The organism is Haladaptatus sp. CMAA 1909, from assembly GCF_043952005.1.
Taxonomy (GTDB): domain Archaea; phylum Halobacteriota; class Halobacteria; order Halobacteriales; family Haladaptataceae; genus Haladaptatus.
The window spans coordinates 1,361,621-1,416,379 of record NZ_JBIOAV010000001.1 but is presented as its reverse complement, the minus strand read 5'-3'; the positions used below and the strand labels follow the sequence as shown (position 1 = coordinate 1,416,379).

57 protein-coding genes and 1 tRNA gene (1 of these 58 running past the window's edge) are annotated in these 54,759 nt (G+C 62.7%); 27 read left to right on the top strand and 31 right to left on the bottom strand.

Features of this window, described 5'->3' with window-relative positions; genetic code table 11:
* The 3 genes in view from ACGYLY_RS07910 to ACGYLY_RS07900 are tightly spaced (at most 9 nt apart) and all read left to right on the top strand, a layout consistent with a single transcriptional unit that may run on beyond the window.
* Positions 1-826, top strand: partial view of a PotD/PotF family extracellular solute-binding protein gene (locus ACGYLY_RS07910; RefSeq protein WP_395282196.1) — the 3' portion only. 311 nt of this gene lie to the left of the window's left edge; 826 of the gene's 1,137 nt are visible here — the last part of the coding sequence; its start codon lies beyond the left edge, outside the window; its stop codon occupies positions 824-826.
* A gap of 9 nt (positions 827-835) precedes the next feature.
* Positions 836-1,780 carry an ABC transporter permease gene (locus ACGYLY_RS07905; protein WP_395282197.1) on the top strand — a complete coding sequence of 315 codons (945 nt, stop codon included), beginning with the start codon at positions 836-838 and terminating at the stop codon, positions 1,778-1,780.
* 1 nt (position 1,781) lies between these two features.
* Entirely contained in the window at positions 1,782-2,669 is an 888-nt protein-coding gene (locus ACGYLY_RS07900) for an ABC transporter permease (protein WP_395282198.1), read from the top strand.
* Positions 2,670-2,676: 7 nt separating this feature from the next.
* Here ACGYLY_RS07900 and ACGYLY_RS07895 read toward each other — a convergent pair whose 3' ends face one another.
* On the bottom strand, positions 2,677-3,513 hold the full coding sequence (locus tag ACGYLY_RS07895) for a formate/nitrite transporter family protein (RefSeq protein ID WP_395282199.1): 837 nt from the start codon (positions 3,511-3,513) through the stop codon (positions 2,677-2,679).
* Positions 3,514-3,611: 98 nt separating this feature from the next.
* Complete coding sequence (gene gatE / locus ACGYLY_RS07890) at positions 3,612-5,480, bottom strand: Glu-tRNA(Gln) amidotransferase subunit GatE (protein WP_395282200.1); 1,869 nt, start codon at positions 5,478-5,480, stop codon at positions 3,612-3,614.
* 166 nt (positions 5,481-5,646) lie between these two features.
* On the opposite strand from gatE, the gene ACGYLY_RS07885 reads away from it, so the two are divergent.
* Positions 5,647-6,828, top strand: coding sequence for a PAS domain-containing protein (locus tag ACGYLY_RS07885; RefSeq protein ID WP_395282201.1), 1,182 nt, complete (start codon positions 5,647-5,649; stop codon positions 6,826-6,828).
* A 10-nt stretch (positions 6,829-6,838) separates the two neighbouring features.
* Here the strand turns inward: ACGYLY_RS07885 and ACGYLY_RS07880 are convergent, their stop codons facing one another.
* Both ACGYLY_RS07880 and ACGYLY_RS07875 read right to left on the bottom strand, forming a co-directional pair.
* Positions 6,839-8,353: a PH domain-containing protein gene (locus ACGYLY_RS07880; RefSeq protein ID WP_395282202.1), complete on the bottom strand. Its 1,515-nt coding sequence runs from the start codon at positions 8,351-8,353 to the stop codon at positions 6,839-6,841.
* A complete protein-coding gene (locus ACGYLY_RS07875; RefSeq protein ID WP_395282203.1) occupies positions 8,350-8,811 on the bottom strand; it encodes a PH domain-containing protein in 462 nt (153 codons plus the stop codon). Before ACGYLY_RS07875 ends, ACGYLY_RS07880 begins: the two co-directional genes overlap by 4 nt.
* 236 nt (positions 8,812-9,047) lie before the next feature.
* Between ACGYLY_RS07875 and ACGYLY_RS07870 the strand changes: the two genes are divergently transcribed.
* Positions 9,048-9,977, top strand: coding sequence for a hypothetical protein (locus tag ACGYLY_RS07870; protein ID WP_395282204.1), 930 nt, complete (start codon positions 9,048-9,050; stop codon positions 9,975-9,977).
* 158 nt (positions 9,978-10,135) lie between these two features.
* Here the strand turns inward: ACGYLY_RS07870 and ACGYLY_RS07865 are convergent, their stop codons facing one another.
* Positions 10,136-11,548, bottom strand: coding sequence for a class II fumarate hydratase (locus tag ACGYLY_RS07865; protein ID WP_395282205.1), 1,413 nt, complete (start codon positions 11,546-11,548; stop codon positions 10,136-10,138).
* Between the two features lie 229 nt (positions 11,549-11,777).
* On the opposite strand from ACGYLY_RS07865, the gene ACGYLY_RS07860 reads away from it, so the two are divergent.
* The 4 genes from ACGYLY_RS07860 to ACGYLY_RS07845 are packed head-to-tail and all read left to right on the top strand — an operon-like array spanning position 11,778 to position 16,176.
* Entirely contained in the window at positions 11,778-13,043 is a 1,266-nt protein-coding gene (locus ACGYLY_RS07860; protein ID WP_395282206.1) for an ABC transporter substrate-binding protein, read from the top strand.
* Between the two features lie 19 nt (positions 13,044-13,062).
* A complete protein-coding gene (locus ACGYLY_RS07855; RefSeq protein ID WP_395282207.1) occupies positions 13,063-14,055 on the top strand; it encodes a carbohydrate ABC transporter permease in 993 nt (330 codons plus the stop codon).
* On the top strand, positions 14,052-14,978 hold the full coding sequence (locus tag ACGYLY_RS07850; RefSeq protein ID WP_231183858.1) for a carbohydrate ABC transporter permease: 927 nt from the start codon (positions 14,052-14,054) through the stop codon (positions 14,976-14,978). The genes ACGYLY_RS07855 and ACGYLY_RS07850 overlap by 4 nt, the downstream gene beginning before the upstream one ends.
* A 37-nt stretch (positions 14,979-15,015) precedes the next feature.
* Positions 15,016-16,176 carry an ABC transporter ATP-binding protein gene (locus ACGYLY_RS07845; protein ID WP_395282208.1) on the top strand — a complete coding sequence of 387 codons (1,161 nt, stop codon included), beginning with the start codon at positions 15,016-15,018 and terminating at the stop codon, positions 16,174-16,176.
* Between the two features lie 41 nt (positions 16,177-16,217).
* Here ACGYLY_RS07845 and ACGYLY_RS07840 read toward each other — a convergent pair whose 3' ends face one another.
* The 5 genes from ACGYLY_RS07840 to ACGYLY_RS07820 all read right to left on the bottom strand — a co-directional run bounded on the left by ACGYLY_RS07840 (position 16,218) and on the right by ACGYLY_RS07820 (position 19,719).
* Positions 16,218-16,466: a BolA family protein gene (locus ACGYLY_RS07840; protein ID WP_231183856.1), complete on the bottom strand. Its 249-nt coding sequence runs from the start codon at positions 16,464-16,466 to the stop codon at positions 16,218-16,220.
* A gap of 61 nt (positions 16,467-16,527) precedes the next feature.
* Positions 16,528-16,821, bottom strand: a complete 294-nt coding sequence (locus ACGYLY_RS07835) for a hypothetical protein (protein WP_395291135.1) — start codon at positions 16,819-16,821, stop codon at positions 16,528-16,530.
* A gap of 40 nt (positions 16,822-16,861) precedes the next feature.
* The gene (fen, locus tag ACGYLY_RS07830) at positions 16,862-17,842 is read right to left on the bottom strand and encodes a flap endonuclease-1 (protein ID WP_395282210.1); all 981 of its coding nucleotides are present in this window, start codon (positions 17,840-17,842) and stop codon (positions 16,862-16,864) included.
* A gap of 106 nt (positions 17,843-17,948) precedes the next feature.
* Positions 17,949-19,061, bottom strand: coding sequence for a DsbA family protein (locus ACGYLY_RS07825; protein ID WP_395282211.1), 1,113 nt, complete (start codon positions 19,059-19,061; stop codon positions 17,949-17,951).
* Between the two features lie 112 nt (positions 19,062-19,173).
* Positions 19,174-19,719 carry a GNAT family N-acetyltransferase gene (locus ACGYLY_RS07820; protein ID WP_395282212.1) on the bottom strand — a complete coding sequence of 182 codons (546 nt, stop codon included), beginning with the start codon at positions 19,717-19,719 and terminating at the stop codon, positions 19,174-19,176.
* A 103-nt stretch (positions 19,720-19,822) separates the two neighbouring features.
* Between ACGYLY_RS07820 and ACGYLY_RS07815 the strand changes: the two genes are divergently transcribed.
* The 3 genes from ACGYLY_RS07815 (at position 19,823) to ACGYLY_RS07805 (ending at position 21,345) form a co-directional block, all read left to right on the top strand.
* Positions 19,823-20,413: a class I SAM-dependent methyltransferase gene (locus ACGYLY_RS07815; RefSeq protein WP_395282213.1), complete on the top strand. Its 591-nt coding sequence runs from the start codon at positions 19,823-19,825 to the stop codon at positions 20,411-20,413.
* 23 nt (positions 20,414-20,436) lie between these two features.
* Complete coding sequence (locus ACGYLY_RS07810) at positions 20,437-20,856, top strand: DUF3054 domain-containing protein (protein ID WP_395282214.1); 420 nt, start codon at positions 20,437-20,439, stop codon at positions 20,854-20,856.
* Between the two features lie 87 nt (positions 20,857-20,943).
* Entirely contained in the window at positions 20,944-21,345 is a 402-nt protein-coding gene (locus ACGYLY_RS07805) for a pyridoxamine 5'-phosphate oxidase family protein (RefSeq protein WP_395282215.1), read from the top strand.
* 10 nt (positions 21,346-21,355) lie between these two features.
* On the opposite strand, the gene ACGYLY_RS07800 is transcribed toward ACGYLY_RS07805, so the two are convergent.
* Positions 21,356-21,997: an SdpI family protein gene (locus tag ACGYLY_RS07800; RefSeq protein ID WP_395282216.1), complete on the bottom strand. Its 642-nt coding sequence runs from the start codon at positions 21,995-21,997 to the stop codon at positions 21,356-21,358.
* Between the two features lie 87 nt (positions 21,998-22,084).
* Between ACGYLY_RS07800 and ACGYLY_RS07795 the strand changes: the two genes are divergently transcribed.
* The 3 genes from ACGYLY_RS07795 to ACGYLY_RS07785 all read left to right on the top strand — a co-directional run bounded on the left by ACGYLY_RS07795 (position 22,085) and on the right by ACGYLY_RS07785 (position 25,023).
* Positions 22,085-23,344, top strand: coding sequence for an OFA family MFS transporter (locus tag ACGYLY_RS07795; protein ID WP_395282217.1), 1,260 nt, complete (start codon positions 22,085-22,087; stop codon positions 23,342-23,344).
* 277 nt (positions 23,345-23,621) lie between these two features.
* Complete coding sequence (locus tag ACGYLY_RS07790) at positions 23,622-23,843, top strand: hypothetical protein (RefSeq protein ID WP_231183847.1); 222 nt, start codon at positions 23,622-23,624, stop codon at positions 23,841-23,843.
* A gap of 181 nt (positions 23,844-24,024) precedes the next feature.
* Complete coding sequence (locus ACGYLY_RS07785; RefSeq protein WP_395282218.1) at positions 24,025-25,023, top strand: ornithine cyclodeaminase family protein; 999 nt, start codon at positions 24,025-24,027, stop codon at positions 25,021-25,023.
* Between the two features lie 14 nt (positions 25,024-25,037).
* Here the strand turns inward: ACGYLY_RS07785 and ACGYLY_RS07780 are convergent, their stop codons facing one another.
* The 6 genes from ACGYLY_RS07780 to srp19 all read right to left on the bottom strand — a co-directional run bounded on the left by ACGYLY_RS07780 (position 25,038) and on the right by srp19 (position 28,810).
* Positions 25,038-25,406 carry a hypothetical protein gene (locus tag ACGYLY_RS07780; protein WP_395282219.1) on the bottom strand — a complete coding sequence of 123 codons (369 nt, stop codon included), beginning with the start codon at positions 25,404-25,406 and terminating at the stop codon, positions 25,038-25,040.
* Between the two features lie 99 nt (positions 25,407-25,505).
* A complete protein-coding gene (locus ACGYLY_RS07775) occupies positions 25,506-25,766 on the bottom strand; it encodes a hypothetical protein (RefSeq protein WP_231183843.1) in 261 nt (86 codons plus the stop codon).
* A gap of 51 nt (positions 25,767-25,817) precedes the next feature.
* Positions 25,818-27,134 (bottom strand): ATP-grasp domain-containing protein, encoded by a 1,317-nt coding sequence (locus tag ACGYLY_RS07770; protein WP_395282220.1) that lies wholly within the window; start codon positions 27,132-27,134, stop codon positions 25,818-25,820.
* A 73-nt stretch (positions 27,135-27,207) separates the two neighbouring features.
* Positions 27,208-28,221 carry a presenilin family intramembrane aspartyl protease PSH gene (locus ACGYLY_RS07765; RefSeq protein ID WP_395282221.1) on the bottom strand — a complete coding sequence of 338 codons (1,014 nt, stop codon included), beginning with the start codon at positions 28,219-28,221 and terminating at the stop codon, positions 27,208-27,210.
* Positions 28,222-28,301: 80 nt separating this feature from the next.
* Positions 28,302-28,529, bottom strand: coding sequence for an H/ACA ribonucleoprotein complex subunit GAR1 (locus ACGYLY_RS07760; protein WP_231183840.1), 228 nt, complete (start codon positions 28,527-28,529; stop codon positions 28,302-28,304).
* Positions 28,529-28,810, bottom strand: a complete 282-nt coding sequence (gene srp19 / locus ACGYLY_RS07755) for a signal recognition particle subunit SRP19 (protein WP_231183839.1) — start codon at positions 28,808-28,810, stop codon at positions 28,529-28,531. The genes ACGYLY_RS07760 and srp19 overlap by 1 nt, the downstream gene beginning before the upstream one ends.
* A 255-nt stretch (positions 28,811-29,065) precedes the next feature.
* Here srp19 and ACGYLY_RS07750 point away from each other — a divergent pair, with 255 nt between their 5' ends.
* Positions 29,066-29,449: a hypothetical protein gene (locus tag ACGYLY_RS07750; RefSeq protein ID WP_395282222.1), complete on the top strand. Its 384-nt coding sequence runs from the start codon at positions 29,066-29,068 to the stop codon at positions 29,447-29,449.
* A gap of 81 nt (positions 29,450-29,530) precedes the next feature.
* Here ACGYLY_RS07750 and ACGYLY_RS07745 read toward each other — a convergent pair whose 3' ends face one another.
* Positions 29,531-30,616 (bottom strand): PGF-CTERM-anchored ABC transporter substrate-binding protein, encoded by a 1,086-nt coding sequence (locus tag ACGYLY_RS07745; RefSeq protein WP_395282223.1) that lies wholly within the window; start codon positions 30,614-30,616, stop codon positions 29,531-29,533.
* 60 nt (positions 30,617-30,676) lie between these two features.
* Between ACGYLY_RS07745 and btuC the strand changes: the two genes are divergently transcribed.
* Together btuC and ACGYLY_RS07735 are read left to right on the top strand one after the other, a co-directional pair.
* The gene (btuC, locus tag ACGYLY_RS07740; RefSeq protein ID WP_395282224.1) at positions 30,677-31,786 is read left to right on the top strand and encodes a vitamin B12 ABC transporter permease BtuC; all 1,110 of its coding nucleotides are present in this window, start codon (positions 30,677-30,679) and stop codon (positions 31,784-31,786) included.
* Positions 31,783-33,120, top strand: a complete 1,338-nt coding sequence (locus ACGYLY_RS07735) for an ATP-binding cassette domain-containing protein (RefSeq protein ID WP_395282225.1) — start codon at positions 31,783-31,785, stop codon at positions 33,118-33,120. Before btuC ends, ACGYLY_RS07735 begins: the two co-directional genes overlap by 4 nt.
* A 37-nt stretch (positions 33,121-33,157) precedes the next feature.
* On the opposite strand, the gene ACGYLY_RS07730 is transcribed toward ACGYLY_RS07735, so the two are convergent.
* A complete protein-coding gene (locus tag ACGYLY_RS07730; RefSeq protein WP_395282226.1) occupies positions 33,158-33,466 on the bottom strand; it encodes a hypothetical protein in 309 nt (102 codons plus the stop codon).
* A 363-nt stretch (positions 33,467-33,829) separates the two neighbouring features.
* Here ACGYLY_RS07730 and ACGYLY_RS07725 point away from each other — a divergent pair, with 363 nt between their 5' ends.
* The 3 genes from ACGYLY_RS07725 to cruF are packed head-to-tail and all read left to right on the top strand — an operon-like array spanning position 33,830 to position 36,976.
* Positions 33,830-35,317, top strand: a complete 1,488-nt coding sequence (locus tag ACGYLY_RS07725; protein WP_395282227.1) for a phytoene desaturase family protein — start codon at positions 33,830-33,832, stop codon at positions 35,315-35,317.
* Positions 35,318-35,325: 8 nt separating this feature from the next.
* The gene (locus tag ACGYLY_RS07720) at positions 35,326-36,153 is read left to right on the top strand and encodes a prenyltransferase (protein WP_395282228.1); all 828 of its coding nucleotides are present in this window, start codon (positions 35,326-35,328) and stop codon (positions 36,151-36,153) included.
* On the top strand, positions 36,146-36,976 hold the full coding sequence (cruF, locus tag ACGYLY_RS07715) for a bisanhydrobacterioruberin hydratase (RefSeq protein WP_395282229.1): 831 nt from the start codon (positions 36,146-36,148) through the stop codon (positions 36,974-36,976). Before ACGYLY_RS07720 ends, cruF begins: the two co-directional genes overlap by 8 nt.
* A 29-nt stretch (positions 36,977-37,005) precedes the next feature.
* Here cruF and ACGYLY_RS07710 read toward each other — a convergent pair whose 3' ends face one another.
* From ACGYLY_RS07710 to ACGYLY_RS07700, 3 genes are all read right to left on the bottom strand, one after another.
* Positions 37,006-37,320: a spore germination protein GerW family protein gene (locus ACGYLY_RS07710; protein ID WP_395282230.1), complete on the bottom strand. Its 315-nt coding sequence runs from the start codon at positions 37,318-37,320 to the stop codon at positions 37,006-37,008.
* A gap of 220 nt (positions 37,321-37,540) precedes the next feature.
* Positions 37,541-37,840, bottom strand: a complete 300-nt coding sequence (locus ACGYLY_RS07705; protein ID WP_395282231.1) for a hypothetical protein — start codon at positions 37,838-37,840, stop codon at positions 37,541-37,543.
* A 64-nt stretch (positions 37,841-37,904) separates the two neighbouring features.
* On the bottom strand, positions 37,905-38,696 hold the full coding sequence (locus ACGYLY_RS07700; protein ID WP_395282232.1) for an ArsR/SmtB family transcription factor: 792 nt from the start codon (positions 38,694-38,696) through the stop codon (positions 37,905-37,907).
* An 82-nt stretch (positions 38,697-38,778) separates the two neighbouring features.
* Here ACGYLY_RS07700 and ACGYLY_RS07695 point away from each other — a divergent pair, with 82 nt between their 5' ends.
* The 3 genes from ACGYLY_RS07695 to ACGYLY_RS07685 all read left to right on the top strand — a co-directional run bounded on the left by ACGYLY_RS07695 (position 38,779) and on the right by ACGYLY_RS07685 (position 40,908).
* Positions 38,779-39,138 (top strand): hypothetical protein, encoded by a 360-nt coding sequence (locus ACGYLY_RS07695; RefSeq protein WP_231183824.1) that lies wholly within the window; start codon positions 38,779-38,781, stop codon positions 39,136-39,138.
* Positions 39,139-39,248: 110 nt separating this feature from the next.
* A complete protein-coding gene (locus ACGYLY_RS07690; RefSeq protein ID WP_395282233.1) occupies positions 39,249-40,028 on the top strand; it encodes a GHMP kinase in 780 nt (259 codons plus the stop codon).
* A 46-nt stretch (positions 40,029-40,074) separates the two neighbouring features.
* On the top strand, positions 40,075-40,908 hold the full coding sequence (locus tag ACGYLY_RS07685) for a heme-copper oxidase subunit III (protein ID WP_395282234.1): 834 nt from the start codon (positions 40,075-40,077) through the stop codon (positions 40,906-40,908).
* Between the two features lie 4 nt (positions 40,909-40,912).
* Here ACGYLY_RS07685 and ACGYLY_RS07680 read toward each other — a convergent pair whose 3' ends face one another.
* The 3 genes from ACGYLY_RS07680 to ACGYLY_RS07670 all read right to left on the bottom strand — a co-directional run bounded on the left by ACGYLY_RS07680 (position 40,913) and on the right by ACGYLY_RS07670 (position 44,231).
* Positions 40,913-41,332, bottom strand: coding sequence for a VOC family protein (locus ACGYLY_RS07680; protein WP_395282236.1), 420 nt, complete (start codon positions 41,330-41,332; stop codon positions 40,913-40,915).
* 74 nt (positions 41,333-41,406) lie between these two features.
* On the bottom strand, positions 41,407-41,967 hold the full coding sequence (locus tag ACGYLY_RS07675; RefSeq protein WP_395282238.1) for a hypothetical protein: 561 nt from the start codon (positions 41,965-41,967) through the stop codon (positions 41,407-41,409).
* The gene (locus tag ACGYLY_RS07670) at positions 41,967-44,231 is read right to left on the bottom strand and encodes a DUF6789 family protein (RefSeq protein WP_395282239.1); all 2,265 of its coding nucleotides are present in this window, start codon (positions 44,229-44,231) and stop codon (positions 41,967-41,969) included. Before ACGYLY_RS07670 ends, ACGYLY_RS07675 begins: the two co-directional genes overlap by 1 nt.
* A 169-nt stretch (positions 44,232-44,400) precedes the next feature.
* Here ACGYLY_RS07670 and coxB point away from each other — a divergent pair, with 169 nt between their 5' ends.
* Positions 44,401-45,213, top strand: coding sequence for a cytochrome c oxidase subunit II (gene coxB, locus ACGYLY_RS07665; RefSeq protein ID WP_395282240.1), 813 nt, complete (start codon positions 44,401-44,403; stop codon positions 45,211-45,213).
* Between the two features lie 20 nt (positions 45,214-45,233).
* On the opposite strand, the gene ACGYLY_RS07660 is transcribed toward coxB, so the two are convergent.
* On the bottom strand, positions 45,234-45,602 hold the full coding sequence (locus tag ACGYLY_RS07660; RefSeq protein WP_395282241.1) for a hypothetical protein: 369 nt from the start codon (positions 45,600-45,602) through the stop codon (positions 45,234-45,236).
* 358 nt (positions 45,603-45,960) lie between these two features.
* Positions 45,961-47,574: a class I adenylate-forming enzyme family protein gene (locus tag ACGYLY_RS07655; RefSeq protein ID WP_395282242.1), complete on the bottom strand. Its 1,614-nt coding sequence runs from the start codon at positions 47,572-47,574 to the stop codon at positions 45,961-45,963.
* A 189-nt stretch (positions 47,575-47,763) separates the two neighbouring features.
* Between ACGYLY_RS07655 and ACGYLY_RS07650 the strand changes: the two genes are divergently transcribed.
* Entirely contained in the window at positions 47,764-48,891 is a 1,128-nt protein-coding gene (locus ACGYLY_RS07650; RefSeq protein ID WP_395282243.1) for a GNAT family N-acetyltransferase, read from the top strand.
* 181 nt (positions 48,892-49,072) lie between these two features.
* Here ACGYLY_RS07650 and ACGYLY_RS07645 read toward each other — a convergent pair.
* Both ACGYLY_RS07645 and ACGYLY_RS07640 read right to left on the bottom strand, forming a co-directional pair.
* Positions 49,073-49,147, bottom strand: a tRNA-Thr gene (locus tag ACGYLY_RS07645).
* A gap of 110 nt (positions 49,148-49,257) precedes the next feature.
* Positions 49,258-50,238: a class I SAM-dependent methyltransferase gene (locus ACGYLY_RS07640; RefSeq protein WP_395282244.1), complete on the bottom strand. Its 981-nt coding sequence runs from the start codon at positions 50,236-50,238 to the stop codon at positions 49,258-49,260.
* 81 nt (positions 50,239-50,319) lie between these two features.
* Between ACGYLY_RS07640 and dph5 the strand changes: the two genes are divergently transcribed.
* Positions 50,320-51,120, top strand: a complete 801-nt coding sequence (gene dph5, locus ACGYLY_RS07635) for a diphthine synthase (RefSeq protein WP_395282245.1) — start codon at positions 50,320-50,322, stop codon at positions 51,118-51,120.
* A gap of 110 nt (positions 51,121-51,230) precedes the next feature.
* Here dph5 and ACGYLY_RS07630 read toward each other — a convergent pair whose 3' ends face one another.
* Complete coding sequence (locus tag ACGYLY_RS07630; RefSeq protein WP_395282246.1) at positions 51,231-53,492, bottom strand: BGTF surface domain-containing protein; 2,262 nt, start codon at positions 53,490-53,492, stop codon at positions 51,231-51,233.
* 484 nt (positions 53,493-53,976) lie between these two features.
* Entirely contained in the window at positions 53,977-54,738 is a 762-nt protein-coding gene (locus tag ACGYLY_RS07625; RefSeq protein WP_395282247.1) for a VOC family protein, read from the bottom strand.
* Positions 54,739-54,759 lie beyond the last annotated feature (21 nt).

The window sequence follows — 54,759 nt, the reverse complement described above, 5'->3', positions numbered from 1 at the left end:
GATGATGGAGGCGGACCTCGTGGACCCGGTTCCCGAGGACATCGTGAAAAACCAGTCCGAAATCTACGACACCTTCAAGCAGTTCAGCAAGAACCAGTTCACGAAGGACGGCAAAAAGTACGGCGTTCCCATTCGATTCGGATGGTACGGCTACTCCTACGACTCGCGCAAGATTCCGGAGGATCACGACCAGAGCTACGAGATACTGTTCAGCGACAAGTACAAGGGGACCAACCTGAAGGGGAAAGTCATCATGTACGACAACCACTTCAAGGCGATGAGCGCGACGGCGCTGTATCTCGGATACAAGAAGGCCTTCGAGGGGGACAAGGTCTCCCTCTCGGAGAAGCAGATAAAGAAGGTGAAACAGACCCTCATCGACCAGAAGCCGAACCTACAGGGGTACATCGCCGCCGACCCGACGTATATCAAGTCGTTCAAGCAGGGTAACTTCCTCGTCGGACAGTCCGGCCGCAACGAGATCGTGGAAATGTGGGCGAACGGCACGGACTGGCCGAAGATGGCGACGCCGAAGGAGGGGTCGCTCGCGTGGTTCGAATCCGCCGTCGTCTCGAAGAAGTCCGAGAACAAGGACCTCGCGTGGAAGGTGATAAACGAGTTCATCGCGCCGAAACTCGGCGCGGACCTCGCCAAGGCGGGTTACTCGCCGAGCTGCAACCCGAAGACCCAGAAACACCTCTCGAAGGAACAGAACGAGATGTACGGGTCCATCAAACCGTCGCGGTTGGAGGACTTCATCCCGTTCAAGGCCGTCGAGAACGAGGACGCATGGCAGAACGCGTGGGACCAAGTGAAAACGGCATAACCACATCCAATGTCTTCCGATACTTTAGCGTCGGTTCGGGGAACCATCATCGGTATCCGGCGAGCCATCATCGGTGCATTCGCATCGCGTGAGGCCACGCTCGGCCTCACGCTCAGTCCCAGCCTCCTCTGGCTGTTGCTCCTGCTGATGGCACCGCTGACGTTCATGGTCGTCATCAGCTTCATGAGCATCAACGACGCCTACGAGATCGTCTGGAAACCGACGATGACCAACTACTCGGGGCTGTTCGCCGGTCCCGGCCCGTTCTGGGAGACGCCCTTCTTCCACTCGCTCCTGCTCTCGTACGCGATCGCGGGCATCACCACGATCCTCTGTCTGGTGATGGCGTTCCCGCTCGCGTACTTCCTTGCGAAGCGTGGCGGCCGGACGTTCAAGGTGGTCATCTTCCTCGTGCTGTTGCCGTTCTTCACGATGTACCTCGTGCGGGCGTACTCGTGGTACCTCATGTTCGGCCCGAGCGGCGTCATCAACCGAACGCTGTTGAAGATCGGCATCGTGAACGGCCCGGTGGGCCTGTTCAGTTACGGCGTTCCGGCCATCATCGTCGGGCTTACGCACGCCTACTTCCCCTACATGCTCCTCTCGCTGTACGCGAGCATGGAGGGGTTGGACTTCTCGCTCGTCGAGGCGGCCCGCGATTTGGGGGCGTCCCGGACGGGAACGCTCCGTGACGTCATTCTACCGCTGACCCTGCCGGGAATCATCAGCGGGAGCCTGTTCGTGTTCGTTCCCGCGCTCGGCGCGTTCATCACGCCCCGGTTCCTCGGACAGGGGAAGGTGTTGATGGTCGGGCAACTCATCGAGGGACGAATCACGGGACAGTACGCTATCGATTACGGAAGCGCGGCGTCGATGTTCATCGTCGTCTCCATCGTGGTCGCCTTCGCGCTCGCGTTCCGTTACGTCAGCATCGAAGAGTTGGGAGGTGTCTGAGATGGCGGCCGAAACCGGAACGACGACGGAACGAGCGGACGAACCGAGCGAATCGCCGACGTTCGGGCACGAGCGGAGACAACAACTGCTCCGCCGCGGCCTCTACGTCGTCGTGGGACTGCTGTTGGTGTTCCTCTGGATACCGTTGGTCGCCATGATGTTCCTCTCGTTCGCGGTCAATTCGAGCACGTTCTTCCCGTTTCAGGGGTTCACGTTTGCCCACTACTCGGCGACGTTCGCCGACGGGTCGTTGATGATCGCGCTGTTGAACAGCGTCCAAGTGGCGACGTTCTCGGCGCTCATCGCGACGGTCCTCGGCGTGTTGGCGAGCTTTGCGCTCGCACGCTACGACTTCCCGTTCAAGGAACTGTACCGGACGTTCGGCATCCTCCCGATGGTCATTCCGGGCGTCGTGCTGGGCATCGCGCTCATCATCTACTTCCAGACGATCCTCGGGATGACCATGGGACCCGTCACGCTCATCCTCACCCACAGCATCTACGGCTTCCCGTTCGTCCTACTGATGGTGTCGGCCCGCCTCTACACCTTCGACAGGTCGCTTGAGGACGCGGCCCGGGATTTGGGGGCCGACCCGCTCACGACGTTCTGGGACGTGACGCTCCCCATCGTCGCGCCGGCCATCGGTGCCGGGTTCCTCTTCGCGTGGATTCGGTCGTTCGAGGACTTCATTCGAGCGCACTTCGTCGGCGGGACGATGAACGTGATAACCATCTCGATGTACTCGATGATAAAGTACGGAACCGCGCCGAAGATGAACGCCATCTCGACGTTCATCGTCTTCGTCATCGCCGTCGCGCTGGCGGTGGCGATGAACCTCGGCAACGTCACCGGCTACGTGGCCGGGACGGGCGACGAAGAAGAGTCGTAATCGCCGCTCACTCTCCCCCGTCGGAATCGCTCGTGGTATACTCCTCCGAGAGGATGATGTGTTCGTAGTTGATCAGTGCGACGAAGACGGTTCCGCCGACCACGTTTCCGAGCGTCGTCCAGACGAGGAAGTGTCCGAACTCGCCGAGCGTGACTCCCTGTCCCATGAACATCGCGGACAGCACTTCGGTCGTCCCGAGCAGACAGTGGTGGAACGGGCCGAACCCGATTCCGGTCGTGACGATTACCACGAACAGGATACGGCTCGCCGTGTCCCGACTCGCGGCGACCAGCCACGTGACGAGTCCCATGAGCCAGCCCGCGATGACGCCGGAACCGAAGATGGTCCACGACGGAAGCGGGAGCAGCGCGTTCGCGAGCGTTCCGAACGCGGCGGGTTCCGCGATGTGAAGGGACGGCCCGAGCAGCGTAACGAGTCCCGCGAACAGCACGCAGCCGACGAGGTTCGCGACGTAGACCACGCCCCACAGTTCGCCCAGTTCGGACGCCGACGCGCGGCCGTCGAGCACCGGAAGCAAACCCATCGTGGTGTGCGCGGTGAACAGTTCCGTCTGCCCGAGCACGACGAAAAGGAAGCCGATCGACGACGCGAGCGCGAGGGAAAACTGCTTGACGAGAGGCGAGGGAAACGACGGCGAGAACGTCAACACCATACCCATGAACAGCGCGCCGAAACTGACGTTGAGTCCCGCGGCCAGCCCCGAGAGGAAGAGGCCCTTCGACGGGCGGTCGATCTCCTTTAACGCGTTCTTTATCTCGCGGTCGAGGATGTTTCCGTACGAGAGCGATCCTCCCGACGGATCGACATCCGGTTTGGTGCTCACGTGTCCCCTCTCCACCGACGAACGAACGTGCTGTTCGATTTCATCGTTCTCGGGGAAATTTTCACCGACGCTCGTGAAAAGATTGCTGGCGGAGGGTATTAGGCCCGTTTCTGGATTTCCTCGCGCAAAAGCTCACTGACGAGGTCGCCGTCAGCCTTCCCGCGGAGGCTTCCCATGCACTCGCCCATCAGGCCGGAGAAGGCACCCATTCCCTCCTCTTCGACCTGTTCGTCGTTTCGTTCGACGACTTCGACCACCGCTTCGCGGACCTCCTCGTCGTCCACACCGGAGAGTCCCGCCTCTTCGACGGCCTCCGCGGCGGACAGGCCGGGGTTCTCGGCCAGCAGCGTCATCACGTCGTTGACGCCCTCCTTCGCCAATTCGCCGTCGGTGACGAGCGCGATGACGCCGAGGAAGTGGTCGTCGTCGAGGTTCTCGACCGGCACGTCGTCGCGCCGGAGTTCCGTCACCGTGCTCTCGACCAGTCCGGCGACGAACGTCGGGTCGGCACCGGTTTCGACGGCGCGCTCGAACAGCGGCATCCGGCGACCGTAGGCGACCTGTTTGGCGAGTCCCGCCCCGAGCGAGAACTCGGACTGGTAGCGTTCGACCTTCTCGGTCAACAGTTCGGGCGTTTCGACCTCCGTCGGGTCCAAATCGACCGGCGGAACGTCGGTTTCGGGGTACATCCGCGCCGCGCCTGGGAGCGGACGGAGATAGCCGGAGGTGCCGTCCTCGTTCGCGCCGCGGGTCTCCTCGGGAACCTCCTCGATGGCGACTGCCGCGCGTTTCGCGGCGGCCTCGATCGCCCCGTCCGCGACGTCGGGACTGGCGGCGACGATGGCGACCGCGTCCCCGTCGTCCGCATCGACCGCGTCCCGGAGCGCATCGACTTCCTCCTCGGTGACGCCGTAGGCGGGCAGTTCGTCGGTGTGGAAGATGCCGCCCGCGCCGTGGCGCTTGGCGTGGTCCGAGAGTTCCGTCCCGAGGCGACGGTCGGGTTGAATCTCCTGACCGACGAGGCCGTCGAAACCGAACAGCGGGACGGCGGTGACTTTTCCGCCATTGTCGAGCGCGCCCCCGATGACGCCGCTCTCGGTTCCCTCGAACACGTCCGTCACGTCCTGCACCTCGCCTACCTCGGCGTCGCGGGAGCGGAGTTCGTCGCGGATGTCGAGGAGTTCGACCTGCCGACCGACCTCGAACCGAACGAGGTCGTCGATGTCGTCCAGGCTCTGGACGCCCTTCATCTCCACGCGTGCGCCGTCCGCGATGGAGACGTTCACGTCCTGTCGGATGGTGCCGAGGCCGCGTTTGACGTGACCCGTCGAACGGAGGAGCATTCCGATGCGTTCGGCGGCCTCGCGGGCCTGTTCGGGTGAACTGATGTCCGGGCTGGTGCCGATTTCGACCAACGGGATGCCGAGTCGGTCGAGGCTGAAGGTGACGCCGTCCTCACGCTCCTCGACGCGCTGGGCGCTCTCCTCTTCGAGCATCAGGTCCTCGACGCCGACAGGACCGTCACTGGTCCGTATTTCCCCGCCGGTTGCGACGAGCGTGGACCGCTGGAACCCCGACGTGTTCGACCCGTCCACGACGATTTTTCGCATGACGTTGGCTTGGTCCACGACGGTCATGTCGAGGAGCTGTGCGATCTCGAGGACGACCTGTTCGGCCTCCGCGTCCAGTCGATGTGGCGGTTCGTCGTCGGCTTCCACGAGACAGGTGGTGTCGTAGGCGAGATACTCGAACTCGCGGTCGATTTGGCTTTCTTCGAGCGCGGCGTCGTCTATTTCGCCGAGTTCGCTTCGCGTCGGATGGAGATAGCGGGTGAACGTTCGGGACGACTCGTCGGGGTCGCGTAGTTCGGTCGGACAGCCACAGAACAACTTCTCCTCGGTGTCGAGTTGCTGGTGTATCTCCAGCCCCGCCACGAGACCGAGGTCCTCGTAGTCGTACTCACTCATTGGGCGGACATGGGAGGTGGAGGGGTAAAAAACCGACCAGTTCGGGCGAGTTTGTCCCCCGAGGAACGGGGCCGCCGTTCGGGTTCACCGACGGGTTTTGCGGCCGTGAACTCCGTCACGGTCGCCGGTCCATAGATATAAAAATGATAGCGACAGTATCGACTGTATGTACGATTTCCTCGCGTCGAGGAATCCCGGCGAGGACGCGCCGATTCGTATTCTCCACGTCGATGACGACCCGGCACGGGTGCGCCTCTCCGACCCGTTGCTGTCCGAACACATCCCCGATATCGTCGTTCACACCGAAACGGCACCTACCGAGGCCATCGAACGGCTCGATGCCGTCTCGGTCGATTGTATCGTCAGCGACTTCGACATGGGTTCGATGGACGGCCTCGAATTCCTCGAAGCGGTTCGGGACCGCGAACCGGAGTTGCCGTTCATCCTCTTCACCGGCAAGGGAAGCGAGGAGATAGCGAGCGAAGCCATCTCCGCGGGCGTGACCGAATATCTCCAGAAAGGCGGCCCCGATAGGTACGCCGTGCTGGCGAACCGCATCGAGAACGTCGTCGAGCGCTATCGCGCCGAGCGGGAGACGGAAGCGTATCGGCGGCACATGAGCGCCGTCTACGACCGGGTGACGGACGCGTTCTTCGCCTTGGACACCGACTGGCGGTTCACGTTCCTCAACGCTCGCGGGGAGGAACTCCTCGACCGTCCGGAACCGGATCTCCTCGGAAACGTCGTTTGGGAGGCGTTTCCCGAATCGGTCGGTTCGACGTTCGAAGCGGAGTATCGGGGAGCGATGGAACGACAGGAGCCGACGACGTTCGAAGCCTACTTCGAACCGCTCGAAACGCTGTTCGAAGTACACGCCTATCCCTCGACCGAAGGACTGTCGGTGTACTTCCGCGACGTCACCGACGAGAACAGGCTTCGGGAAGAACACCGCCGCGAGCGGAAACTGCTCGAACGCGTGTTCGAGACGAGTCCCGTCGGCATCCTCATCCTCGACACCGACGGGAACATCGAACGGGTCAACGAGCGGATGGTCGAAATGTTGGGGCTTCCGGAGGAAGAAATCACGGGACGAAGCTACGATTCCCGCGAATGGACGGTGACGGACGAGAACGGTACTCCTCTTGGAGAGAACGGACATCCGCTGGGGGCCGTCTTCGAGGACGGAACGACCGTTCGCGGTGTTCGAATGCGGTACCGAACACCGACGGGTGAGTGGCGTCGTCTCTCGGTCAACGGAGGACCCGTCAACGCCGAGGACGGCGCCGGAGAACGTATCGTCTTCATCGTCGAGGATCTGACGGACTCGGGGACCGACGTCGAGCGATAGCGGATCGCAGTCAATCGTTCTCGGAACGCGAGTCCACGCCGTCCGCCACTGTTTCCGCTCGACGTCGGTCCGTTCCTCTCCGTCGCTCGCTTCGTCTGCGTTTGACCTGCCTGCTCAGCCGACGGGCGACCAGTTCCCGGAGTTCGTCGGCATAGTCCCCGTCAACGTCCGCGGCGTGGCCGTCCGTGCTTCGAAGGCCGGTGGAACTCGCTGTATCGACGATGACCGTGGCCAACGACCACCGACGCTGAAAGAGCGTTTCCCGCTGGATGACCGTCTGAACTCGGTAGTAGGGGACGATGCGCGTCGTCCGTCGCCAGAACCCGTTTCGCGTCGTGACGTGTTCGTCGCCGACGTGGTAGCCGCGGTGTTTCCACCGAAAGTGTCCGGCCACGGGCGCGAGGAGCAAAAGCGCGAGCGGCGCGTACCAAAAATCGACGAATCCCGTGAACCGGTCCACGCCGTAGACGATGCCCGTGAGAACCACGGCCACGAGAGCGTAGCGGACGACGTAGCGGCGTCGCGCTCGACGGGGCGGACGCTCGAACGTCGGGTCGTCGAACGGTTCGAGCGAGTGGGCGAGCGAGCGAACGCGGCTTCGGACGGCGAGTGGAACCGCCGCCTCGGACCCGCCCGATGGTCCCTGCCCGGGCGCGTAGCCCGCCGTCTCGACGGAGAGCGAGGCGTACCCCGCGAGTCGCATAACGGGGTTTTCCCGCACCGTGAGCGTCTGTATCTTGTCGAGCGGGATGCTCCCGTCGTAGCGCTGGAGCAGGCCGCGTTCGTACCGCAGTTCGTCGCCGACGCGCGTCAGCCGAAACCCGTAGTGGCGCGCGAAGGTTATCATCGCGCTGCTCACCCAGAGGACGAGTGCGGAAAACAGGACGCGCGAGAATCCGATGAAGAACGACACGCTTGCGAGGTCCGTCGTGCCCATGACGAAGGGAACGACGAGGAACACCAACCCGACGGCACGCGGTTCGACCGAAACGGCCGAAAGCAACAGCAGATCCTCCGAACTGATCTCGTACAACACTTCCTCGTCGGGCGTTTCGGATTCCGCTTCCGTTCCCGTCGATGCCGGCGCACCGTTCTTCCGGCGTTGAATCTCCCGCTGGAGCCGTCGTGCCTCCTCGTAGGCGACGTATTCGAGATTCGCTTCGGTTTCGCCACCGCCCGCCGTCTCCAGTCCGAGGGAGGCGATACCGGCGACGCGTTGGACGACGTTACGATGGATGTCCACGTTCTGAATCCGCCGGAGCGGAATCTCCCGCCGTCGTCGCGAGACGACGCCTGACTCGATGTCGAGCGACGAGTCGGTGAGTTCGTACTCGAACCGTCGGTGGTAGGCGAACTCCCACCCTATCACGGCGAGCAGAACGACGACGAGGAGGACCGCGAGGGTTCGGAGCGTCAACCACTCTATCGCCCCGGCGGCGGCGACCCCGACGAACAGGACGGTGGAAACGACGCGGCCCCCTCGAACCACCATTCGATACGGAAGCGAGAGCGGATGTAACTTCATACCGCGTCCTCGTACTCGCTTTCGACCGCGAGGTTCCGAAGACGACCCTGTAGTTCGCTCGCCCGTTCCGGCGTGAGTCCGGGAATCGTCACGTCCGCCCCGCGTGACCCGGCAGTGTAGACGACGACGCTTCCGAGGCCGAGGAGTCGCTCCACGGGGCCGCGTTGGGTATCGACGTGCTGCACCCGAACGAAGGGGACGACGGTCGTGACGCGGGTGAAGACGCCGCGTTCGAGGTAGAGGTCGTCGTCCCGGATTTCGAACCGCCACGCTCGGAATTTGAACGCGATGTACGCGATACCGAGGAGTACGGCGACGGCGACGGCGGCGACGACGAAGGTGAGCGCGAACTCGACGAGAAACCGACGAACCCCGGCGAGTGCGCCGCCGACGAGCGTCGCGACGACGAGGACGCTCACGAACCAGACGAGGCGAATTCGGGGGTTGAGTGTCTCCATACGTACACGACGGGGAGGACGTGGTATAAAAGTAGGCGTGGGGTACTGGTCGGTTTGCCGGCGAACGCACGCCCCGGTCGGGGTCGATCCCCGTCAGAGAATGACTACCCTACTGTGTCCGAATATCACCCTTACCGGGGGAGTACGGCCGTCCTACCGTTTCGTTCGGCTGGCGCTGATTTCAGTCAGTCGGCGTGGAACAAAGGTCCCAGGAAATCGTACCTTTCGTGGACAGCATGACCGAGAACTCGCCCACTATCAACCGTCGCCGATTCGTTCAGGCGACTGCCGCCTCGACCGCCATACTCGGAGGCGTCTCGTCGGTAGGTGCACAATCCGGGAGCAACGCCCAGTTCTCCATCGAACAAGACGGCAAATGTATCCCCATCGAACCGCTGTCGATGTCGGGGCTGCCGATCCAAGAGTATTACGACTACCGAACGCCGGACACCGACCCGTCGTCGTACAAGTACGCCTCTTTCGGAACGGAAAACCTCCAACGAAAGGACACCAGCATCCTCTTCCTCTACAAGGGGCCGAAGGGACTCAGCCTCGTCATGATCCACGACAAGATCGACGCGGGGAAGGGAGGCGCAGTGACGTTCCGCATGACCAACCTTCCCGTCAAAGGGAAGTTCGTCATCAAAGACGACTCCTACGACGCCTCGACGAACCGCGATACGTTCGACTACTCGAAACATCGCAACTGGAACGGCAAGGAAACCGCGAGCGCGAACATCAGTTGGACGTGGCAGGAAGGCCGCGCCGACGGTGCCGTCTATCGCGGACTGGGGAACGACTTCGAGTTCACCATCCACCCGCAGTTCAACAAACAGGCCGTGTTGGCGGGTGAGGGTGGCGTGTACGACGGCAAAATCAAGAAATGGGAGGTGTTGTCGGGGGACGTAAACAACCCGACGCGGACGAAACTGAACATGAACAAGGGCATCACGATCTCTTCGAAAGGGTGTCAAGCGGAGACAACCACCCAGACCACCCAGCAGACGACGGAGGGGAAGGGACAAAAGGGACAGACGACCACCTCGATGAAGGAGACGACGACGACCCCGCCGTCCGACGGGAGCCAAGGCTTCTTCGGAAAGCTCTGGAGCGGGTTCATCTCCCTCATCGAAGGCGTCGTGTCCTTTTTCACCAGCCTGTTCTAACCCGGTTCGACCTTTTTCGGACCGACTCCGACCGACCGTTTATCATGCGAATACGCCGACAGCGCCGTCGCTCGCATCGTTCCCACCTCGCCGATGCCGACGGTTGCGCCGCGCAAGCCCGTAGAACGGCGTTCACGGGGAGATAAACGGCCGAAAGACTACTCGTCCTGTCCGAGGATGCCGCGGTGCGTCATCGCTTCGGGGTCGATGATTTCGTTCGCTTCCTCCTCGCCGAGGTAGCCCTTCTCGATGACGACCTGTCGAACGGTCTTCCCTTCCTTGAGCGCCTCCTTCGCGGCTTTCGACGCCTTGTCGTAGCCGATGTGCGGGTTGAGCGCCGTGGCGAGCGCCATGCTCTGTTCGACCTGCTCCTCGCAGTGTTCCGCGTTCACGTCGAGTTTCCGAACGAACTTGTCACCGAACGTCTCGCTGACGTTCGAGAGGAGTTCCGCCGATTCGAGGAAATTGTGTGCGAGGACGGGCTTGTACAGGTTGAGGTCGATCTGACCCTCAGCAGCGCCGTACTCGACGGTGGTATCGTTGCCGACGACCTGCTTGTGGACCTGATTGACGGCCTCGGCGACGACGGGGTTGACCTTGCCGGGCATGATGGAACTGCCGGGCTGATTTTCGGGTTGGTCGATTTCGCCGAGTCCGTTACGCGGCCCCGACGCCAGCAGGCGAAGGTCGTTCGCGATCTTGTTGAGCGACCCAGCGACGGTGCGGAGCGCGCCGTGTGCTTCCGCCATCGCGTCGTGGGCGGCCTGCGCCTCGAAGTGGTTGTCCGCCTCGCGGAACTCGATACCCGTCTCCTCGCTGATGTAGTCGGCGGCGAGCGCGGGGAAGTCGGGGTGGGTGTTCAGTCCCGTCCCGACCGCCGTGCCGCCCAGCGCGAGTTCGCTCAGGTGTGCTCGCACGTCGTCGACGCGCGCGAGACCTTTCTCGATTTGTGCGCGGTAGCCGCCGAACTCCTGTCCGACGCGAACGGGGGTGGCGTCTTGCAGGTGCGTGCGGCCCGTCTTCACCACGCCGTCGTACTCCTCTTCTTTCTCCGCGAGCGCCTCACGGAGGGTGTCGAGTGCGGGAAGCACGTCCTTCTCGAGGGCTTCGAGCGCGGAGACGTGCATCGCGGTCGGAATCACGTCGTTGCTCGACTGGCCGAAGTTGACGTGGTCGTTCGGGTGGATGACGCGGTCCCCGATTTCTTCCCCGTAGATTTCGGCGGCGCGGTTGGCGATGACCTCGTTCGCGTTCATGTTCGAGGAAGTGCCGGATCCCGTTTGGAAGATGTCAACCGGGAACTGGTCGTCGTGTTCGCCCGCGATGACCTCGTCCGCGGCCTCGACGATGGCCGCTGCCTCGTCCTCCTCTATCATCCCGAGTTCCTCGTTCGCCTGCGCGGCGGCCTTCTTCACGATTCCGAGCGCGCGGATGAACCGCCGCCCGAACGTGATTCCCGAGATGGGGAAGTTCTCGACCGCGCGCTGGGTCTGTGCGCCCCAGTAGGCGTCGGCCGGTACTTGCATCTCCCCGAGGCTGTCCTCCTCGATTCGATAATCCTCGTCGCTCATGCGTGTGGAAGGTGGAAGTGGGCGGGCGTAAAACCCATCGAAACGGGGCCGATTTCGCCTCGTTTCATCGGAGAGGGATTAATGCGGAAAAGTACGACATGAGATATTCACTCGGTAGAGAAGTAATAGAAAAATGGTTAAGTACCCCGTGGCAAATGATAAACGTAGGCGTGGATGATAGTTACGTATGAAAGGTAATGAATCAGATACTTTGTCACGGCGTAGTTATATGAAAACGACCGGTCTCATCGGTGCGGCGGGTATGGCCGGATTCGCAGGATGTCTCGGCGGTGGAAGCGGTGGAAGCGGCGATGAATCGACCGACAAACCGCTCGAAGTGATGCACGGATGGACGGGCGGTGACGGGAAAAAAGCGGTCAACAACCTCACAAGTACCTTCAAAGACAGTCATTCTGACATGGAGACGAACTTCCGTCCCATCGGGGGCGGTGGTAACGAGAACCTCGACGCCGTCGTCGCCAAACGTCTCCGGAACGACAACCCGCCGAGTGCGTTCGCCAACTGGCCGGGCAAGAACCTCATCAAGTACGAGGGTGCCCTCGGCAACATCGAGAAGGACGTGTGGGAGGAAGCCGACCTGAAATCGTCACATGTCAAGGAAGCCGTGGATAAATGTAAATATAACGATAAGATGAGCGCGGTTCCCATCGGTTCCCACCGCCTCAACTGTCTCTTCTACAACGTTAACGTCGTCGAAAAGGCGGGTGTCGACCCGAAATCGCTCGACAGCCCGAAAGCGCTCGTCGACGCGATGGACAAGGTCAAACAGAAGACCGACGCCGCACCGATGGCGCTCGGCGGAAAGAACACGTGGCCGACGCTTCAGCTCTGGGCCGTGAACATGCTCGGACAGAGCGGCTACTCGAAGTACATGGATTACGTCAACGGAAAGGGCCCCAAATCCGCCGTCAAAAGCTCCTTCGAAACGACGAAGGAGATGATAACGGGGTACACCAACGAGGATGCCTCCACCATCGGCTTCACCGAGGCGAACCAGAAGATCATGAGCGGCGACGCTGCGTTCATCCACCAAGGTAACTGGGTCGCCGGCGCGTACAAGTCCGAGGACCTGAAGTACAACGAGGACTGGGGATTCGTCCCGTACCCGGGCACGAAAGGGATGTACACGCTGCACATCGACGCGTTCCTCTACCCGAGCAACAATCCGTCCCCGAAGAAGTCCAAGGAGTGGATGCGCTTCGTCGGCGGCAAGGATGCGCAAGTCGCGTACAACAAGTGGAAAGGGTCCATCCCGACCCGGAAGGACGTCAGTACCGACGAGTTCGGACCGTATCTCACGGAGACCATCGAGGACTTCAAGAACGCGAAACACCGGCCACCCACCATTGCACACGGTCTCGCCGTCGAACCGGAGACGCTCACTAGCCTCAAGGAGGTCATCTCCAGCAACTTCTCCGGGCCGTACAACGTCGACGCCGCGACGAACGCAATGATCGACAAGGTTCAGGGCTAATCAGCCGACCACTCTTTCCATGCGTAACACAATACGACGCGTCAAACGACGGGTAACTGGTGATACCGGGACCGTCCGAACCGACGGTGGTACCGCAACCGCGACCGAGTCGAGTTCGCGGTCGGGTCTCCGTGCGTACCTCGGCGAGGATTTCGTCGGGTCGCTTCCGTTCTGGCTCCCGCCGTTCCTGCTGATGGGGTTTTTCGTGTACGGCGCTATCGGTTGGAACTTCATCATTTCCCTCACCGACTACCAGGGGTTCGGTTCGGTCGACTACGGCCATCTCGACTTCGAGATGTACACGCAGGCGTTCAACGACCCCGGATTCATCTCCGCGACGGTACACACGTTCGTGTTGCTGCTCGCGTTCACCGGGGCCTGTCTCGTCGTCGGCCTCGTGATGGCGATCCTGGTGGATCGGAAGATTCGATTCGAGAACACGTTCCGAACCATCTACCTGTTGCCGTTCAGCCTCTCGTTCGTCGTGACCGCGCAGTTCTGGCTGTGGATGTACAACTACCAGAACGGCATCGTCAACATCGTCCTCCGAACGTTCGGCCTCGGGCAGTACCAGTGGATCGGCGACCCGCAACTCGTTCTCGGGGCCGTCGTCTTTGCGTTGGTCTGGCAGTTCAGCGGCTACGCCATGGTGGTGTACCTGGCGGCGCTCCGCGCGATTCCGACCGAGCACTACGAGGCCGCCAAAGTCGACGGCGCGAGTACGTTGCGGATGTACTGGCGGGTCATCATCCCGCAGTTGAAGAACGCGGTCATCAGCGCTGCCGTCGTCCTGATGGTGTTCGCGCTGAAGGCCTTCGACTTCCTCTACTCGCTCGTCGGCGGCTTTCTGCCCCCGAACGGGTCGGACATTCTGGCGACGAAGATGGTCCGGGAAGCGTTCCGAAACCAACACTGGGCGTACGGGTCCGCCATCGCCATCATGTTGTTCCTGTTGGCGCTCGGCATCATCGGTCCGTACCTCATCAACCAATACAGACACGGTAACCTATGAGCAATCAATCACACACAACCGAATCGCGCCGGGGAGATATCGCGGCGTGGCTGTTCGATCTGGACGTGCGGCGAGTTCTGCTGTACGGCGTTCTCGTCTCTCTGGTAGCGTTCTTCCTCGTCCCGATAGAGACGGGACTCGTCACCTCGTTGAAGACGAACTCGGCCGTCTCTCGGACGGTTCCGTTCCTCCCGCCCGGACCGGACGGATTCACCACCAAGTACTGGTCGGTCGCTATCTCGGCGCTGGGTCGCGGTCTCGTGAACAGCTTCCTGTTCGCCGTTCCGGCGACCGTTCTCTCGGCGCTGCTCGGAAGCCTGGCGGCGTACGGGATGACCCAGATAAACTGGAAGGGGCAGGCGGGAATTCTCGCGCTGTTCATCGCGGGAATCTTCATCCCCTATCAGGCGGTGCTCGTTCCGCTCTCGGAGTTCTGGAACTACATCCCCGTCGAGGAGATGCTCGCGCCGATGTGGTCGCTTCCGTTCCTCACGTCCGAACACTCGGCGCTCGTCAAACTGATCGTCACGCACGTGGCCTACGGGATCCCCATCTGTACGCTGCTGTTCCGCGGCTACTATCAGGGAATGTCCACCGAGATGATAGAGTCCGCCCGACTCGACGGCGCGAGTTTCGGACGCATCTATCTGCGAATCGTGTTGCCGCTCTCGACGCCGATGTTCGCGGTGACGCTCATCTACCAGTTCACGCAGATATGGAACGACCTGCTGTTCGCGCTCATCCTCGTGTCGAGTTCGAGTAGTTCCGCGGCACCGGTCGTCCTCATCCTTTCGGGTCTCGGGGAATCGCTGTCCGGGACGGTATTCCCGCTCCGAATGGCTGGTGCGCTCATCGCCGCGATTCCGACGCTCCTCGTCTACATCGCGTTCGGCGAGGAGTTCGCCAAGGGGGTCGCAACGTAATGACGATCGATACGCAAACGAACACGATGGAGGAAATATGTCAAAGTTAACGCTCGATGGATTGACGAAGGTGTTTGGACAGTCCGGCGGGGACGACGTCGTCGCGGTCGACGACCTCTCGATAGACGTCGACGACGGGAAGTTTCTCGTCCTCGTCGGCCCGTCTGGCTGCGGCAAATCGACGACGCTCCGCATGATCGCCGGATTGGAGAGTATTACGGACGGTCGCCTCTCGATCGGCGAGACGACGGTGAACGACGTTCCGCCGCAGGAGCGCAACATCGCGATGGTGTTCCAGTCCTACGCGCTCTATCCGCACATGACGGTACGGGAGAACATGAGTTTCGGGCTGGAAGAATCGACGAACATGCCCGATAGCGAGATCGAACGAACGGTCGACGACGCCGCCGAGATGTTGGGAATCTCGGACCTGCTGGACCGCAAGCCGGGTGAGCTCTCGGGCGGTCAGCAACAGCGCGTCGCGCTCGGCCGGGCCATCGTCCGCGACCCCGAGGTGTTCCTGATGGACGAACCGCTGTCGAACCTCGACGCGAAGCTTCGGTCGCAGATGCGCACCGAACTCCAGCGGTTGCAGGAGGACCTCGGCGTGACGACGGTGTACGTCACGCACGACCAGACGGAGGCCATGACGATGGGCGACCGAATCGCCATCCTGAACGACGGGAAACTCCAACAGGTCGCAACGCCCATCGAGGCGTACCACCAACCGGCGAACCGGTTCGTCGCCGGGTTCATCGGGGAACCGTCGATGAACTTCTTCGAAACGACTCGGAACGGGGACGTACTCGTCGGCGAGCGATTCGAGTATCCGCTGTCATCCGAGACGGCGGACGAACTCGGCGACGCGGAGCACGTCACGTTCGGCGTCCGCCCCGAGGACGTCGAACTCGTCGCCAGCGGGAGCGGTGACCACGAATTCCAAACGATCGTGGACGTGGTCGAACCGATGGGCAACGAAAACAACGTCTACCTCCAGTTCGTGGGCGAGGGCGAAGCGAAATTGATGGAGGAGCGAGAGCCGTTCGTCGCCACGCTGAGCGGCATGCGAACCATCGAAGCGGGAGACGAAGTCGTCGCTCGGATTCCCGAGGACGCGATTCACCTCTTCGACTCCGACACGGGAATCGCGCTTCGGAATCGACGTCTCGACCGCGAAGCGGCGCTTCCGAGCCACTGAACTGGCTCGCCGGTTCCGGACCCGTATTCGCTCGGGCTACTTTATCGCGCGTCGTACTCTTCTGGCGTGTAGGTCTTCAGTTCAAGCGCGTGGATGTCCGTCGTCATGTGATCGCCGAGCGTGTCGTACACCATCTGGTGCTGTTCGACCAGCGTCTTGTCGTCGAACGCGGGCGAGACGACGGTCGCGGCGAGGTGGTCTTCGTCGTGAACGCCGCGCGGATGGCTCACGGTCACGTCGGCGTCGTCCAATCCGGATTCGATGAGTTCGGCGACTTCGTTCGCGTTCATGGGAACCCGTTTCCCGTGCGCGACCAAAAGACGAGGGGTTCGAGGACGGCTGCGGTTCGACTTAAGAGCGAGCGATTTCGTCCAGTCGCCCGACCGTCTCGGCGTCCGGTTCGGTATCGCCGTCTCCCGACAGGTCGATGCGTTCGACCGGCGGGCGACGGTATTCGGTGTAGACGTTCCACACCGTTTCGTCGTCCTCCTCGACCGTGAACTCCTGAACGTCGTTTTCCGGTCGCCACACGCGCGTTATTTTCCCTTCGACGGTTCCGCCGCTCCCCGATTTTTCCGGGGACCAGTCGAACGTGACTACCATCCCTTCCGCTATCTCGTTCGGTTCGAGCATCCTGTCGGCCATCATCGACCGTACCTTCTCGAACTCCCTGAACGTACCGGCCCTACGTCCACTGGTCGAGGCCGGTCTGGGTGATGCTCTCCTCGATTCGTTCGAACCCGCGTTCTACCTCCTCCCCGTGGACCTTCCACTCCTCGGTGACGTACTCGCGCGCCGCGTCGATGTCCGGGTCCATCTCCGGATCGAACTCGTACTCGTCGGTCACGTCGGGGTCGAGGAACATGCCCCGGATGACGTCCACGTTCTCGATGTAGGCGTCCCGCTCTTCGAGGACGCCGAAGAGGTCCCCGTGTTCCTTGACGCCTTTGAGCGCCGTCTTCGGGCCGACGCCCGAGACGCCCTCGTTGAAGTCGGTGCCACAGAGGATGGCGATGTCGACCAACTGTTCCCACGTGACGTCGTGTTCTTTCAGCGTCGCGTCGAAGTCCATCAGTTCGGGGTCCCCCTTGCTGGTCAATTGGCGAAGCGTGAGCGGTGCGCCCAACAGGAGCGCGTCGTAATCCTCCGTCCCGGCATAATCGACGGTTCCCGTCCGGGCCATGTGTGCCGCCTGAGCCTCACCCTCCGCCGGTGCCTCGATGACCGGCACGTCCAACAGGTCGAGGAGTTCCCGCGTCGTTTCCTGAATGACCGGCGTGAGTCGCTGGGTGTGTGCGTCGAGGCGTGCGACTTCGATGGCGTCGCCCTCCTCGCGAGCCTCCTCCAATCGCTCCTCCAGTTTCTCGCGCTGTTCGCGCCGGTCCTCGATTTCGTCGCTTTTCAAATCCGCGACGTGTCCGTCGAAGACGAACACCGGCGTCAATTCGTGTTCGAAGAACTTCGGCAGGCCTTGGACGATGCCGACCAAGTTGGCGACTTCGGTGCCGTCATCCGTGGTGTACACCTCGTCGCGCGTCCATTTGACCGTCGTCGTGAGATACCGATAGAGCCAGTTGTGCGCGTCGATGGCGACGAGCGACCCCTCGATGTCGTCGAAGCTGATCTCTTCGAGGGACGCCAGCTGTCGAAGTGCGGAGTTTCCCATTTGCCGATGCTACGGGAGGAGAGGGTTTAAGCCTCCGTCTTCGATGCCGCGGGCGGGGACAAAACCGGACGAAATCGAGAACCTGTGGAGCGGTATCGGTTTTGGACTAGTCGCTAGAATCCGTCGTCGTGGTAGTCGTTTCGTCGCTCGTCGTGGTCGTCCCGTCGCTCGTCGTGGTCGTCCCGTCACTCGTCGTGGTTGTCTCGTTGCTCGTCGTCGTGCTCCCGTCGTCGCTCGTGGTCGTCGTCGAGGTGGTTCCGTCGGTCGTTGTATTGGTCGTCGTATCGGAACCGCCGTCATCGCTCGTCGTGGTGGAGGTGGTTCCGTCCTCGTCCGTCGTGGTGTCGGACCCGTCGTCCGTCGTCTCCGTGGTCGTGGTCGTTTCGGAGTCCGAATCCGACCCCTTTCCGAGCGCGTCGTCGAGTTGTGCTTTCGTCTTCTTCGGTTTGACCGTCGGCGCCGTCACCGTGTCGCCGACGACGATTCGCGGGACGTGCGAAATCCCGAGTCCGTGGAATTGGTCCATCGTCTTCTCGATTTGGGACTGGTAGTCCCCCGCCTCGATTTGCGAGGCGATCTCGGAGAGGTTGCTCACCTTCGCTTTCTTTGCGATACGAGCGAGCGTCTCCATCGACGCCCACCCCGACGAACGGTCCTGGTTTTTGAACATGGTGCCGAAGAACGTCCAGTAGGCCTTCGGGTCCTCGTTCCAGATGGCCAGTCCGGTGCGCGCTGCGCGCGGTTCGTCCGGGCCGTGGAACCCCTCGCCGTCTTCGTATGCGACGGCGTGGAACTCGATGGCGACGTCGCCGGGTTCGACGTACTCCTCGATGAGGGTCGGTAGGAAGTTCATGACGAAATCGTGCGTGTACGGGCATTTCCACGCGCCGTAAAACTCCGCCGTCACCGATGCATCGTCCGATCCCATCGTCGCGTACGCGTGTTCGCTCGGCTCGCTCGGAAGCGGAACGGACCGATACGCCTCGGGCGACGGTTCGATTTTCTCCGGAAGGGTCTTCTCCGAGTCGGTCCCGTTTTCGCCTTCGTCCTCGGTCGAAGTCGTCGGGGCAAACCGATCCGTGGTCGTTTCTGCTTCATCGCCGGTTCGTTCACTCGTCGAACCGGAGCCGTCGTCCATCGAAAACGCCGAACAACCGGCGACCCCGACCGACAGCCCCGCCCCGATGACGCCGAGTATTCGTCTTCTATCGTCTCTCATTGCGATACGAGAAGGGATACACTATCTTCGTTAATTGGTCGTTAACGACTGAATGAATACGGCAAGGGGCGTGAGAACTGTGGCCGACCGAATCAGGCACGGTCTACCCATTTCAGCCCCGCGGGGGACGCTCGTTTTCCTTCATCGCCAGAAACGCTTCCTCCCCCGGCGACAGGTCACGCTCCCGGTAGTGATTCAACCCGTCTTGATAGCGCTCTTCGTCCGGTTTCGGATGTTCGAGGACGAGTTCGGCCAGGCCGGTCTCCTCGCCCGTGAAGCCGAACCCCGCACGATAGAGCGCCTGATACGCGTAGGGGTTGTTTACCGCTATTTTCACCCGAGAGAATCCTCGGTCGTGAACGCGCTCCGTCGTGAACCGAGCGAGTTCGGAGCCGATTCCCTCGCCGCGCCGGTCGGCGTGGACCGTCACGTAGCGAATCCACACCGTCCCGTCGTCGGTGCGGTCCACGTTGAACGCGGTGGCCGCGACGACCGATTCGTCGCCGAAGTCGACGGACGGGCGTTCCTCGGGCCGTGACGCGCGGGCGACTGCCTTCCCCGTGTTCGACATCACGAACTTGCCCGCGTAGCTGAACCGTTCGTAGTCGAGGCGCAGTTTCGGCCCGTCGTCCGGCCACCCCAGTACCGCGTACTCCATGCCCCGTGGTTTCGACGCGACACATATCCATCCATCGGGCCGGTCGGGGCGAACGGGTGTCGGTTCCCGCCGGATTTTATGCGGTAGCGCGCGTTCGTCCGGTATGTCCTACGCCGACGGCGATATCGCACACTTCGACCGTATCGCACGGTTTTACGATTACTTCTCGTCGGACTCCGACTCCGACGTCCTCCGCGAAGGACTCGCTCAGGCCGAACGTCCGATAGTACGAGTCGCCGATATCGCGGGCGGCACCGGCCGCGCGGTTCGAGCGTTCGACGTGGACGAGGGGTTCGTGGTCGATGCGTCGGCGGGAATGCTCGCACAGGCCCACGCTCGGGGTCTGGCCTGCGTTCGCGGCGACGCGACGAGGCTTCCGCTGGCGAGCGAATCCGTCGATGCCGCCGTCATCTCCGACGCCCTGCATCACATCGGCGACCCGGACGCGACGCTCGCGGAAGTCGAGCGAATCCTTCGTCCGGGCGGCGTGGTCGTCGTCCGCGAATACAATCCGGCGACGATTCGCGGGTGGTTCGTCGTCCGCGGCGAACACCTGATGGGCATGGACTCGACGTTCTTCACGCCCGAGGCGCTGGTGGGAAAGTTGGACGCGGCGGGCCTCGTCCCGCGCGTTCGGAACCGCGGATTCGATTACACCGTGGCCGGCGTGAAGCGCACATCGGGAACGCCATAACCCCGGCGGTCCAATTCGAGGGCATGAGCAGTGCCTTCGGCACCCGACGGTTCGACCGCTCGTCAACCACGGCAGGACTGGTCATCGGCGACGTGATCGTGTTGGTGGTCCTCCTCGGAATCGGAGCGATGCGACACAACGAGAACATCCTCGCGAGTCCGGCCCACTTCGCCGGGACGGTCGCGCCGTTCCTCATCGGGTGGATAATCGCGTCGCTCGTCGTCGGACTGTACAGTTCACGCGCGCGCCAGTCGGTCCGCAGTTCGGTGCTGTTCGCGGACGGGACGTGGGTCATCGCCGCGCTCATCGGGGCGGGCCTCCGTGCGACGTCGTTCTTCCACGGCGATTCGCCGCTCACCTTCGTTCTCGTCGTGCTCGGCTTCGGATTGCTCTTCATGACCGTCTGGCGACTCGTGGCGGGCGTCGCCTCCGACGCGCTGTAACTCGGACTTCCCTGTTCTACGAGTCGTACTCACCTCTCCTCTCCCGTGGCCCGTAGCGTGAAGTGCTTCCCGACTGTGGGTTCCGTGATGTCATCCATCCCAGCGGAATTTCAGGAGTTGTTCGAGAAACCGGTGTTCGCGTACTTCGCCACGCTCACGCCGGAGGGACTGCCGCACGTGACGCCGGTGTGGGTCGATTACGACGCCGACGAGGACAGGGTGTTGGTCAACACCGAGCGCGGCCGGCGGAAGGAGAAAAACGTACGGGAGAACCCGAAGGTCGGAATGGGGATGACGGACCCCGACGACCGCTATCGTGCGCTCTCCGTTCTGGGCGAGGTGGACGAGATAACCGAAGACGACGCCCGCGAACACATCGACGAACTCTCGCGACGATACGTCGGCGACGAGTATCAACCCGAGATTCAAACGGCGCGAGTCCTCCTCAAAATCCGCCCCGACGAGGTCATCGCCCACGGCGGCGACTGAGGAGTTGCGTTCAGGCGGTGACGCGTCGATACTCGACGTAGGAGTATAGCGTGAGGCAGACGGAGATGAGGAGAACCGGCCCGACCATCAAGTAGATGGCGTAACGCGGGACGAAGGCGGCGAGGACGGCGATGACGCCCGCCAGTTTGAACAGCGGCCCCGCGCGTCTGTGTGTCCTCTTCCACACGTCGTCGTTCGAGAGCGTCCACGGGGTTTTGACCCCGATAAACCAGTTGCGCTGGACGTGGCTCATCAGCGCGCCGACGAAGTAAAACAGCACGCCGATGGCCGGCGAGAGGACCATCGTGAAGTCGAACCGGTAGCCGAGGTTCCACAGGATGACCAGCAGGTGGACGTAGAGCATGAAGGCCGTGAACAGGACGATGAACAGGTCGTAGTACTCACGGAACGCCGCGATGTTCTCCCGGAGCGGGTCGATTCGCGGAATCGCGGCGAGCAGGACGAGGAGTCCGGCGGTCAGCGTCGGGAGGAACAATAGGCCCCACAGTTTCGGCATCGTCCCGTCGGCGACGCCGTTCGCGTTCCAGTGGGTCGCCATCTGTCCGGGCATCCGAGGGTAGTAGTACGCGCTGAGGACGAACGAAACGAGGACGAGCGCGCACGCAACGAAATACGATTTTCTCGCCTCCATAGCCGATAATTGTTCGCATTCCATTATAAACCTACGCGGGTTTCCTCAAACACAACCCTGATTGACCTCCGGTCGGTCCGTTTCGCCATGAGTACTACCGATATCGATTATTCTGCACGTGCAAAAGACGTGCTCGGCTTCTCCAGATGGTGGCAGGTTGCCGCCGCCGTCGTGATGATGGGGCTCGTCAGCCCCTACCAGTACGTCTGGTCGTCTATCCGCTCGCCCATGGCGGACAATCTCTCGATCGAACCAGCGGCGCTCGGTGCGGTGTTCACCCTCTTCGTCATCTTTCAGGCGGGGTCGCAGTTTCCGGTCGGATGGTGGCGCGACAGACACGGCCCGCGCGCGTTGACGTTGCTCGCCGGAATCCTCGCCGGCGGGGGGTATATCGGCCTGTCGCGTGCGACGAGCGTCTGGCAGTTGTACGTCCTCTATTCGCTGGGCGCGATAGGTGTCGGCATCGTCTACACCGTCGCGGTCAACACCGCGCTCAAGTGGTTCCCGGACCGGCGCGGTCTGACGACCGGACTCGGGACGATGGCCTTCGCGGGCGGGAGCGCGTTGGTCGTTCCCTACGTCCGGGCGAACGCGACGGCGTCGAGTTACTCCGGCGTCCTCCGGAACATGGGTCTGCTCATCGGTATCGGAATTCTCGTCGGCGCGGTGGTGCTTCGGGACCCGCCGAAGGGATGGCTGGAAGCGACCGCCGACGGGGGCGACGAGGATTCGGAGTCGAACGTGGCCACGGGGAAGCAGTACACGTGGCGCGAGATGGCAGGGACGTGGCAGTTCTGGGTGATGTACGTCATGTTCGTCTGCGCTAGCGGGGCGGGGTTGATGCTGACCGCGAAGGTGGTCTCCTTCGCCGAGAACCTCGATTTGGCCGCGATAATCGCGACGGTCTCCGCGACGGTGTTGCCGGTCGCGGGCGGCGTCGGTCGCCTGCTCGTCGGGGACGCCTCCGACCGCCTCGACCGCGAGAAGGCGATGGCGGCGTCCTTTTTCCTCTGTGGGGTCGGCCTGTTCGCGGTCGTCTGGTTCGCACGCGCAGGGTCGAACATCGGATTTATCTTCGCCGTCATCGTGGCCACGTTCTTCTGGAGTCCGCAGTACACGCTGTTTCCGAGTGTCGTGGGCGACTACTACGGCCGGGAACACTCCTCGGCGAACTACGCGCTCCTCTACTCGGGGAAGATGTGGGGCGGGCTGTTCGGCGGGGCGGTGGCGGGCTTCCTCGTCACGGCGACGAGTTGGACGGTCGCCTTCCTCGTCGGCGGCGTTCTCGCCATCGTGGCGGCGGTCGGTGCGCTGTTCCTCCGCCCACCGTCGGACGCGAGCGCCTGATTATTCAGGGTAATTTCACCCCGGAATATTCTGTCAACCGGTATCACGGTTGCCGTTGACACGATTCGCTCCGATCGAAGGATTACTACTGGGCATTATCTCTTCCGTTTATCGTGGCGTATTCGTGCGTTTCAGACCCTGTATCCCGAATGGATCCTCATAAGTTATGGGTATTTAATCCGTAGATTCCCGAGAGCATTCTCAAGTCATACAGGAAACAGCTGCTTTTCCTATGGGAAACAGTTATATACCTACCCCGCATATTATAGAATACATTATGACTGGATACTACGACCTCATTCTTGGACTGATCCCGCTCGCACTCGTCGGCGTCACCGGAGCGTTCAGTGTTGCCGGACTCGCACTGACCACCGCAGTTCCGCTCGGAGCGATCGTTTCGGTCCTCCTCATCGGACATGCGCTGTTCGTGAACGGACCCGTCGACGAAGCGCCCGCACCGAATCCACAGTCGTCCACGCCAGTCAACTCCGCTGACTAATTCGGCTTCCACTCTTCTCCACTCCTTTCCACTCTTCTCCTTTCGCTCTTCGTTCCGTTTTCGACCCTTCGACACACTCCCTCTACCGTCGGGTCCGTTTTCCCGCGTCCCGTCATCCGTTTCTCACTTTCCTCCGTTCCGTCCCTCAACGGTTTTGTCGCTGGCATCCGTTGTGTGAGTCATGACCGAGACGCTGGTTTTGACGAGCGACGACGTTGCTGGATTGGCCGAGATGGACGAATTCGTCGACGCCGTCCGTGACGGCTATCGCCAGCGAGGACAGGGCGCGCCCGCGAAACCCCGAACGACGCTGGTGAACGACGACCCGGCGGGGATGCTGACCGGCTACTCCGCGATTCTCCCGGAAACCGGCGCGATGGGGGGGTACATGTACTCCGCAGGCTTCGGCGCGGGCGACGCGTGGTTCATGACGCCGCTGTTCGACGCCGCGAGCGGGCGACCGCTCGCGCTCATCGACGGGGCGAGCATGAATCCCTTCAAGACGGGCGCGGCGGGGGCCGTCGGCCTCGACGCCCTCGCCCGCGAGGACGCGACGTCCCTCGCCATCATCGGCAGCGGCGCACAGGCACGCGGGCAACTCAAGGCCGCCGTGACCGTCCGCGACATCGAAACCGTCTCCGTCTTCTCGCCGACGAAGGAAAGCCGCGAGTCGTTCGCCGCCGAGATGAACGAGGCGCTCTCGGCGTCCGTCGCCGCCGTCGCCAGCAGCGCCGCGGCCGTCGAGGATTCGGACATCGTCATCACCGCGACGACGGCCAGCAAACCGGTGTTCGACGGGGACCTCCTCGAAGACGGAACGCACGTCACCGCGATGGGCCAATATCACCCGAAAAAGCGCGAACTCGACGCGAAGACGGTCGAACGCGCCACGTACGTTCCCGACCTCCGCGAGCGAGCGACGCGGGACGCCGGGTCGTTCCTCGCCGCGATGGAAGACGGCGCGGTGGACGAAGATCACATCCACGCCGAACTCGGCGAGGTTGTCGCGGGCGAGAAACCGGGACGGGAATCCGAAGACGAAATCACCGTCTTCGACAGCGGCGGAACCGGCATCGAAACCGTCGCCGCGGCGTACATGCTCTACGAGAAGGCACGCGATGAGGGACTCGGCTCGACGATTTCGCTCTCACCGGCGAGCGAAGCGCTGACCGGAGAGTAGCGGTGCAGTTCCGTTCACGACCGTGAGCCGATCCACGCGCCGAGCGCGAGGCCGTACATCGCGTGCCCGGCGTGGAATATCGTGGATTCGTCCTCTTCGAGCGAGACGCCCACCAACCGGCCGAGCATGACTCGCTCGCCGAACACCGAGAGCAGGAGTCCGTAGCCGAGACCGGCGATGAGGCCCTCCGTCTCGGTGTCGAGTGCCGAGTTGGACCCTTCACCGAACGGAACCGAGAAGAGGCATCCGGCGAAGCCGCCGTACAGCAGGTGGAGCGCTATCGCACCGATCGTGTGGTCGTTCGGTTCGCCGCCGAGATATTTCGCGAGGAACTTCCCCGTCGGCGGATACGACAGGGAGACCGATTCCCGAAACGCCGTCATGACGACGGTGCTGAAAAGTCCGCCTATAAATCCGTTTTTCACGCTCGAAAGCATACGACAAACCCACGAGGGCCGTATCGATAGGTGTGGTGGCAGGGGTTAGACCGACCACCCGAACTGCTCTTTCGCCTTCTCGACGGCGCTCTCGACCTTCTTTTCGAGTTCGTCGATGGAGCGCTCGACGTAGTGGACCCGCTCGCGCGGAACCCGTCGAACGATGTCGTCGCCCTCGTCGTTTACGCCGACTTTGAGGAGCCAATGGTCGTCGAAGTAGACGATGTCGTCGTTCTCGACTTCTCGTTCGATTACCTCTCCATCCGGGTCGTCGTAAACGATGGTCGCGGTACCGGTGTCTGGCATCGTTCGTTCGTGAGTCGAGTAAACGGAAACCTCCTTCGGCCGGAAACGAACTCACTCCTCCTTCGCACGGCGACGGATATCGACGCGATAGTCGGCGAGCACGTCACGCCCGAGAATGATGTGATGGCGCATGTGACTTCGGTCCTCGACGCTGGCGGTGACCCGGTGCCAGTTCCTTCCGATTCCGATGTCGACGTCGACTAACGGCCGCGTTCGGCGCGTCTTCGCGCTCCCGAACTTCACGGCGGCGCTGCTCCTGATGGGACCCGCGCCGATCCGCGACGCGAGGTCGATGCCGATGCTGGTTCGGGTCGCGCCGGTGTCCGCCTTGGCGATGGTCGACTCCGCGTCGCGGGTTCCGTTGACCGTCACCCACTCCGTGTAGCCGACCGTTCGCCGTGCGTCGGCCGCGTTCGAATCGTCGGGCTTACAACCGGGAATCGAGTCGTCCAGCGTCCGCGAAACCTCGTCGACCCGCTCGGACGAAACGTCACCCCCGGCCCGTTCGATTGCGTAGCGGGCGATGAACGGGGCCGCGCTTTTCCCGGTCGCACGGAAGAGTCCGGTAAACCCTGCGGTCGGGTTGACTTCGAGGACGTACCAGTCCCCGTTCCACTCCATCACGTCCACGCCGGCGACGTCGAGTCCGAGGACGCGCGTCGCGTCCCGAGCGATGGACCGAACTTCCTTCGGGAGGTCGTCCGTCACGTCCTCGGGCGTCCCGCCCCGTGCGACGTTCGTTCGCCAGTCGCCGTTCGGGGCCGACCGACGCATCGCGCCCGCGATCTCGTCGCCGATGACGTACACCCGAACGTCGGACTGTCTCCCGTCCTGGTCGAGAAACCGCTGGAGGAACGTGTGTCTGTTGCCGACGACGGGCGTCGGGTGCTTGCTCTTCTCCATCTTCCACGCGGTTTCGCCGTGCGTACCGATTCCGGCCTTCTGGAGCATCGGGCCACCGATATAGCGCCGACCCTCGGCGAACGTGGCGGCGGACAGGCCGAGGTACGAATCCGGCGTTTTGACGCCGTGGTTCGACAGTCTGACTGCAGTCGCGTACTTGTGAATCGCGGTCAGCACGGCGTCCGGCGGGTTGACAATCGGGCGAAGTCCGGCGACCGTGTTGGCGATTTCGAGGAGTTCGAGCGGATGCTCCGCGGTCGTCAACAGCAGTCGATTGACGACGATATCCACGTCCGGTTCGAGTCGCGGTTCGTCGCCGATTATCTGAATCCGGGTGTTTCGCTTTCGAAGCCAAACGGGCGTGTAGCCGAGGTCCTCCACCGCGTTCAAAATCGCCTTCGTCTCCTTGCTGTTGTGAAAGCTCAGGACGCCGACCCGAACCGTGGTGTCGAGCGTGCGTGTCATGGGCGACCTAGGAACGGTGTGAGCCTGTCCGTTTCGTCGGTCGGAAAGCGTGAGAAGTCCGAAAACGGTCCTGTTACAGCCCGAGCGCTTTCAACAACGGAATCCCGCTCGCCAACGCGCCGAGGAGGTAGCCGCCGATAGCGCCGCCGTTCAGAAGGGGCAGTCCGGCGTGTGCTCGACCCTTCATGACCATCCAGAGGAGGACGACCAGTCCGACGAGGGTCCCGACCATCGCGGTCAGGGCGGGCAGGTTGAGCGCGAGACCCGAAACGAGCGGTTCGGCGGGAGAGAAGAAGGCCGCGCTGGCGACCATCACGGTCGGCATGACGGCGTCGCCGAGGCCGATGAAGAATGCGTCTCGACTGTGGTCTTCGGCGACCGCTTCGCGTTCCGCGTTCTCGCCGCCGTCCATCGCTTCTTGGTTCACCTCGTCCTCGTTCACCGCTCCTTCGCTCGTGGCCTGTACCGTGTCCTCGATGAAGGAGTACGAAAGCGACAGCGGAATCACGAGGATGACGGGTATCTTCAGGTCCATCACGCCCGAGGCGAGCGTCAGCATGTGTTCCGTCCCGTAGACGCTGATGGCGTCGTACACCGCGAGCACCGCGAGCAGGAGGATTGCGGGGAGCAGGCCGAAACTGATGCCGAACAGACCTGCCGCCCCGGCCCCCATCACGACGCCCGCCGAGTCGATGACGTACCACTCGGGATAGAGCAGGAGGGCGACCGAAACGAGCGCGGCGGCACCCCACGCGACAACGTTGAACGCCGTTCCGCCGAGCGTCACGGTTACGACGTCCGGCATCACCACGCTGAACACGTAGAGCGAGAGCATCCCGCTCGTGACGATGATGATGGCGCGGAGAATCCACTCCACGCCGAGTTTGATGACCAACAACATTCCCGCCGTGAAGACGAGGATGACGCCGATGTAGACGAGGCTGTTCGTCGGGTTCGACGGGTCCTCCACCGTCTGGTAGCCCGCCGATTTGAACGGCTCTACCAGCGCCAACGCGCCGAGTTGCACCGCCAGAAAGATGGCGACGGTGAACCCGGAGGCGACGAACTCCCGCGTTCGAGTATCCATACGCGGAGAAGGAAGTGCCCCCTCTTTGCGGTTTTGGGTTCGTCGGGCGACTGGTAGGTCACGAACCGTACACGAAACCGCTAGCGGGCGTACAGTTTCGATCCGACGAGTGTCGCGAGTTGGGTTTCCTCGTCCGGCGACACCGCCACGTACGGTCGCGAAACGGGGCCGAACACGTCGACGACTCGACCGACCGTCGACAGTCCCTCGTCAACCACGTTCGTTCCGATGTTCGGATACTCCTCGCTCGGCGACCGAACGATGGCGAGTCCTTGGGCCGTCCGAACGACCTGTCCGAGTCGCTGCATCAGTTTCGCATGGCCGTGACGTACGCGGCGACGGCCTGAATGAGGTCGTTCTTCGAGGAGTCGTCGGCGTTTTGCACCAAGACCCGGCCACGCGCTTCCCATCCCTCGCGGGAGTAGGCCTTGTCGCGTTCGATGACCGTATCGTAGCCGACTTGTTGTACTGCTCGGGCTATCTCGTCCACCGTCGGGTCCTCGACGGCGGACCGCTCGGGCACCCGCCGCCCCTCGCCGCGGGTCAACGCCGCGTCGATGTAGGCGGGCCAGATGACTATCTCGACCATACCTACCTCTCCACAGTCCCGCGTTAAACGCCTTTTCGTGTCACGCCGAGGGTGGTTCGTCCGTTGATACGGGGCACTCCCATCACTCGGTCGAGCCCCTGCCGAACTGGAACCCTTGCAGCGGACTGCAACCGTGAATTCGATGATTCCGATTTCGGGAACGGGCCTCGGTAGTGGCGAAACGTAGATTTAAGTGGAAAAGACGAATCGATGACTGGTAGAAGAATGGACATTATTTCACACCGGGCGGTTCGCGTGAGCTCATACGTGCTCGCCGGATTGGTACTCGTCGTCGCCGTCCTCGTCGTCGGTATTCTCGATCCGATTCCCGTTCCGGCGGTGCTCTCGTCTCTGGCGAGTGGTACATTGATGAGCGATGATTCCCTTTCGCTAGCTGTTCTCGTCGGATTGCCGTTCGTTCTCGCACTGGTCGTTCTACTACGGTCAGCGTCCCGAACGCCGGTAGAAATCGTTCTCGGCCTGCTCGCCGTCCCGTGTCTACTCGTCGGTCTGTGGGTGGTTTACGACTACGCCGTATCCGCTTCGGGTGTGTATTGGGGCGGTCCGTTTACCATCGCATCCGGGTCGATACTGGCGTTCGTGGTCCTCGTCGATGCTGGACTCTCGTACTTCGTCTGAACGACGATTTCGACGCCACGGTTCCGTTCGAGGGACCTGTAGAAGTAAAAATGGAGGTTGAAAATTTAAACGAACCCTAATTCAGTCGCGACGCGTCAGCAGTCCGACCAGCGCGACGGCGACGATGGCGACGGGAACGCCGAAACCGGGTTGGCCGGAGGACTGCGTCGTCGTGGCGGCGTGCGTGGTCGTGGTCGTCTTCGAGTCCATCGCGTCCGTGGTCGTTTCCGTTTCGTCTGCCGCCGTCGTGGTGACGTTGGCCTGCGCGTACGCCTCCGGGTGGAGCGTCTTCGCCAGTTTCGTGATCGGCGTGACGATTTGCGGGGCGGGTTGGCTCACGTAGTTCGGGTTCAGCGCGACCGTGTTGTTCCCCGTCGCGGCCGGGGTGTCACTGTAGTCCTCGGGGACCTTCGCGCCCGCCGAGACGATGAACCACTCGGGTTGCTGTTCGACGACGACTTCGCTGCTTATCTGCTGATACCCCTCGATTCCGGCTTCCGCGGCGACGTTCGTCCCGCCGGCTTGCGTGATGATGGTGTCCATGAACGTGTCCTTCCCGGCGGTGAACCCGCCGCTCATGACGTACATGACCTTCGGGCTGTCCTCGCCCTCGACGGCCTGATGGATGGTGTCGATACGCTCTTTCATCCACGAGACGGTTTCCTTCGCGCCGCCGCACTCGCCGGTGAGTCGGCCGATGCGTTCGGTCTTCGCGTAGATGTCGTCGATGGACTTCGACTCGCGGAACTTGTACACCGTCAGCCCGGCATTCCGGAGCTTTTTCACCGTCTCGTCGGAGATGACGTTCGGCGCGAGAACGAGGTCCGGGTTCAGCGAGACGACCTTCTCGGGAACGACCGCCGTCATTCCGGCACCCGAGACGTTCGTTTTCGCGCTCGCCCCGTCGAGGTACGCGGAGTATTTGGAGACGCCGACGACCTTCGATTTCCCGCCGATCTTCCACATCGTCTGGGCCGCGCTCGGCGAGAGCGTGACGATTCGGCTCGGTTCCTCTTCTATCGTGACCTTCGTGCCCGTCGCGTCGGTCTTCGTGACCGGGAACGAGCAGGTCTCCTGCGCACCGGCGACGCCCGCGCCGACGCCAACCCCGAGGGAGCCGACGGTCGCGGCGAGGAGCACCAGTGCGGACAGCAGTAGGTGTCGCATACATCGGGCGTCGGCCGTATTCAATAAATATTTATCTAAAGCAACTTCACTTTCAGAGAGATGCGATACGGGACGCGCGTGACGACGTGGTGTGCGGGATTGGCGGCGGCGCTCGTCGCCGTCGTGTTGGTGAGCGCGGCCATCGGTCCGACGTCGCTCTCGCCCCTCGTCGTCGGGAAGGCCATCCTCAACGCGATCGCGATACCGACCGGTCTTCGGTTGGGAACGCGGGCGCTCGTCGTACCCGGTGGATTGACGGTCGGCGTTCCCACCTTCGACTTTCGGTACGGACACCTCTTCTCCTTCGCGGTTCCCCACACCGCACAAATCATCGTCGTTCGGCTTCGACTGCCGCGAATCGCCCTCGCCGGGGTCGTCGGGTTCGCCCTCGCCACCGCGGGCGTCGTGATGCAGGGGTTCTTCCGCAATCCGATGGCTGACCCGTCCATCATCGGCGTCTCCTCCGGGGCGGCCGTCGGCGCGGTTGCGACCATCGCGCTCTCGATTTCGATACCCTTCGCGCTCCCGATCTTCTCGTTCGGCGGCGCTATCGTCGCGGCATTCGCGGTGTACCTGCTGGCGACGCAGAACGGGCGAACGCCCGTCGCCACCCTGCTCCTCGCGGGTATCGCCGTACAGACCCTCCTCGGGGCCGTCGTGTCTTTCCTCCTTCTGCGAAGCGGGCGAAGCCTCCGCGAGGCCGTGTTGTGGCTGATGGGCCACCTCCACAACGCGTCGTGGACGAAAGTCTGGATCGCACTCCCCGTCGCCGTCCTCGGCTTCTGTGTCCTCCTCGCGTTCGCCGCCGACCTCAACGTGCTCCTGTTGGGCGAGGAGGACGCCCACAACCTCGGCGTCGAAGTCGAGCGGACGAAGCGCCTGCTGCTGACCGTCGCCAGCGTCGTCACCGCCGCCGCAGTCGCGGTGTCGGGCGTCATCGGTTTCGTCGGCCTCGTCGTTCCGCACGTCATGCGCCTGTTGGTCGGCCCGGACCACCGGATCCTGCTCCCCACCAGCGCGCTCGCCGGGGCCGTCTTTCTCGTCGCAACCGACACCGTCGCCCGCTCGGCCGTCGGCGCGGCCGAACTCCCCGTCGGCATCGTCACCGCCTTCCTCGGCGCGCCCTTCTTCCTCTACCTGCTCCGCAAACGCGAGGTGCGCTCGCTGTGATTCGAATCGAGGACGTCTCGGTAACGCTCGGCGGCACCGAAATCTTCGACGGCGTGTCGTCCGAGGTCGACGACGGACGGTTCGTCGGCCTGGTCGGACCGAACGGTGCTGGAAAAACGACGCTCCTCCGCGCGATGAACGGCGTTCTGTCTCCCGACTCGGGTCGCGTCCTCGTGGACGGCGAGGCCGTCGGTTCCCTCTCCTCGAAGGCCGCGAGTCGCCGCGTGGCGACGGTGCCACAGGACACCTCGCTCTCGTTCGACTTCGACGTGCGCGACGTGGTCGCGATGGGTCGAAACCCGTACCGAACCCGCTTCGGAAGCGAAATCAGGGAAGCGGGGACCCGAAACGACGGAACGAACGGGAAAGCGGAGACGGACGGGGAAACGGGAACGGACGGGGAAGCGAGAATAGACATGGGAACGGGAACGGACATCGTGGAGCGCGCGATGGACCGAACCGAGGTGTCCTCGTTCGCCGACCGCTCCATCACCGAGGTCAGCGGCGGCGAGCGCCAGCGCGTGTTGCTGGCGCGAGCGCTCGCACAGGACACCCCGGTCCTCCTGTTGGACGAACCGACGGCCAGCCTCGACATCAATCACCAAGTCCGAACGTTCGAACTCGTCCGCGAACTCGTCGCGGACGGGAAAACCGTCGTCGCCGCGATTCACGATTTGAACCTCGCCGCCCACTACTGCGACGAACTCCTGCTCCTCGCGGGCGGGTCGGTACTCGCCAGCGGTTCGCCCACGACCGTCCTCGAAGAGGAAACGCTCCGCGAAGCGTTCGACGCCCGCGCAGTCGTCTCCCGACACCCTGTCACCGGTTCGACGTACGTGACGGCACTGCCCGAGCGACCTGCCGGAAGCAACGGTGAGGACGGTGCGGACGCCAGTAGCGGTCGAGTTCACGTCGTCGGGGGCGGCGGAACGGTCTCGCGTCTCCTCTATCTGCTTTCCGCGGCGGGGTACGAGGTGTCCGTCGGCGTGCTGAACGAGGGCGATTCCGACCTCGAAACCGCACGGCTACTCGGACTCGATACGGTGACGGAGGAACCCTTCGCACCCATCGGGGCGGACGCGCATGCCGCCGTGGAACGCCGGATCCGTTCGGCCGACGTGACCGTCCTCGCCGACGTGGAAATCGGGGCGGGCAACGTGGCGAATCTGGAAGCCGTCGCCGACGCCGAATCGGTCGTCGTCGTGGAAGAACGTCCCTTCGAGGAGCGAAACTACGCCGGGAGCGATGCGGCGGTGCGGTACCGGGCGCTCTGTGAGCGAGCGACGGTCGTCTCCCCGGACGATTTGCTCTCCGCGGTTTCCGACGCTGTGTGACTCTCTGTGCCCAAGCGGGATGGGTTTGCGTCGGAAGTCAGGTTCGATTCGCGTGGCGTCGCTGAACCAGTTCGAACAGCATCAGGGCGGCGAAGGTGCTCGCCGCGAGCATGACGATGGCCGCGACGCCGACCGGAACGGACGGCGCGATGACCGCCGCGGTTCCGAGGAGGGCACCCGAAAGGAGCGCCGTGAAAAACCGTTTGATGCCGCTGAGCGAGGCGAACGTCTGTGCGACCGTCGGGTCCAGACCGACGATTCGCGACCAGACGACGTACAATGAAACGACGGCGAGAAACGAGAGCGCGGCGACACCCAACAACAGAAAGAATGCGTCTAACTCCACGTGGGATTGACCCTGTTGATACTCATGGCGGAGCGTCAACACATAAGTCTATCGAAGGTTTTCACGGAAAGCAAGTGAGAGAGTGCCGTGTGGGTCTACGATCTCCCGGGATGAGAACTTACGTGGGAGGATTGGTGACACTTTGGGAGGAAGCCAACCTCCCGCCAGAGCCTCCGGCGCCGCCGAGATTCACGTTCACACTGACACCTGAACGCGCCCGAGTCAGGAAGGGGCGCATCTTACCGTAGGATACTCGCCACCTTTGTTATACGCCGACTAAACGGTCGAAAATCCGATCGTTTTCGCGCGAAACCCAACACGTCCGGGAGTCGTTTTTATCTGACTCGAACCCTGACGTCCGGTATGAACCTCGCGGACAGCGCCGTGATCGTCGTCGGAAGTGGCTTCGGTGGGCTTTCGACCGCGTGTTATCTCGCCGATGCGGGCGCGGACGTGACGGTCCTCGAAAAGAACGAACAGCTCGGCGGGCGCGCGAGCAGGCTGGAGGCGGACGGGTTTCGGTTCGACATGGGACCCTCGTGGTACCTCATGCCCGACGTGTTCGAGCGGTTCTTCGGGCACTTCGACCGCACGCCGGGCGACTACTACCGTCTCGAACGACTCGACCCGCACTATCGCATCTTCTTCAAAACCGACGGCGAGGAAACCGACGCCGTCGATATCCTCCCCGAACTGGAGAAGAACAAGGAACTGTTCGAGTCCATCGAACCGGGCGCTGGCGAGGCGTTGCAACGCTATCTCGACCAGTCCGAGCGGAACTACGGCGTCGGGATGGAACACTTCGTCTACACCGACCGCTCCCGGTTTCGTGATTACGTCTCGATGGACGTCGCGAGAAACGCCCGCGGCCTGAACCTCCTCGGTTCGATGCAGGACCACGTGGAGGGGTACTTCGATAACCCGCGACTCCAGCAGATAATGCAGTACACGCTGGTCTTCCTCGGCGGGTCGCCGAACAACACGCCCGCGATTTACAACTTAATGAGCCACGTGGACTTCAACCTCGGCGTCTACTACCCCGAAGACGGCCTCGGCGGCGTCGTGGACGGCATCGTCGAACTCGCCGAGGAGTTGGGCGTCGAGTTCCGAACCGACTACGAGGTGACGGACATCACGGGCAACGAGGGGGACTTCTTCGTCCACAGCGGCGACGAACGACTCGCCGCAGACCTCGTGGTGAGCGACGCGGATTACGCTCACACGGAACAGGAACTCCTCCCGCCGGAGTCCCGGCAGTACGACGCCGACTACTGGGAGTCACGGACGTACGCGCCGTCGGCGTTCCTCCTGTATCTCGGCGTCGAGGGAGACGTGGAACCGCTCGCCCACCACACGCTCGTCCTGCCCGAGAACTGGAACGACCACTTCGAGGAGATATTCGACGACCCGTCGTGGCCGGACGACCCCGCCTACTACCTCTGCGTGCCGAGCAAAACCGACGAAACGGTGGCACCCGAGGGCCACAGCAACCTGTTCGCGCTCGTTCCCATCGCGCCCGGACTCCCCGACGGCCCGGCGATACGCGAGCAGTTCCGCGAAAAGCTGTTGGACGACATCGAGGCAAACACGGGCGTTTCGCTCCGCGACCGCATCGTCTTCGAGAAGTCCTTCTCCGTCTCGGAGTTCGCCGACCGCTACAACAGCACGAAGGGAACCGCGCTCGGACTCGCCCACACGCTCCTGCAGACCGGGCCGATGCGTCCCGGCCATCGCTCGCCGAAGGTCGACGGCCTGTACTTCACCGGATCGTACACGACGCCCGGCATCGGCGTCCCGATGTGTCTCATCGGCGGTCAGCACACCGCAGACGCCATGGTCGAGGATTACTAACTTCCACCGTGCTCCGTTCCCTCCTCACGCTGTCGCGGCCGCGCTTCTGGCTCTATCTCGCCGGGCCGGTACTGGTAGGCCTCACCTACGGCGCGTCCACCGTCAGCGATCTGCTCTCCCCCATCTCGGTCGCCCTCTTCGTCTACTTCCTCCTCCCGGCCAACGTCTTCCTCTACGGCATCAACGACGTGTTCGACGCCGACGTCGACGAGGGGAACCCGAAGAAAGCGGAGCGGGAATCGCGGTATCGCGGCGACAGGGCGGTTCCGATTGCGGTCACGGTTTGTGCCGCCCTCGGCGTCGGATTCCTGCTCGTCACGCCGTCCGCGGCGTGGCCGTGGCTCGTCGGCTTTCTCGTCCTCGGTGCGGAGTACTCCGCGCCGCCACTCCGGTTCAAGACGACGCCGTTCCTCGATTCGATCTCGAACGGACTGTACGTCCTTCCGGGTGCGGCGGCTTACGCCGCGCTGTCCGGGACGCAACCGCCGTTCCTCGCCGTGACCGGCGGATGGCTCTGGGCGATGGGGATGCACACGTTCTCCGCGATTCCCGATATCGACCCCGACCATCGCGCCGGGATTCGAACGACGGCGACGGTTTTGGGCGAGTCCCGAACCCTCGCCTACTGTGCGAGTTGCTGGCTCCTCGCGGCGGGCCTGTTCGCGCTCCTCGACGTTCGCGCCGGAGCGCTTCTGCTGGCGTATCCCCTCCTCGTCGTCGTGTGGGTCGCCCGCGACGTGAACATCACGCGCGCTTACTGGTGGTATCCGGCCATCAACACCGCCGTCGGGGCCGCCCTGACCGTAGGCGGTCTGTGGGGTGTCCTCCGTGGATAGACGCGCTGCGGAGGCGCGGTTTTCCGCGCTCGTCCGCGAGAACCGTTTCACCATCGCCGTCGTCTTCCCGCTCATCGGTGCCCTGCTGTTCGTGGTGGGTTACGAAGCGTGGGTTCCCGCGTGGCTCGCGCGAAACCCCTTCCTCATCATCTTCGGGACGCTCGTCATGCGCTCGCCGCTCGTCGCCGGGTTCGCGCCGCTCGTGGACCGGCGGGCGGGTATCGCGCTCATCCTGCTCACGGCGTACACCTATCTCATCGAGTTCGTCGGCGTGACGACGGGCTACCCCTACGGCGATTTCCACTACGTCCTCGAACTCGGGCCGATGCTGTTCGGGACGGTTCCGGCGGGACTACCCGTGTTCTTCTTCCCGCTCGTGCTGAACAGCTACCTGCTCTGTCTCCTTCTCCTCGGTCCGCGGGCGGACTCGCGGTTCGCCCGATTCGCGGCCTCGCTCGCCGTCGTCGTGGTCATCGACCTCGTGTTGGACCCGGCGGCCGTCGCGCTCGGTTTCTGGGCGTACGCGGACGGCGGGGCGTACTACGGCGTCCCGCTCATGAACTATCTCGGCTGGATCGTCAGCGGTGCCGTCGCGGTCGGGTTGGTCGAACTCGGCTTCGACTGGCGGGCGCTCCGCGACAGGCTCGACGACTGCGAGTTCATGCTGGACGACATGGTGAGCTTCGTCATCCTCTGGGGCGCGATGAACGCCTACTTCGGAAACTGGATTCCGGCGGGTATCGCCGTCCTGTTGTTCGTCGGTCTCAGGAGAATCGACCGGTTCGACTTCGCCGTCTTCCGACCGACTGGAACGTCCCGCTGAGCGCGAAATAGAGGAATGAGGGAACCCGTTCAGTTTCGATAGCCGACGAGGAGGCCGAGGGCGATTCCGACGCCGAGGGCCGCGAGCGTCCGCCGCGAATCGGAAAACCGCACGAATCGCGTTCCCTCGGGCGATACTTCGAGCGCGCCGACCGGCCCTGCCCCCGCGCCGCCGCCCATTCGACTGCCGTTCGTGCCCCCGACCCCACCGAACCCGTAGCCGACCTTCGCGACGGGGATGATCGTTCGATTGCCGATCTGTATCGGTGTTCCGTACACCGTTTCGACCCCCACGTTTCGACGGAGTTGCCGGAGCAGGGCTTCGAGTCGTTCGAATGCGTCCATATTTCCCCGAAAACGAAGGAGGGACAAATGATTTCGGATGCCATACTATCCATTCCGAACAACATCTGACTAATGTGGACAATATGGCACAAATAGGTACATATATGTTCTATCACCACCATCGGTGAATTGTGGCGAGGTCAGCGTTGTCGTGACATATCACACGTCATCCATCAACTACCCACACATCAACACATCGCACAACACGTTTCCTTGCCACTTATCGGTTAGTTTTTTTGTGCCGCTCGGCGCGACCCTGTACCCATAGTCCGACGCCGAGCGACCAGCATCCGACTCCGAGACCGAGAAGCCCCACCGAGAGCTGCTTCCGTGGATTTCCGAGTGCCTCCTCGACCGGCACAACGTGAACCAGCACGTCCACTGCCGCCGCAACCGACGTCGCGCGTCCGAAAACGGTAGCGATCCCGACGATGACGAGCGGGAGTGAGACGACGATCGTCGCCGCTCCGAAAACGATGGCGATCGCTCCGGCCCGGTGGGTCGCTTCTGGGTCGAGCATCGGCCGTCCCGGGAGACGACGCCGATTACCTTAGAGACGACGCCAAGTCCGTTACGTTGCCCGCTCACCCTCGCCGATACCAGACGAGGACGGCGAGGACGAGAATCAGCGCGCCGCCCGCGAAAAAGAGTACACCGGGCGGAATTCCGGCACCCGACGCGCTTTCGGCGACGGTTCGCGTCGTGGTCGTGGCCGTGTGCACCGTCGTCGTCACATCGTGTGCCGCCGTCGTCGCGGCTTCAGCGGTGGTTCGGGCCGCTTCGTGGGTGGTTCCCCCGTCTCCGCCCGCCGCGTGGGTCGTCGTTGCCCCATTTCCGGCGCTACCTCCCGAGCCAGCATCCGCCGCGGTCGTCGCCGCCTTGTCCCCGCTGTCGGAGCTCCCACCGAACTTTGGGAATATTGGGCCGATGAGCGGCTTGTTCGTGGCGAGTCGCTGCACGACGAGGCTCGCCAGTCCGAGGATTCCGAGGCCGCCGAACAGGTTCGAGAGGGCGGATTTCAACCCGACCGTGTCCGATTCGTTTCCCGCAAAGAGGACGAGCGGTTCCGCCGTCGGCGCGTACACCTTCATCTCCCGACCCTTGCTGGAGTAGGCCGTGTCCGCGACTTCCACGAGATTTCCCTCTTCCAACTTTCCGAGGTGGTACTGGACGTTCTGGAGCGACGTCTCGACGCGGTCCGCGATGGTCGCCGGCGTCGCCGGCTCTTCGTACAGTGCAGCGAGGATGTCGCGGCCGGTCTGTGAGGAGAGCGCCGCGACCAGCGCGTCCGCCTCGTCGCTGTCGACGCCGACGACTCGCGGGTCGCGGTCCTCGTCCGCGACGGAATCGACGGTGGAGGGCAGGAAGTCGACCATACCCTACCATCCCAACCGGGGATTATAACCTTGCCCGACGAAGCCGTTCCACGTATTTTATTACGACCCGCTGGAAACGCATGTGTCGGTAAGCGAAGAAATGGACGGCGACGACAACTCGTTACGAGTGCTGTTGCAGATACTCTCGGAACCTCGCCGACGCTACGCGTTGTACCATCTCCGGCGGCACGAGGAGACCACCGTCACCCGTCTCGCCGACAACGTCGCGGGGTGGATGGACGCGGAGCGGAGCGAACCCCTTTCGGGACAGGAACAGGTTCACATCTACACGGAACTCCACCACACGGACATCCCACGGTTCACCGCCGCCGGAATCGTCCGCCTTCACGAGCAGGAAGAACGGGTGGAGGTCGTCTCGTTCCCCGACGTTCTCTCCGACCTCCTCGACGTGACGCTCGAATTCGACGACGGCGCGATGTGAACGCCGCCCGCCGTTTTATACGCGGTCTAAACCCGCCGCCGGGGGGGGGATTTTCAGACGGCAGTCCGTAGACAGGGGGATTGAAGGACCGTTTTCGCCTCGATAGGGATATGAGAGCGTTCGCTCCTGGAAGCGTGACGGCGGTGTTCGCACCGGCCGAGTCAGCCGACGAATCGAGAGGCGCGAGCATGGCCATCGAGGACGGTATCGTCGCGTCGGTACGGTCCGCGGACGAAACCGAGATACGACTCGACGGCGAGACGACGGAGTTCGACCCCGTCTCCGGCGTCCTCGACGGGTTGGGGCTCTCCGCCCGCGTGGACCTCGAAGCCGAGATTCCCATCGGATGCGGCTTTGGCGCGAGCGGGGCGGCCACCCTCGCAACCGCGCTGGCGGCGAACGAGGAGTTCGACCTCGGGCGTTCGCGGGAGGACCTCGTCCAGGCGTCGCACGTCGCCGAAGTGAACGCCGGAACCGGACTGGGCGACGTGTTCATCCAGACGGCCGGCGGCGCGTTGATGAACAAGGGGTCGGGCCGCCGCCGCTGGGAACCGTCCGACGTCATCGAGTACGTCTCCTTCGGCGGGATGGCGACCAGCGAGACGTTGGGCGACGCCGACCTGATGGCGCGAATCGGACGCGTCGGCGGAAAGACGCTCGACGGACTTCCCCACGAACCGTCCTTGGAACGCCTCACGCGGGACGCGTGGGCGTTCGCGCGGGAAATCGAACTGCCGACGGAGCGGATCCGGGACACCGTGGCCGAGGTGGAGGCCGCGGGCGGTGCGGCGAGCATGGCCATGCTCGGGGAAACCGTCTTCGCCGTCGGCGTCGAGGACGCCCTTCCGAACCGAACGAACGTCTCCTTCGACGGCGCACACTTGCTATAAATTCGCCGTCGAATTTTTGCCGTTCGACGGCGTGTCTCTATCGGCTATGGCCGACACAGCGGCGTCCGATGCGTCCGCGCACGACGACGAATCGGCACATCACGAACGGAGTCGATGGCCCATCGTCGGCGCGGCCGGTGCAGGAGCCCTGTACCTCGGCATCGCGCTCGCGATACTGGGTACCGTCTCGGACGTATTTCCGCAAATCGCCGGCGTCGCCCTCTCAGTCGTCGGATTCGTCGTCCTCGTCGTCGGACTCGCCGGGTGGCTCGACCAAGCCTATCTCCGGAACTACTGGCAACGGGGGACGAGCAAGCGGAAGAAATACTCCTACGAGGCGACGATGGTGACGTTCCTGTTCACCGACCTCGGAACGTTCGGCGCGGTGTTCACCTACTACTTCTTCGTTCGCGCCGGGACCTGGCCGCCGACGGAACTTCCCGACGTGCTGACCTCGCTCCTCCTCGTCAACACGACGATTCTCGTCCTGAGCAGTTTCACGCTCCACTTCTCGCACATCGCGCTTCGAAAGGGGAAGCGAAACCGCTTCCTCGCGCTCCTCGGCGTCACCGTCGTCCTCGGGGTCGGTTTCGTCGCCGGGCAGGCCTACGAGTACTACGACTTCATCGTCGGAGAGGGTTTTTCGCTGACCTCGGGACTGTTCGGCAGCGCGTTTTACGGCCTGACGGGGCTGCACGGCCTTCACGTCACGCTCGGCGTGATTCTGTTGTTCGTCCTCCTCGGGCGGGCGTTGCGCGGCCAGTACGATTCGGAGCGGGACACGTCGGTCAGCACCGTCTCGATGTACTGGCACTTCGTGGACGCCGTCTGGATCTTCCTCGTCGTCGTGTTGTACGTCGGGTCGAGCGTGACGGGGTGAACTCTCAGTTCCGCGCCGGTTCGACGAAGAGGAGTTCGTTCCCCTCCGGGTCGAGCGCGATGACTTCGACGCCGTACTCCCGTTCCTGCGGTTCGGACGCGAACTCGACGCCGCGAGCGTGTAACTCCTTATAGGTCGCGTGACAGTCGTCCACCTCCAAGCCGATCATCGGGTTGTGGCCGACCACGCGTTCGTATCGGTCGGCGTCCCGGCCGTCGAACCAGTCCGGCGACCTGAGGATGATGTGGACGCCCTCGCGTCCGGCGGGCGCGACGGTGAGCCATCTGTCCTCGCCCATCTCGCTGTCCTCCTTCTTCTCGAAGCCGAGCGTCTCGGTGTAGAAGCCGAGGGCTTTTTCCTGGTCTCCGACTATCAGCGCGAAATGCGTCACCCGGGAAACGTGCCCGGTCGATTCCTGTGTCATGGTTCCCCCGGTGAACGAACGACGGGTACCACGATATACGCGAGCCTCGGGTCGAAATTCGACCCCGAGCGAGGTCAGCGATTCGCCTCGCGTGCGCGCTCCTCGCGTTCGAGGAGCTTTCGGTACAGCGGCGGCGTGAGAATCCCGAGCGCGCCGAGGAGGATGGACACCACGCCGAGCGGAAACAGGAGTGGGTCCACGGTGAGACACGGGTTCGCGGAGGAGATGGTCACGTACCGGGTCGTCCCGCCGGACGTGATCAGAACGCCCCGCTCGAACGCTTGCCGATGGACGAACCGGCCGTTGACCTCGCCGATGTCCCGCGGATTTTCGAGCGCGTCCTCGAACGCCCGACGTTCCGCGGGCGAAAGCTCCTCGATTCCGAACCGTCGGAGGGGATCCTCCCGCGTCGCCGCCGTCAACTGCTCCGTCGCGCCGGGTGAGTAAACGACGATGGACGGGCTTCCACAGAGGTTCAACTGGGATTGGACGACTGCGTAGCCCCCCAGCGTCCCGCCGGCGATGCCGACGGCGACGAGGAGCGTTCCGAAAAACGGCGCGCCGTAGGTCAACAGCGTCTCGGAGAGCGGACTCTCGTCGTCGATGGGTTCCGCGTGGCGCTCGCCGTCGCTCATCAGCTAACCCCCCAGCGTTCGGCGAGGTACTCGAACGTGGCGGACAGTCCGAAGCCGTAGAACCAGTGAGCAATGAGGACGAACACACCGTACGCGAGGAGTTGAAGCCCGGTCTGGCCGGTGTAGAATGCCAATCCGAACCCGGCGGAGATTATCGTGGCGAACGCCAATCCGGTGACGATGCGCGGACCGCCCGGAAGGTACTCGGCCAAGACGGCGAACAGGAGCGCCCACGTCGTCATACCCCCGATGAGAAAGAGGAGGTAGCCGACCACGACGCTCTGCTCGCCGATGAATCCCGCGAGGTCCGAGAAGGAAGAGAGGTCGAAGACGCCGAGAATCGTCGCGGTGAACAGCACGCCCGACATGAGCATGGTCCCGACGAGCCCGCCGATGGCCGCCGCGCCCGCGATGCGCGGAAGCGTGTTGACCAGCGGTTCGACGCCGACGAGGATGTTCGGACTCCCTTCGCCGGGGACGCTCGTCGAGGAGGGTCGGGTCGTCTCGGGTTCGGTCGGTTCGATGCCGTATTTGGCCTCCAACCGCCGTTCGAACCACTGCCACTCGCGGGTAAACTGGTGGGTGCGTTTCAGGCCCCACACGTCGGCGGTTTGGACCGGCGTGCCGTTCCAGTACGACCAGAGCATGTTGTAGAGCCACAACAGCACCGAGATGCCGATGAGGTACGCCCCGATGGTGGCGACCTGCTGGAACGGCACGAACTCGGGCGGGTAGACGGCGTAGCGTCGCGGGAGACTCAACAGGCCCATGATGATGAGCGTCCCGAAGGTGACGACGGACCCGACGACGAACAACAGGGACTGAAACAGCGCGAGTTGTCGGTCGTACATCCGCCCCGTCAGGATGGGGTACCAGAAGTAGCTCGCGGCGACCATCATGAACGGGATGATACCCATCAGAATCATGTGGAAGTGACCGACCACGTAGTAGGTGCCGTGGAAGACGATGTCGACGGGGATGGCCGCGAGGAAGACGCCCGTCACGCCGCCGACGACGAAGGTGCCGATGCTGCTGATACAGAGCACCATCGGTGCCGTGAGCCGAACCCGCCCCGACCAGATCGTCGTTATCCAGTTGAACGTCTTGATGGCGCTCGGCACCGCGATGGCGATGGAGACGGCCATGAAACTCGCGCGAAGGCGCGGGTCGATGCCCGTCGTGAACATGTGGTGTGCCCAGACGCCGAACGACAGGACGCCGATACCCATCGTGGAGTAGACGATGAACTTGAACCCGAACAGCTTCCGGCCCGCGAACTTCGGGAGGATGAAGCTCATCAGGCCCGCCGCCGGGAGGAAGATGATGTACACCTCCGGGTGGCCGAAGAACCAGAACAGGTGTTGCCAGAGGAGCGGTCCGCCGCCCTGCGGCGCGTAGAACGTGGTTCCCAACACCCGGTCGAACAGGAGCATGATGGCGGCGCTGCCGAGCAGCGGGAAGGCGAAGATGATTATCCCGCTCGTCACGAGGATGTTCCAGACGAAGATATCGAGGGAGTCGAACCCGATGTCCTCGGCGCGTTCGTAGAAGATGGTGACGATGAAGTTGATGGCCCCGAGGGTGGTCGCGATGCCGGACAGGTGCAGGCCGAGGAGCAGGAAGTCGACCTGCGGGTTCGTACTCTGGGTGGAAAGCGGCGTGTACAGCGTCCACCCGAGTTCCGGGTCCCGGAGCGTCCAGAAGAATTCGAAGAGGGGTCCGTGAACGCCGAACAGTCGGAGGAACTGCCCGACGACCTGTGCGGGAAGGCCGCCGCGAACCAGGAGTAACGCGGGCGGCAGGAGCCAGAACCCGATGGCGTTCAGGCGTGGGAACGCCATGTCGTCCGCGCCGATGAGCAGCGGGAGAAAGTAGTTGGCGATGCCGAAGAACACCGGCGTGACGAAGAAAAACAGCATCGTGAGACCGTGTGAGGTGAACAGCGCGTTGTACGTCTCGGTGGACCAGATGCTCGCGGTGGGCGTCAGCAGTTCCGTCCGCATCATCATGGCTTCGATGCCGCCCCAGAGCGCCGCGAACGTCCCGAAGACGATGTACAACGTGCCGATTTCGCGGTGATTCGTCGTCGTCGTCCAGTGGGTGATCCCTCGCCACACCGAAGCGAGGTCGAAATCGAACTCGCGCTGCGCGGGATAGCCGCCGTCCGGTTCCGCGGCCCGTCGGTGCGACCGTCGCGCGAGCAGCCAACACCCGGCGACGACGAGGAAGAGCGCGGTGAACTCGACCAACGCTCGATTCACCATCGGAACCCCTCCCGGTAGCGTTCGCTCGTCCCCCTCCCCTCGTGCATACTCATTCGTGTCAATGGCGATCACGATAAAGGCGCAGGGCGCGTTCGCCATTTCTGACACATAAAATACAGTTCACCGAGCGCACGATAGCTATATCCGCACGTCTGTTGACTCGGGAACGATGCGAGTTCGTCGCAGGGGTGCATCTCGGTGGGGGACGCTGGTGTGCCTGTTCGTCGTCTCCGGAATCGCCGCCATCGAACCAGCGGCCGCACAGTCGGTCAACAAACGGCTCATCGACTCGCTCAACTTCCAGCTCGCCTACGTGGCGCTGCCGCTGACGCTCTTCGTCGAAATCATTCTGGTCTACGCGGTCTTCCGGTTTCGGAACAACGACGATCCGCTTCCGACGGCGGAAGACCCGCCGCTGGAAATCACGTGGACGATCGCAACCGCCATCATCCTGCTATTCGTCGGCGTCGCCGCGTTCACCGTGCTGACGAGTCCGTACATCACGCCGACCCAACCGTCGGGCGGCGCGGGGGCGGACGGCGGCGCGAGGGCGGGCCTCGCCGACGCCGCGAACGGGAACGACGCCGTGACGGTTCGCGGCCTCGCCTACCAGTGGGGATGGCAGTTCGACTATCCGGGGACGAACGTCACGACGCACGACGAACTCGTCCTCCCGGCACACACCGACGTCTACGTTCGAATGACCTCGGCGGACGTGATTCACTCCCTGTTCGTCCCGCAACTCGGGGTCAAACAGGACGTGTTCCCCAGTAAAACGACGGTGATTCACACGCGCGTCTTCGAACCCGGAACGTACCGCGGTTACTGCGCCGAGTTCTGTGGGACCGGTCACGCCCGCATGCGAACGGAGGTTCGCGTCCTCCCGAGGGACGAGTATCGGCAGTGGCTCGAAAATTCGACGGGGAACGACAACACGACGGCGAACGACAGTTCGACGACGAACGGCAACGCGACCGAATAAAAGGATTCTCGGCGGTCGAGTTACGCTTCGTCGCTGTCCGAGATGTGAACGTTTTCGAGCGTCAGGCCGATGTTCTTCAGCGTCACGTTCACGTGGCCGACCTCGTAAGTCTTCCCGTCGAAGGAGACGTGGAGGCCGTCGATGGACATCGTGGAGCAATCGAGCGTGTACTGTTGCTGGTCGATGTCGAGGTTCGGGAATCCCGGCCCGGACAGGGTCGTGTCCGCGACGGTTATCGTGGCGTCGCTGATGGTGATGTCCTGTCCACCCACTTTCGTGACGGTGCTGTCGGTGGCCTGTCCATCGGCGAGCGCGACGCCCGCGCTTGCGCTGAGGAGGAGGGCGACTATCGACATGGTTGCGAGGAGTCTCCGTGGTGTGACTCTCATGGTACTCCCTCCTCCGACGCCAAGGGGAAAAAACGGCGCAGATAGTTGCGACGGTTCTGTCGAGTCCACGGTCGTTCATTGACGCACCGAAACGTTTGAAAGAACCGTCAAAATGCCTGGTAATGCCTTTCTGAGCGTTTTAGCGTCCGATTTCGAACGACCGAGAATCGACGAAAAATCGTGCGGTCGTAGAGTATTCGTTCCCCGAGTATAGGGTCGTCCTACCCGAAAAGCACCGGACGCCCCCAATCGGAGTGCACTCACTGTCGGCGGTGGGCGACCCGTCGACTCTTCGTTCCCCTCTCGACTGACAGCGATTCACCGTGCAACTGCGTCTTTCGGTAGGACGCCGTGGAACTCAATCGTCCGCCTGTCCACCGAGTTCGAATCGCTGGACCTTCCCACTCGTCGTCCGCGGGAGCGTCCCGACGAACTCGATTTCGCGCGGATGTTTGTAGGCCGCCATCGTCTCCAAACAGTGCTCGCGCAGTCGGTTCGCGTCCGGTGTCACGCCGGTGGTCGGAACGACGTACGCCACGATGGTTTCGCCGCGTCGCTCGTCCGGTTTCCCGACCACGGCCACCTCGGACACGTCGGGATGGTCGTAGAGCACTTCCTCAACTTCCTGCGGATAGACGTTGTAGCCCGCGGTCACGATGCGGTCCGATTTCCGTCCCAGAACCTCGTAGTAGTTGTCCTCGTCGCGGCGCACGATGTCGCCGGTCTTGAAGTAGCCGCCGTCGGTGAACGCTTCCTCGGTCGCCTTCGGTCGCTCGTGATAGCCGGCCATGACGTGTGGCCCGCGGACGAGCAGTTCTCCCGCCTCGCCCGGCGAAACCTCCTCGCCCCCCTCGTCGACCACCAAACAGTCCGTCGCGCGAAACGGCTGTCCGATGGTGCCCGAGCGCGGCCCGAACGTCGCGTTGATTCCGGCGTGCGTGCCGCCACCCGTCTCGGTCAATCCGTACGCCTCGAACAGTTCCACGCCGACGCCGTCCTCGAACGTCTTTTGAACCGGCGTCGGCATCGTCGCGCCACCCTCCATCGACTCCTTCAGGCTCGACAGGTCGTACTCGCCGAAGGACTCGTGTTCGACGATATCGACGTACATCGCGGCGACTGCTCCGAACTTCGTGATCCGTTCGGCCTCGATGGTCGCCATCGCATCCTCGGGATCCCACGACTCGGAATCGCGGAGAAACACGCTGGCACCCCGAACGAGGGGTTGCCACGTCCGGTTGATGAACCCCGCGATGTGCGACAACGGCAGAACCGACAGAAACCGCTCCTCGTCGGCGTCGAGGACCGTTCGCTCGAAACCCATGAACGACTGCGCCCGGAGGTTTCGATGGGTCAACAGGACGCCTTTCGGTCGCCCCGTCGTGCCGCTGGTGTACGGTTGCATCGCCACGTCGTCGGACGTTCGCTCGGCGACGAACGGGTCGTCGTCCACCGCTTCGAAGGGGACTTCCTCGCTCTTCACCTCATCGTCCCTCCCCGTCTCATCGTCCTCTCTTCCCACCTTCTCGTCCTCTCTTTCGTCTCCCGCCTGTCGCCCGACGACCAGCGGGTCGGTATCGACCTGCCGTATCGCATCGAAGGCGGTCCCGCGGAGCGATTCGTCCACGACGACGGCCTTTGCGTCGCTGTCCTCCAATCGGTAGGCGACTTCCCGCGTTCGATACTGGGGGTTCATTGGGACGAACGGCGTCCCCGCCTTCAACGCGCCGAGGGCCGCGACGACGAACTCCGGACAGTTGGGGAGAAAGAGCGCGATTCGGTCGCCGGGGCGAAACCCACGAGCGCGTAATCCGCCCGCAAAGCGCGCGGAACGGTCCCGAAGTTCGGCGTGCGTGTACCGTTCTCCGTCCGTTTCAAGCGCGAGTTTTTCGAGGTGGCGCTCCGCCGTTTCGTCGTACAGTCGCGCGACGTTCCCCGTCCGGGACGCGACCGAAAACGAGTCTGCCTTCATGCGAACAGGCCCGGTACACGCCATAAAAAGCGCGGAGCATCGTTCATCCGAGGGAGCCGTTTTGGACCGATTTACGCCCACTCTTCCATCAAAGCAGGGGACCCGTATCCTCCGTTCGTCGCCGAAGCGGGAACCTACGGATCTGAACGACCGGACCGATTTACGTCGGTCGTGGTCGTTCACTCCCCGATGCCCGACGAGATGGCAACGACCGAGGCGGGAACGAACGGATCGTACGTCGTCCGGCAGTACGAACCGGACGACCGCTCGGGAGTGTTGGCGCTGTACGAGACGGTGTTCGGCGACCGTCGAGGCCGCGGCGAGTGGTTCGATTGGAAGTTCCGGGACAACCCGTATCTGTCACACGTCCCGATCTGCGTCGCGGAGCGGAACGGGGACATCGTCGGTGCCCGGCCAAGCCTTCCGATTCCCCTCTCGGTCGGCGGAACGCGCGAACTCGCGTTAGTGCAGGTGGACCCGATGGTTCACCCGGACCACCGCCGACAGGGGTTGTTCACCCGGATGGCGAGACACGTCTACGACTACTACGGCCCGCGAGAACCGTCCATCGTCGTCGGATTTCCGAACGAAGCCGTGAAATCGGGATTGGAGAAGTTGGCCGACAAACTATCCCTCCGAGACGGCGTTCTCACGGACTTCACCGAACACTACCGCGTCCAGAACCCCGCTGCCCTGACCGATTCGCCGATTGCGAACGCCGCGCTCCCCGCGATTCGAGGCTACCTCGCCACCTGCGATCGGTTGTTTTCGTCGGTACCGGACGCGATCATCGACCGCTACGACGACCTCCATCCGACCATGCTCGCCGACATCGCCGCCACGCAACGAACCTCCCTCGCCCACGCCGTGCGCGACGAGGAGTTCTTCGCGTGGCGATTCCGAAACCCCCGCTACGAGTACACCACCTACGTCCACCGTGGGGAGGGCGGCCCGGTTGCCATCGTCGTCGGCGAACAGCAGGGGACGGACCAGACCATCGTTCACATCTCGGACGTGCTCCCGGTTTTCGGAGGTACGCCGCGAAATCGGGCTCTCTCCGCGCTCCTCGGACACGTCCTCTCGGTGTACCGCGACGCCGACGTCATCGTCGCGGCGGGAACCACGCTCCCCCGGTCCGTACTGGCGGAACACGGATTCCTGCCGACCGACCGGTTCCCGCTCTCGCGGTTGACCTCCGCCTACTGGTTCTCGGCCCGCCCCGTCGGCGGTTCCGGCGAGGAGTGGACGGTCAACGGACGACGACTGGCCGATGAGGAAAATTGGAACTTATCGTTCTGCGAGTTGGAAGTCGGGTGAAACTACCGTTTACACCGTTGTTCAACTCCTCCAAAAACTCACCGTTCACCAAGTAGTTCGTCGAAAAGTAAGCCGGTGGAGGGATTTGAACCACGGTCGTTCCACTCACTTCGTTCGCTTCACTCCCTGATTCCAATCCCTCCAAAAACTTACCGTTCACCAAGTAGTTCGTCGAAAAGTAAGCCGGTGGAGGGATTTGAACCCTCGGCCTATTCCTTACGAAGGAATCGCTCTAGCCAGTCTGAGCTACACCGGCACGCTCACTACGTTCGCGTGCGTGGGGCGTCTAACTGCATTACAACGTAGACACCACGGAGTGCATAAGGGTTGCGAAACGCCCGCGCCGTGTAGCGTTAATTCATCCCGCTACCGCGTCAATCGCACGTCCAGACAGACGTTGAGTTCGTGCGGCGCGTACGATCGCACCGACTGCCGCGTCTCGACCGAGACGTCGTACTCCGACTCCGCTGCCGCGCGAATCGCCTCCTCGCCCGGTCCGAACGGGTCGTCCTCGTGTTGAATGTCGTAGTAGTGAACGATGCAGTCATCGCCCGCGAGGCGAACCGCCGTGTCGAGGAACTCGTCCGCACTGTGCGGGAGGTTCATCACGAGGCGGTCGGCCCAGTTTTCGTACTCCACCGCCGTCTCCTGAACGTCTCCGCAGATCGCCGTCACACGGTCTTCCACCCCGTTCCGGCGAGCGTTCTCGCGGAGGTACTCGATGGCAACGTCGTTCACGTCCGCGCCGACAACCGTCGCGCCGCGTTTCGCGAACGGAACCACGAACGGCCCTACGCCCGCGAACATGTCGAAGGCGCGTTCGTCCGGTTCGACCTGCTCGGCGACGCGATGGCGCTCCGTGGCGAGTCGGGGGGAAAAGTACACCCGCGCGACGTCCAACAGGAATTCGCAGCCATATTCGCGGTGAACGGTTTCGGTACCGTTCCCGGCCAGCACGTCCCAGTCGCGCACGCGAGTCTCGCCTTTCACCTTCGACGCGCGGTTGAGCACCGTCCCGACCGGGAGGGAGGAGGAAACCACCGCTTCCGCGATTTCGCTCGCCCGTTCGGGGTCCTCCTCGTCGATGAGGACGATTTCGCCCAGTCGCTCATAGCTCGGTTCGAAGCCGAGGATGTCCGCGGGCATCTGCTGCGTCGTCCGCGTGGGGAGGTCGTGACTGACCACCTCGAACTTCTCCGACACCGCGTCGGGGTCCGTGACCGGGATGTAGAGCCAGCCGTCCTCGACGACGATTTCCACCTCGTCCACTATCAGATCCGACTCCGCGAGTTCGCGGCGCGTCGCTTCCCCCCGTTCTCGTTCGACGCGCACGCACGGTACGTCCATACGTCATGGTTGCCGGAACCGGGCGTTAACGCTGACGCTTCGGGTCGCACCGCTTAAACGTCCCTCATTCCAACACCCTGCATGCTCACCTTCATCGGACTCGGCCTGTACGACGAGCGCTCGATAACCGTCGAGGGCCGCGAAGCGGTCGCGGACGCCGACGGCGTCTTCGCCGAATTCTACACCAGCAAACTCATCGGTGCCGACGTGACCGACCTCGAAGCGTTCCACGACACGGCCATCGAGGTTCGAGACCGCGCCGGCGTCGAACAGGACCCCGAGGACATCCTCGCCGCCGCCGAGTCGGGCCACGCCGCCTTCCTCACCGCCGGCGACACGATGATCTCCACTACGCACGTCGACCTCAGACTCCGCGCCGAGGACCGCGGTATCGACACCCGTGTGATCCACGCGCCGACCGCCGAATCCGCGGCCAGCGGCCTCACCGGATTGCAGAACTATCGCTTCGGAAAAGCCACCACGCTGCCGTTCGAGTACGCACACGGCGCGGACGGCCTCCCTGCCAGCGTGACCGACGTGCTGGACGACAACCGCGAGCGAGGCCTGCACACGCTCGTCTACCTCGACATCAAAGTCGGTTGGAATCCGAGAAACGGAGAGGAAACCGAAGACGAGTACATGACGGCGAGCCACGCGGCGGAACTCCTCGCCGACGGCTACGACGACGTCCTCGCCGTCGTCGTCGCGCGTGCGGGAAGCCCCGACCCGCTGGTCCACGCTGACCGACTCTCGGAACTCGCGGCCGGCGATTTCGGCGACCCGCTACACCTCCTCGTCGTTCCGGGCGACCTCCATCACATCGAAGCGGACGCGTTGGGATCGCTCGCGGACGCACCGAGCGACTTGCTCGACGTCGCGTAGAACGGTTCGTTTTCTCAATTTCGGCGCGTTCGGTAGCGCCGCCGCTCACGGATTGAGTGCGCGAAAAATGAATTAGTTTTCGTCAGTCGAAATCAGACTCGGTGTCCGATTTAGTTCTCTCGGCGGAGCGCGAGGAGCGCGGCCGCGAGGAGTGCAACGACGGAGATTGCGACGCCGAATCCGGGCTGACCATCGTCGTTCGAGGTCGTGGTGGATTCTTCCGTGGACGAGGTGGTCGTCTTTTCGGAGGACGAGGTGGTCGTCTTTTCGGAGGACGAGGTGGTCGTCTCCGAGGACGAGGTGGTCGTCTCCGAGGACGACGTAGTCGTCGTGGTCGTGGTCGTCGTGGTCGTGGTCGTCGTGGTCGGCTCGTTCATGTCAGCATTCACGGTGCCGCTGACTTTGGAGTCGTCGTAGCCGGACACTTGGACGTCGAATTCCGTGGCGTTGTCGTACTCGCTGAAGTCGAACGCAGCCGTGAACGTACCGTCACTGTTGACGGTGACGTCGTTGTTGCTGTAGAACACGCCGGGGCTGTTAGCGACGAGCGTCAGTTCCGTACCGGGTGCGAGGTTCGTCTCACCGGAGATGTTGTACTCGCCCTGCGGAACGGAGAGGTCGCTGCCGCCGTTGACGCTAATTTCCGTGTCTTCGACCGTGAAGCTGGTCGAGACGGACTCGCTTCCGCTGACGAGTTTGTAGCTCTTCGAGATGGTGAAGGTGGCTTTCCAGTCGCCGGTGCCGTCTCCTTCCTCGTCAGCGCCCGTGAGCGTGCTAACCGGGATGACAGCGTAGAACGTCTCGTTCTGGCCGTCCTTCTCGATCGTGAAGTCGCTCGCGTTGAGCGTCGTCGCTTCGCGGTTGGCTTCTGCGTTGCTGCCCGTCTCCTTGACCGTCAGTTCCATCGACGTGACGTTGTTGGTGCCGTCAGCGTCGAGCGGAGTATCCTCAAGGATACCGTAGATACCGTTCGTGTCCTTGATCTGGACGACAACGGTGTCTTCCGTCGAGACAGTGTCTCGCTGGCTGACCGAATCGATCAGGTCGCTGAGGTCGTCGTAACTTCCGCTGGGGCGGATCCACGTCTGAGCGCTGCCGGTGCTTCGGGCACCGATCGAAAGCGATGCGACACTCTTCTCGTCTTTCTTACCGTCGATCCACGTGCTGATTTCGTAGGAACCCTGGCCGAGTGGGCCTGGGAGTGCCTCGTTGTCGTTCGAGACAGTAACCGTGTCGTCACTGTCTTCGGCCGTATAGAGGACCTCGTCAGTGTTGTCAAGGACTCCGTCGTCGTTAGCGTCGTTGTCAGTTTTGTACGTGTTAAGGTAGAGCTTCACCATACCATCGCCATCTTCGTCAGTGACGGTGGCGTTGATCTGGAAGAAGTCCGAGGAGTTCTCACCGATCTGAACCTGTGCCGTGTCGGTATTGTCGAGTTTCACCGGGATGACTGCGATGTCACCCTGCGGGACATTGACGACGCTCGAATCGAACGAGGATTCTGCGTCACCAACGTCCTTGACGGTGAGGTCGGACTCGGCGGTGATGCCCGTTGCAATGTCCTTCACTTCGACGGTGTACGAACCGGCTTCGTACGTCTCGAACGTGAAGGAAACCTCACCATCGCTACCGATTTTGTCGTCCATCGTCTGAAGTTCCTTGCCGTTGTCGTTATACAGCGTGGCCATGACGTCACGGCCGCTCTGGTACGCCGACACGGTGGCGGTAACGTTCTTGAGGTTCGTGGAGTTGTCAGCGCTGACGTCGAGACCGAGGTTGTCGAGGCTGACTTCAGCTTGGCTTCCACCGCCGATGGTGAAGTTGTAGCTCGACCCCGTGTTCAGACCTTCGGTGTCGAAGACAGCGACCTTGCTGCTGGCACCCGTGCCGAGGCGTCGGGTGTTGAAGTCATCGTCGTCGGAGGAGACTTCATAGCTCTGGTCGGTCGAATCGGCTAGAACTGCTATTTTCTCACCAGCGTACGCATTGAGCGTCGAGGTACCATTCTGGACCGTGGCGGATGTCGTCGTGATGGAGAAGTTCGTTCCATCCACTTCGAGCTTCGCGTCGCCGCTCAGGTCTGCGTTAGCGCCCGAGAGACTGAAGTTAACCATGTTGCCCGAGACGGAGGACGTGTTGGACACTTCAGCTCCCGTACGGTCGTAAACCTTGAACGAATAGGAACTCGGATCATTCTTGAACAATACCTCAACGTAGTTGTTACCATTGGTTGAGAACTCCACAGGTCCTTGTTCGACGCTGGGAGATGCAGCAGCAGCCGAGCCTGCGAACGCCATGGTGCCGGCGAAGACCGACAGCACGAGCATCGCGGTCAGCGCGAGGCTGCGAACCTTGTTATTATTTCCTGTCATGCTTTCTCTTTGTTTGTTTCTCGTACGGCGACACGTTCTTTCCCACGACCGTGTAGACATTCCGTCCGACCCGAACCGACCCGGGAGGAAGTGGTACTCCATTTGCCACCATGGGTAGGGGTACAGGAAGAACGTTAGTCCCTTGTTATAAATGCTTTGTGGTATAAAATCCACACTTGGACGCTCATATGCCCGAATTCGGGCAATAGCAGCTCTAATGAGGATTTTACGGAAAGGTAATATATTGGACTACTACCGGCGTTTCTATCGTGTCTGAACGAGAACAACACCTCATCAATGAAACGATTCACCATTCCAGTCTTTAAGTGTGCATGCCGGACCGCATCGAGTGGAAACGGGATGGATCGCAAGGATATGAAATCGAACGATGATTACAACCTCGATTAAATTTTCATCAGTCAGTATATTTTTACTCTGAAAACAGACGTTCGCGAGAATACAGTGATCGTCGGCGAGCGTTCTATTACTGCTCGACGATCTCGATCTCGTGGCCGTCTTGATCCGTCGTAAACGCGTACCTGTCGTCGCACGATTCCGGGTTGCGGTAGTCGTCCGCCTCGCGCTCCATCAGGGACTCCCACGTCTCGTGGAGGTCGTCGGCACGCACCGCGAGGTGCCCCCACGCGTCTCCCATCTCGTAGGATCGGCCGTCGTAGTTGTACGTGAGTTCGACCGCCATCGCTTCCTCGGCGGCCTCCTCGGGTTTCATGAAGTAGTTCGCGAACGTGTCCGACTCCCAGCGGCCGGTGTGTTCGTACTCGAACTTCCGCGTCCAGAAGCCGAGCGCCTCGTCGGCGTCCTCGACGCGCATCATCGTGTGGTCGATGCTCCACTTCTCGCCGTAATCGCGCTTTACGATCTCTATCTCGTGGCCGTCGGGGTCTTTGACGAAGGCGTAGCGTCCGCCACAGGATTCGGGGTCGCGGTAGTCCTCGACGCCCTCGTCCATCAGTTGCTGGTACGACGATTCGAGTTCGTCTTCGGGGACGCGTACCGCGATGTGTCCCCACGCGTCGCCCATCTCGTACGACCGGCCGTCGTGGTTGTACGTGAGTTCGAGGACGGCACCGTCGTCGTGGACGTCCTCCGGGCCGAGAAAGACGTTCGTGAACGTGTCCGCCTCCCAGCGCCCCTTCTCCTCGTAACCGAGGTGCGTTTCGTACCAGTCGAGCGATTCGTCCAAGTCCTCTACACGCATCATCACGTGATCGAATGTCCCGCTCATACGTCCGAAACCACCCGCTCC

What these genes read in the sequence shown, in the direction of transcription:
- ACGYLY_RS07905 (WP_395282197.1), top strand. Translation starts at nt 836, where the DNA reads ATGTCTTCCGATACTTTAGCGTCGGTTCGGGGAACCATCATCGGTATC.
- ACGYLY_RS07900 (WP_395282198.1), top strand. Translation starts at nt 1,782, where the DNA reads ATGGCGGCCGAAACCGGAACGACGACGGAACGAGCGGACGAACCGAGC.
- gatE (WP_395282200.1), bottom strand. Translation starts at nt 5,480, where the DNA reads ATGAGTGAGTACGACTACGAGGACCTCGGTCTCGTGGCGGGGCTGGAG.
- ACGYLY_RS07885 (WP_395282201.1), top strand. Translation starts at nt 5,647, where the DNA reads ATGTACGATTTCCTCGCGTCGAGGAATCCCGGCGAGGACGCGCCGATT.
- ACGYLY_RS07880 (WP_395282202.1), bottom strand. Translation starts at nt 8,353, where the DNA reads ATGAAGTTACATCCGCTCTCGCTTCCGTATCGAATGGTGGTTCGAGGG.
- ACGYLY_RS07875 (WP_395282203.1), bottom strand. Translation starts at nt 8,811, where the DNA reads ATGGAGACACTCAACCCCCGAATTCGCCTCGTCTGGTTCGTGAGCGTC.
- ACGYLY_RS07870 (WP_395282204.1), top strand. Translation starts at nt 9,048, where the DNA reads ATGACCGAGAACTCGCCCACTATCAACCGTCGCCGATTCGTTCAGGCG.
- ACGYLY_RS07865 (WP_395282205.1), bottom strand. Translation starts at nt 11,548, where the DNA reads ATGAGCGACGAGGATTATCGAATCGAGGAGGACAGCCTCGGGGAGATG.
- ACGYLY_RS07860 (WP_395282206.1), top strand. Translation starts at nt 11,778, where the DNA reads ATGAAAACGACCGGTCTCATCGGTGCGGCGGGTATGGCCGGATTCGCA.
- ACGYLY_RS07855 (WP_395282207.1), top strand. Translation starts at nt 13,063, where the DNA reads ATGCGTAACACAATACGACGCGTCAAACGACGGGTAACTGGTGATACC.
- ACGYLY_RS07850 (WP_231183858.1), top strand. Translation starts at nt 14,052, where the DNA reads ATGAGCAATCAATCACACACAACCGAATCGCGCCGGGGAGATATCGCG.
- ACGYLY_RS07845 (WP_395282208.1), top strand. Translation starts at nt 15,016, where the DNA reads ATGTCAAAGTTAACGCTCGATGGATTGACGAAGGTGTTTGGACAGTCC.
- ACGYLY_RS07840 (WP_231183856.1), bottom strand. Translation starts at nt 16,466, where the DNA reads ATGAACGCGAACGAAGTCGCCGAACTCATCGAATCCGGATTGGACGAC.
- ACGYLY_RS07835 (WP_395291135.1), bottom strand. Translation starts at nt 16,821, where the DNA reads ATGGCCGACAGGATGCTCGAACCGAACGAGATAGCGGAAGGGATGGTA.
- fen (WP_395282210.1), bottom strand. Translation starts at nt 17,842, where the DNA reads ATGGGAAACTCCGCACTTCGACAGCTGGCGTCCCTCGAAGAGATCAGC.
- ACGYLY_RS07825 (WP_395282211.1), bottom strand. Translation starts at nt 19,061, where the DNA reads ATGAGAGACGATAGAAGACGAATACTCGGCGTCATCGGGGCGGGGCTG.
- ACGYLY_RS07820 (WP_395282212.1), bottom strand. Translation starts at nt 19,719, where the DNA reads ATGGAGTACGCGGTACTGGGGTGGCCGGACGACGGGCCGAAACTGCGC.
- ACGYLY_RS07815 (WP_395282213.1), top strand. Translation starts at nt 19,823, where the DNA reads ATGTCCTACGCCGACGGCGATATCGCACACTTCGACCGTATCGCACGG.
- ACGYLY_RS07810 (WP_395282214.1), top strand. Translation starts at nt 20,437, where the DNA reads ATGAGCAGTGCCTTCGGCACCCGACGGTTCGACCGCTCGTCAACCACG.
- ACGYLY_RS07805 (WP_395282215.1), top strand. Translation starts at nt 20,944, where the DNA reads ATGTCATCCATCCCAGCGGAATTTCAGGAGTTGTTCGAGAAACCGGTG.
- ACGYLY_RS07800 (WP_395282216.1), bottom strand. Translation starts at nt 21,997, where the DNA reads ATGGAGGCGAGAAAATCGTATTTCGTTGCGTGCGCGCTCGTCCTCGTT.
- ACGYLY_RS07795 (WP_395282217.1), top strand. Translation starts at nt 22,085, where the DNA reads ATGAGTACTACCGATATCGATTATTCTGCACGTGCAAAAGACGTGCTC.
- ACGYLY_RS07790 (WP_231183847.1), top strand. Translation starts at nt 23,622, where the DNA reads ATGACTGGATACTACGACCTCATTCTTGGACTGATCCCGCTCGCACTC.
- ACGYLY_RS07785 (WP_395282218.1), top strand. Translation starts at nt 24,025, where the DNA reads ATGACCGAGACGCTGGTTTTGACGAGCGACGACGTTGCTGGATTGGCC.
- ACGYLY_RS07780 (WP_395282219.1), bottom strand. Translation starts at nt 25,406, where the DNA reads ATGACGGCGTTTCGGGAATCGGTCTCCCTGTCGTATCCGCCGACGGGG.
- ACGYLY_RS07775 (WP_231183843.1), bottom strand. Translation starts at nt 25,766, where the DNA reads ATGCCAGACACCGGTACCGCGACCATCGTTTACGACGACCCGGATGGA.
- ACGYLY_RS07770 (WP_395282220.1), bottom strand. Translation starts at nt 27,134, where the DNA reads ATGACACGCACGCTCGACACCACGGTTCGGGTCGGCGTCCTGAGCTTT.
- ACGYLY_RS07765 (WP_395282221.1), bottom strand. Translation starts at nt 28,221, where the DNA reads ATGGATACTCGAACGCGGGAGTTCGTCGCCTCCGGGTTCACCGTCGCC.
- ACGYLY_RS07760 (WP_231183840.1), bottom strand. Translation starts at nt 28,529, where the DNA reads ATGCAGCGACTCGGACAGGTCGTTCGGACGGCCCAAGGACTCGCCATC.
- srp19 (WP_231183839.1), bottom strand. Translation starts at nt 28,810, where the DNA reads ATGGTCGAGATAGTCATCTGGCCCGCCTACATCGACGCGGCGTTGACC.
- ACGYLY_RS07745 (WP_395282223.1), bottom strand. Translation starts at nt 30,616, where the DNA reads ATGCGACACCTACTGCTGTCCGCACTGGTGCTCCTCGCCGCGACCGTC.
- btuC (WP_395282224.1), top strand. Translation starts at nt 30,677, where the DNA reads ATGCGATACGGGACGCGCGTGACGACGTGGTGTGCGGGATTGGCGGCG.
- ACGYLY_RS07725 (WP_395282227.1), top strand. Translation starts at nt 33,830, where the DNA reads ATGAACCTCGCGGACAGCGCCGTGATCGTCGTCGGAAGTGGCTTCGGT.
- ACGYLY_RS07710 (WP_395282230.1), bottom strand. Translation starts at nt 37,320, where the DNA reads ATGGACGCATTCGAACGACTCGAAGCCCTGCTCCGGCAACTCCGTCGA.
- ACGYLY_RS07705 (WP_395282231.1), bottom strand. Translation starts at nt 37,840, where the DNA reads ATGCTCGACCCAGAAGCGACCCACCGGGCCGGAGCGATCGCCATCGTT.
- ACGYLY_RS07700 (WP_395282232.1), bottom strand. Translation starts at nt 38,696, where the DNA reads ATGGTCGACTTCCTGCCCTCCACCGTCGATTCCGTCGCGGACGAGGAC.
- ACGYLY_RS07690 (WP_395282233.1), top strand. Translation starts at nt 39,249, where the DNA reads ATGAGAGCGTTCGCTCCTGGAAGCGTGACGGCGGTGTTCGCACCGGCC.
- ACGYLY_RS07685 (WP_395282234.1), top strand. Translation starts at nt 40,075, where the DNA reads ATGGCCGACACAGCGGCGTCCGATGCGTCCGCGCACGACGACGAATCG.
- ACGYLY_RS07680 (WP_395282236.1), bottom strand. Translation starts at nt 41,332, where the DNA reads ATGACACAGGAATCGACCGGGCACGTTTCCCGGGTGACGCATTTCGCG.
- ACGYLY_RS07675 (WP_395282238.1), bottom strand. Translation starts at nt 41,967, where the DNA reads ATGAGCGACGGCGAGCGCCACGCGGAACCCATCGACGACGAGAGTCCG.
- ACGYLY_RS07670 (WP_395282239.1), bottom strand. Translation starts at nt 44,231, where the DNA reads ATGGTGAATCGAGCGTTGGTCGAGTTCACCGCGCTCTTCCTCGTCGTC.
- coxB (WP_395282240.1), top strand. Translation starts at nt 44,401, where the DNA reads ATGCGAGTTCGTCGCAGGGGTGCATCTCGGTGGGGGACGCTGGTGTGC.
- ACGYLY_RS07660 (WP_395282241.1), bottom strand. Translation starts at nt 45,602, where the DNA reads ATGAGAGTCACACCACGGAGACTCCTCGCAACCATGTCGATAGTCGCC.
- ACGYLY_RS07655 (WP_395282242.1), bottom strand. Translation starts at nt 47,574, where the DNA reads ATGAAGGCAGACTCGTTTTCGGTCGCGTCCCGGACGGGGAACGTCGCG.
- ACGYLY_RS07650 (WP_395282243.1), top strand. Translation starts at nt 47,764, where the DNA reads ATGCCCGACGAGATGGCAACGACCGAGGCGGGAACGAACGGATCGTAC.
- ACGYLY_RS07640 (WP_395282244.1), bottom strand. Translation starts at nt 50,238, where the DNA reads ATGGACGTACCGTGCGTGCGCGTCGAACGAGAACGGGGGGAAGCGACG.
- dph5 (WP_395282245.1), top strand. Translation starts at nt 50,320, where the DNA reads ATGCTCACCTTCATCGGACTCGGCCTGTACGACGAGCGCTCGATAACC.
- ACGYLY_RS07630 (WP_395282246.1), bottom strand. Translation starts at nt 53,492, where the DNA reads ATGACAGGAAATAATAACAAGGTTCGCAGCCTCGCGCTGACCGCGATG.
- ACGYLY_RS07625 (WP_395282247.1), bottom strand. Translation starts at nt 54,738, where the DNA reads ATGAGCGGGACATTCGATCACGTGATGATGCGTGTAGAGGACTTGGAC.